The 57066-nt window shown below is 66.0% G+C and carries 50 protein-coding genes and 1 tRNA gene (1 of these 51 only partly in view); 30 read left to right on the top strand and 21 right to left on the bottom strand.

The window, feature by feature from the left end; translation table 11 throughout:
• From ACTXG9_RS02410 to ACTXG9_RS02385, 6 genes are all read left to right on the top strand, one after another.
• On the top strand, positions 1–199 hold the 3' portion of the coding sequence (locus ACTXG9_RS02410) for a TonB-dependent copper receptor (protein WP_456115434.1). 1865 nt of this gene lie to the left of the window's left edge; 199 of the gene's 2064 nt are visible here — the last part of the coding sequence; the start codon falls outside the window, past its left edge; its stop codon occupies positions 197–199.
• Positions 200–470: 271 nt separating this feature from the next.
• On the top strand, positions 471–1577 hold the full coding sequence (locus tag ACTXG9_RS02405; protein ID WP_019660197.1) for an efflux RND transporter periplasmic adaptor subunit: 1107 nt from the start codon (positions 471–473) through the stop codon (positions 1575–1577).
• Positions 1574–4699 (top strand): efflux RND transporter permease subunit, encoded by a 3126-nt coding sequence (locus ACTXG9_RS02400; protein WP_111098279.1) that lies wholly within the window; start codon positions 1574–1576, stop codon positions 4697–4699. The genes ACTXG9_RS02405 and ACTXG9_RS02400 overlap by 4 nt, the downstream gene beginning before the upstream one ends.
• Positions 4692–5231 carry a GNAT family N-acetyltransferase gene (locus ACTXG9_RS02395; protein ID WP_019660195.1) on the top strand — a complete coding sequence of 180 codons (540 nt, stop codon included), beginning with the start codon at positions 4692–4694 and terminating at the stop codon, positions 5229–5231. Before ACTXG9_RS02400 ends, ACTXG9_RS02395 begins: the two co-directional genes overlap by 8 nt.
• A gap of 179 nt (positions 5232–5410) precedes the next feature.
• Positions 5411–6922, top strand: coding sequence for an alanine/glycine:cation symporter family protein (locus ACTXG9_RS02390; RefSeq protein WP_021202003.1), 1512 nt, complete (start codon positions 5411–5413; stop codon positions 6920–6922).
• Entirely contained in the window at positions 6923–7756 is an 834-nt protein-coding gene (locus ACTXG9_RS02385; RefSeq protein WP_111101807.1) for a TrmH family RNA methyltransferase, read from the top strand. It begins immediately after the preceding gene.
• A 79-nt stretch (positions 7757–7835) separates the two neighbouring features.
• Here the strand turns inward: ACTXG9_RS02385 and ACTXG9_RS02380 are convergent, their stop codons facing one another.
• The 4 genes from ACTXG9_RS02380 to ACTXG9_RS02365 form a co-directional block, all read right to left on the bottom strand.
• Complete coding sequence (locus ACTXG9_RS02380) at positions 7836–9257, bottom strand: M28 family peptidase (protein WP_021202001.1); 1422 nt, start codon at positions 9255–9257, stop codon at positions 7836–7838.
• A gap of 244 nt (positions 9258–9501) precedes the next feature.
• Complete coding sequence (gene mscL / locus ACTXG9_RS02375) at positions 9502–9906, bottom strand: large-conductance mechanosensitive channel protein MscL (protein ID WP_019660191.1); 405 nt, start codon at positions 9904–9906, stop codon at positions 9502–9504.
• A gap of 54 nt (positions 9907–9960) precedes the next feature.
• Complete coding sequence (locus ACTXG9_RS02370) at positions 9961–10677, bottom strand: fumarylacetoacetate hydrolase family protein (protein ID WP_019660190.1); 717 nt, start codon at positions 10675–10677, stop codon at positions 9961–9963.
• A 75-nt stretch (positions 10678–10752) separates the two neighbouring features.
• A complete protein-coding gene (locus tag ACTXG9_RS02365) occupies positions 10753–11034 on the bottom strand; it encodes a hypothetical protein (protein ID WP_019660189.1) in 282 nt (93 codons plus the stop codon).
• A 178-nt stretch (positions 11035–11212) separates the two neighbouring features.
• On the opposite strand from ACTXG9_RS02365, the gene ACTXG9_RS02360 reads away from it, so the two are divergent.
• Entirely contained in the window at positions 11213–11548 is a 336-nt protein-coding gene (locus ACTXG9_RS02360; protein WP_111098281.1) for a Rieske (2Fe-2S) protein, read from the top strand.
• 163 nt (positions 11549–11711) lie between these two features.
• Here ACTXG9_RS02360 and ACTXG9_RS02355 read toward each other — a convergent pair whose 3' ends face one another.
• The 4 genes from ACTXG9_RS02355 to thiS all read right to left on the bottom strand — a co-directional run bounded on the left by ACTXG9_RS02355 (position 11712) and on the right by thiS (position 15422).
• The gene (locus tag ACTXG9_RS02355) at positions 11712–13559 is read right to left on the bottom strand and encodes an SLC13 family permease (protein WP_019660187.1); all 1848 of its coding nucleotides are present in this window, start codon (positions 13557–13559) and stop codon (positions 11712–11714) included.
• Positions 13560–13586: 27 nt separating this feature from the next.
• On the bottom strand, positions 13587–14321 hold the full coding sequence (gene trmB / locus ACTXG9_RS02350; protein ID WP_019660186.1) for a tRNA (guanosine(46)-N7)-methyltransferase TrmB: 735 nt from the start codon (positions 14319–14321) through the stop codon (positions 13587–13589).
• A complete protein-coding gene (locus tag ACTXG9_RS02345; protein ID WP_019660185.1) occupies positions 14321–15115 on the bottom strand; it encodes a thiazole synthase in 795 nt (264 codons plus the stop codon). The genes trmB and ACTXG9_RS02345 overlap by 1 nt, the downstream gene beginning before the upstream one ends.
• 106 nt (positions 15116–15221) lie before the next feature.
• A complete protein-coding gene (gene thiS / locus ACTXG9_RS02340) occupies positions 15222–15422 on the bottom strand; it encodes a sulfur carrier protein ThiS (protein ID WP_019660184.1) in 201 nt (66 codons plus the stop codon).
• 240 nt (positions 15423–15662) lie between these two features.
• On the opposite strand from thiS, the gene ACTXG9_RS02335 reads away from it, so the two are divergent.
• Both ACTXG9_RS02335 and ACTXG9_RS02330 read left to right on the top strand, forming a co-directional pair.
• Positions 15663–17483: an autotransporter domain-containing esterase gene (locus tag ACTXG9_RS02335; protein ID WP_026347045.1), complete on the top strand. Its 1821-nt coding sequence runs from the start codon at positions 15663–15665 to the stop codon at positions 17481–17483.
• 115 nt (positions 17484–17598) lie between these two features.
• A tRNA-Gly gene (locus ACTXG9_RS02330) sits at positions 17599–17672 on the top strand.
• A gap of 134 nt (positions 17673–17806) precedes the next feature.
• On the opposite strand, the gene ACTXG9_RS02325 is transcribed toward ACTXG9_RS02330, so the two are convergent.
• On the bottom strand, positions 17807–18685 hold the full coding sequence (locus ACTXG9_RS02325) for a PoNe immunity protein domain-containing protein (protein WP_456115433.1): 879 nt from the start codon (positions 18683–18685) through the stop codon (positions 17807–17809).
• A gap of 106 nt (positions 18686–18791) precedes the next feature.
• Here ACTXG9_RS02325 and ACTXG9_RS02320 point away from each other — a divergent pair, with 106 nt between their 5' ends.
• Positions 18792–19949 (top strand): hypothetical protein, encoded by a 1158-nt coding sequence (locus ACTXG9_RS02320; RefSeq protein ID WP_258010015.1) that lies wholly within the window; start codon positions 18792–18794, stop codon positions 19947–19949.
• Positions 19950–20041: 92 nt separating this feature from the next.
• Here the strand turns inward: ACTXG9_RS02320 and ACTXG9_RS02315 are convergent, their stop codons facing one another.
• The gene (locus tag ACTXG9_RS02315; protein ID WP_227852960.1) at positions 20042–20407 is read right to left on the bottom strand and encodes a hypothetical protein; all 366 of its coding nucleotides are present in this window, start codon (positions 20405–20407) and stop codon (positions 20042–20044) included.
• 165 nt (positions 20408–20572) lie between these two features.
• On the opposite strand from ACTXG9_RS02315, the gene rimK reads away from it, so the two are divergent.
• The 6 genes from rimK (at position 20573) to ACTXG9_RS02285 (ending at position 25681) form a co-directional block, all read left to right on the top strand.
• Entirely contained in the window at positions 20573–21451 is an 879-nt protein-coding gene (gene rimK, locus ACTXG9_RS02310) for a 30S ribosomal protein S6--L-glutamate ligase (RefSeq protein WP_026347043.1), read from the top strand.
• 243 nt (positions 21452–21694) lie between these two features.
• Positions 21695–22171: a hypothetical protein gene (locus ACTXG9_RS02305; RefSeq protein ID WP_188250273.1), complete on the top strand. Its 477-nt coding sequence runs from the start codon at positions 21695–21697 to the stop codon at positions 22169–22171.
• Between the two features lie 93 nt (positions 22172–22264).
• The gene (locus tag ACTXG9_RS02300; protein ID WP_021201975.1) at positions 22265–22738 is read left to right on the top strand and encodes a hypothetical protein; all 474 of its coding nucleotides are present in this window, start codon (positions 22265–22267) and stop codon (positions 22736–22738) included.
• Between the two features lie 8 nt (positions 22739–22746).
• Positions 22747–23424, top strand: a complete 678-nt coding sequence (locus ACTXG9_RS02295; protein ID WP_005410804.1) for a response regulator transcription factor — start codon at positions 22747–22749, stop codon at positions 23422–23424.
• Positions 23387–24754 (top strand): sensor histidine kinase, encoded by a 1368-nt coding sequence (locus ACTXG9_RS02290; RefSeq protein ID WP_031269244.1) that lies wholly within the window; start codon positions 23387–23389, stop codon positions 24752–24754. Before ACTXG9_RS02295 ends, ACTXG9_RS02290 begins: the two co-directional genes overlap by 38 nt.
• 540 nt (positions 24755–25294) lie before the next feature.
• Positions 25295–25681 carry a hypothetical protein gene (locus ACTXG9_RS02285; RefSeq protein ID WP_171953456.1) on the top strand — a complete coding sequence of 129 codons (387 nt, stop codon included), beginning with the start codon at positions 25295–25297 and terminating at the stop codon, positions 25679–25681.
• 173 nt (positions 25682–25854) lie between these two features.
• On the opposite strand, the gene coaE is transcribed toward ACTXG9_RS02285, so the two are convergent.
• Genes coaE through ACTXG9_RS02270 form a run of 3 tightly spaced genes read right to left on the bottom strand, consistent with a single transcriptional unit; the run spans position 25855 to position 28609 of the window.
• The gene (gene coaE, locus ACTXG9_RS02280) at positions 25855–26466 is read right to left on the bottom strand and encodes a dephospho-CoA kinase (protein ID WP_288041440.1); all 612 of its coding nucleotides are present in this window, start codon (positions 26464–26466) and stop codon (positions 25855–25857) included.
• Positions 26467–26477: 11 nt separating this feature from the next.
• Positions 26478–27341 (bottom strand): prepilin peptidase, encoded by an 864-nt coding sequence (locus tag ACTXG9_RS02275; RefSeq protein ID WP_456115432.1) that lies wholly within the window; start codon positions 27339–27341, stop codon positions 26478–26480.
• An 8-nt stretch (positions 27342–27349) separates the two neighbouring features.
• Complete coding sequence (locus ACTXG9_RS02270; RefSeq protein WP_111101802.1) at positions 27350–28609, bottom strand: type II secretion system F family protein; 1260 nt, start codon at positions 28607–28609, stop codon at positions 27350–27352.
• Positions 28610–28962: 353 nt separating this feature from the next.
• Between ACTXG9_RS02270 and ACTXG9_RS02265 the strand changes: the two genes are divergently transcribed.
• From ACTXG9_RS02265 to pilB, 4 genes are all read left to right on the top strand, one after another.
• Positions 28963–29391 (top strand): pilin, encoded by a 429-nt coding sequence (locus ACTXG9_RS02265; protein ID WP_111101801.1) that lies wholly within the window; start codon positions 28963–28965, stop codon positions 29389–29391.
• 106 nt (positions 29392–29497) lie between these two features.
• Complete coding sequence (locus tag ACTXG9_RS02260; RefSeq protein ID WP_111101800.1) at positions 29498–29914, top strand: pilin; 417 nt, start codon at positions 29498–29500, stop codon at positions 29912–29914.
• 117 nt (positions 29915–30031) lie between these two features.
• Positions 30032–32140 (top strand): sulfatase-like hydrolase/transferase, encoded by a 2109-nt coding sequence (locus tag ACTXG9_RS02255; RefSeq protein ID WP_111101799.1) that lies wholly within the window; start codon positions 30032–30034, stop codon positions 32138–32140.
• Between the two features lie 193 nt (positions 32141–32333).
• The gene (gene pilB, locus ACTXG9_RS02250; protein WP_111101798.1) at positions 32334–34061 is read left to right on the top strand and encodes a type IV-A pilus assembly ATPase PilB; all 1728 of its coding nucleotides are present in this window, start codon (positions 32334–32336) and stop codon (positions 34059–34061) included.
• A 173-nt stretch (positions 34062–34234) separates the two neighbouring features.
• On the opposite strand, the gene ACTXG9_RS02245 is transcribed toward pilB, so the two are convergent.
• Entirely contained in the window at positions 34235–35608 is a 1374-nt protein-coding gene (locus ACTXG9_RS02245; RefSeq protein ID WP_021204206.1) for a sigma-54-dependent transcriptional regulator, read from the bottom strand.
• Between the two features lie 60 nt (positions 35609–35668).
• Positions 35669–37282 carry a sensor histidine kinase gene (locus tag ACTXG9_RS02240; protein WP_021204205.1) on the bottom strand — a complete coding sequence of 538 codons (1614 nt, stop codon included), beginning with the start codon at positions 37280–37282 and terminating at the stop codon, positions 35669–35671.
• A gap of 380 nt (positions 37283–37662) precedes the next feature.
• On the opposite strand from ACTXG9_RS02240, the gene sucC reads away from it, so the two are divergent.
• The 3 genes from sucC to ACTXG9_RS02225 all read left to right on the top strand — a co-directional run bounded on the left by sucC (position 37663) and on the right by ACTXG9_RS02225 (position 41590).
• Positions 37663–38832, top strand: coding sequence for an ADP-forming succinate--CoA ligase subunit beta (gene sucC, locus ACTXG9_RS02235; protein ID WP_005418614.1), 1170 nt, complete (start codon positions 37663–37665; stop codon positions 38830–38832).
• 24 nt (positions 38833–38856) lie between these two features.
• On the top strand, positions 38857–39732 hold the full coding sequence (gene sucD, locus ACTXG9_RS02230; RefSeq protein ID WP_005418610.1) for a succinate--CoA ligase subunit alpha: 876 nt from the start codon (positions 38857–38859) through the stop codon (positions 39730–39732).
• A gap of 223 nt (positions 39733–39955) precedes the next feature.
• Positions 39956–41590 (top strand): NAD+ synthase, encoded by a 1635-nt coding sequence (locus tag ACTXG9_RS02225; RefSeq protein WP_021204204.1) that lies wholly within the window; start codon positions 39956–39958, stop codon positions 41588–41590.
• A gap of 113 nt (positions 41591–41703) precedes the next feature.
• Here ACTXG9_RS02225 and ACTXG9_RS02220 read toward each other — a convergent pair whose 3' ends face one another.
• Together ACTXG9_RS02220 and ACTXG9_RS02215 are read right to left on the bottom strand one after the other, a co-directional pair.
• Positions 41704–42906: a lipase family protein gene (locus ACTXG9_RS02220; RefSeq protein WP_111098289.1), complete on the bottom strand. Its 1203-nt coding sequence runs from the start codon at positions 42904–42906 to the stop codon at positions 41704–41706.
• 190 nt (positions 42907–43096) lie between these two features.
• A complete protein-coding gene (locus ACTXG9_RS02215) occupies positions 43097–43984 on the bottom strand; it encodes an outer membrane protein assembly factor BamD (protein ID WP_031270743.1) in 888 nt (295 codons plus the stop codon).
• 113 nt (positions 43985–44097) lie between these two features.
• Between ACTXG9_RS02215 and rluD the strand changes: the two genes are divergently transcribed.
• From rluD to ACTXG9_RS02195, 4 genes are read left to right on the top strand one after another with little or no spacing between them, the layout of a single operon-like run.
• Entirely contained in the window at positions 44098–45087 is a 990-nt protein-coding gene (gene rluD, locus ACTXG9_RS02210) for a 23S rRNA pseudouridine(1911/1915/1917) synthase RluD (protein WP_021204201.1), read from the top strand.
• Entirely contained in the window at positions 45087–45857 is a 771-nt protein-coding gene (gene pgeF / locus ACTXG9_RS02205) for a peptidoglycan editing factor PgeF (protein ID WP_061480570.1), read from the top strand. Before rluD ends, pgeF begins: the two co-directional genes overlap by 1 nt.
• Before the next feature lie 20 nt (positions 45858–45877).
• Positions 45878–46384, top strand: a complete 507-nt coding sequence (locus ACTXG9_RS02200) for a DUF4166 domain-containing protein (protein ID WP_456115431.1) — start codon at positions 45878–45880, stop codon at positions 46382–46384.
• Positions 46359–46796 (top strand): thiol-disulfide oxidoreductase DCC family protein, encoded by a 438-nt coding sequence (locus tag ACTXG9_RS02195; protein ID WP_288041436.1) that lies wholly within the window; start codon positions 46359–46361, stop codon positions 46794–46796. Before ACTXG9_RS02200 ends, ACTXG9_RS02195 begins: the two co-directional genes overlap by 26 nt.
• Before the next feature lie 125 nt (positions 46797–46921).
• Here ACTXG9_RS02195 and otsA read toward each other — a convergent pair whose 3' ends face one another.
• From otsA to ACTXG9_RS02175, 4 genes are all read right to left on the bottom strand, one after another.
• Positions 46922–48286 (bottom strand): alpha,alpha-trehalose-phosphate synthase (UDP-forming), encoded by a 1365-nt coding sequence (gene otsA / locus ACTXG9_RS02190; protein ID WP_021202062.1) that lies wholly within the window; start codon positions 48284–48286, stop codon positions 46922–46924.
• Positions 48283–50064, bottom strand: a complete 1782-nt coding sequence (locus ACTXG9_RS02185) for a glycoside hydrolase family 15 protein (RefSeq protein ID WP_031269310.1) — start codon at positions 50062–50064, stop codon at positions 48283–48285. The genes otsA and ACTXG9_RS02185 overlap by 4 nt, the downstream gene beginning before the upstream one ends.
• A 39-nt stretch (positions 50065–50103) precedes the next feature.
• Positions 50104–50862 carry a trehalose-phosphatase gene (otsB, locus tag ACTXG9_RS02180; RefSeq protein ID WP_021202060.1) on the bottom strand — a complete coding sequence of 253 codons (759 nt, stop codon included), beginning with the start codon at positions 50860–50862 and terminating at the stop codon, positions 50104–50106.
• A gap of 263 nt (positions 50863–51125) precedes the next feature.
• Positions 51126–53558: a TonB-dependent receptor plug domain-containing protein gene (locus ACTXG9_RS02175; protein WP_188250264.1), complete on the bottom strand. Its 2433-nt coding sequence runs from the start codon at positions 53556–53558 to the stop codon at positions 51126–51128.
• Positions 53559–53772: 214 nt separating this feature from the next.
• On the opposite strand from ACTXG9_RS02175, the gene ACTXG9_RS02170 reads away from it, so the two are divergent.
• The 3 genes from ACTXG9_RS02170 (at position 53773) to ACTXG9_RS02160 (ending at position 56977) form a co-directional block, all read left to right on the top strand.
• Positions 53773–54255 (top strand): DUF3574 domain-containing protein, encoded by a 483-nt coding sequence (locus ACTXG9_RS02170; protein ID WP_021202058.1) that lies wholly within the window; start codon positions 53773–53775, stop codon positions 54253–54255.
• 36 nt (positions 54256–54291) lie between these two features.
• Positions 54292–55149: an XAC2610-related protein gene (locus tag ACTXG9_RS02165; RefSeq protein WP_456115430.1), complete on the top strand. Its 858-nt coding sequence runs from the start codon at positions 54292–54294 to the stop codon at positions 55147–55149.
• A gap of 109 nt (positions 55150–55258) precedes the next feature.
• Entirely contained in the window at positions 55259–56977 is a 1719-nt protein-coding gene (locus tag ACTXG9_RS02160; protein WP_188250262.1) for a thiamine pyrophosphate-dependent enzyme, read from the top strand.
• Positions 56978–57066: the final 89 nt, after the last annotated feature.

Below are 57066 nucleotides of genomic sequence, written 5' to 3'. Positions count from 1 at the left end.
CGCTACCTTCGCGCTCAATGCCGCTTACCGCTTCAGTTCGCAGCTGCAGCTCAGTGCGGGCGTCGACAACCTGTTCGACCGCGCCTACAGCGAGCACCTGAACCTGGCCGGCAGCGCCGACTTCGGCTTCCCGGCCGACCCGGTGCGCATCAATGAACCCGGGCGCAGCCTGTGGATGAAGGTGAACTACCGGTACTGATCGGCCGGGTAAAAAAACGGGGCCGGATCCCCGCCAGGATCCGTCCCCGCCCGACGCCCTCTGTCGGGCAGCTTCGACTCTACGATGACAACGCCTGCGGCGCACGGCGGGATACACCTCGACACATGCCGACACCGCTGCTGCGAGCCTTGCACGGAACAGGTTCACGGCGCTATCGCGCCGCCGGTGCCACGCCAGTAAACGCTTGGCACATATCGCTTCCACGGGTGCTTGCCTACACTCGGCGGCCGTGGATCTATCAGGACCGTTCATGTTGGCTCGCATTGCTTCGACCCTGGCCCTTGGCCTCAGCCTGGCCCTTCTGGCCGGGTGCGGGGGCAAACAGGAGGCCGCCGCCCGTCGGCAGGGCGAAGCGGTGCCGGTGACCGCGCAGGTCGTGCAGTCCTCGCAGTGGAATGACACGCTGCAGGCGCTGGGCACGGCCAAGGCGCGCGAGTCCATCAGCGTGACGGCCAAGGTCAGCGAAATCGTCGAGAAGGTGCACTTTGAAAGTGGCCAGCATGTGGCCGCCGGTGCGCCGATCGTGACCCTGCGCGGGCAGGCCCAGGAGGCCGCGCTGGTGCAGGCGCAGGCCACCTTCCACGAAGCCGACCAGCTGTACAGGCGCCAGCGCGAGCTGGCCTCCCAGCGGCTGGTGTCCAGCGCCACGCTGGATACGCAGAAGTCGATCCGCGATGCGGCCGAGGCGCGCGTGATGCAGATGCAGGCCGACATCGGTGACCGCCGCGTGCGCGCGCCGTTCGCTGGCGTGCTCGGCATCCGCCAGGTCAGCCCCGGCTCGCTGGTGACCCCGACCACGGTCATCGCCACGCTCGATGACATCGAGCACATGCACGTCGATTTCCAGGTGCCGGAAGTGGAACTGGCTGCGCTGGGCGTCGGTGACAAGGTCAGCGCCACCAGCGTGGCGTGGCCGGGCCGCACCTTCGAGGGTGAGGTCAGCACCATCGATGCGCGCATCGATCCGGTCACCCGTGCGGTGACCGTGCGCGCCGACTTCGCCAACGGCGATCATGCGCTGCGCCCGGGCATGCTGCTGGACGTGCGGCTGTTCCGCCCCGAGCGCCCGGCGCTGGTGGTCCCGGAAATCGCCGTGGTGCAGGTCGGCCGCGATACCTTCGTGTACCGCATCAAGGCCGACGACAGCGTCGAGCGCGTGGACGTGGTCACCGGTGCGCGCCGCGCCGGCGTGGTCGAGATCAAGCAGGGGCTGGAAGCGGGCCAGCGCATCGTGGTTGATGGCACCGGCAAGCTGCGCCCGGGCCTGAAGGTCGCGGCCAGGGATGCGGCACCGGCCAGCGGCGCGAAACCGGATGCCGCGCCGGCACCGGCCGCGGCCGAGGGGCACGGCGGATGAAACTGTCCGACATCTCCATCCAGCGGCCGGTGTTCGCCGTGGTGATGAGCCTGCTGCTGCTGGTGCTGGGCGTGATGTCCTTCACCCGCCTGACCCTGCGCGAGCTGCCTGCCATCGACCCGCCCATTGTTTCGGTGTCGGTGGATTACACCGGTGCCTCGGCGGCGGTCATCGAAAGCCGCATCACCCAGGTCCTGGAAGATGCACTGGCCGGCATCGAAGGCATCGATACGATCAACGCGCGCAGCACCAACGGCCGCTCGCAGGTCAGCATCGAGTTCACCTCCAACCGCGATATCGAAGCGGCGGCCAACGACGTGCGCGATGCGGTCAGCCGCGTCGCCGACCGCATGCCGGAAGAAGCCCGGCCGCCGGAAATCGCCAAGGTCGAAAGCGATGCCGACCCGATCATCTGGTTCAACATGGTCTCTTCGACCATGGACACGCTGGAACTGAGCGATTACGCCGACCGCTATGTGGTCGACCGCTTCTCCAGCCTCGACGGCGTGGCCCAGGTCCGCATCGGCGGCCGCCAGCGCTATGCGATGCGCATCTGGCTGGACCGCGACCAGCTGGCCGCACGTGGGCTGACCACCGGCGACGTGGAAACCGCACTGCGCAACGAGAACGTGGAACTGCCGGCCGGTCGCATCGAGTCGACCGACCGTGATTTCACCCTGCGCGTGGAGCGCAACTACATCAAGCCCGAGGATTTCGCCACCATCCCGCTGGGCAAGGGCCGCGACGGCTACGTGGTGCGCATGGGCGACGTGGCGAAGATCGAACTGGCCTCGGCCGAGCGCCGCGCCTACTACCGCAGTAACGGCGAGCCGGGCATCGGCCTGGGTATCGTCAAGACCTCCACCGCCAACTCGCTGGACGTGGCGCGCACCGCGCGCGCTGAAGCCGAGCGGGTGGCACTGACCCTGCCCAAGGGCACGCAGATCTTTGTTGCGTTCGACAACACCACCTTCATCGAAGCCGCCGTTGACCGCGTCTACGCCACGCTGGTGGAGGCAATGATCCTGGTGCTGGCGGTGATCTGGCTGTTCCTCGGCAGCTTCCGTGCCGCACTGATTCCGGCGGTGACCGTGCCGGTCTGCCTGGTGGCCGCGTTCATCGCACTGTACGCGTTCGACTTCTCGATCAACCTGCTGACCCTGTTGGCACTGGTGCTGTGCATCGGCCTGGTGGTGGACGATGCGATCGTGGTGGTGGAAAACGTGCAGCGCCGCATCGACCTGGGCGAGCCCCCACTGGTGGCCTCCAAGCGCGGTACCACGCAGGTTGCCTTCGCGGTGATCGCCACCACCGCCGTGCTGGTGGCGGTGTTCCTGCCGGTCGGTTTCCTGGAAGGCAATACCGGGCGCCTGTTCCGCGAGCTGGCGGTGGCGCTGGCGGCAGCGGTGGCGCTGTCCGCATTCGTAGCGCTGACGCTGACGCCGATGATGGCGTCCAAGCTGCTCAAGCCGCACACCGGGCAGGCACCACGTGGCCTGCATGGCTTCATCAACCGCAATCTGGAGCGCCTGGCCTCGGGCTATGGCCGCGTGCTCGACCACCATGTCGACCGCACCTGGATCTACCTGCTGGTGATGGTGGCCGCACTGGCTGCCAGCTGGGGCCTGCTCAAGCTGCTGCCGTCGGAACTGGCGCCGGCCGAAGACCGCGGTTCGTTCCAGATCATGATCGACGGCCCGGAAGGCGCCGGCTACGACTACACCGTGCAGCAGGTGCAGCAGGTGGAAGCGCTGCTGGCGCCGCATGTCGGCCCGGACAAGCCGATCGTGCGCGCCAACCCGCGCGTGCCGGGCGGCTGGGGCGCCAGCGAGGAGATGCACACCGGCCGCGTCAGCATCTTCCTGCAGCCGTGGCGCCAGCGCAGCGAGGGGACGCCTGAAGTGGCCGACGCGCTGCAGAAAGAACTGGACACCATCCGCGGCGTGCGCGTGCGCACGCAGGTGGGCGGTGGCCTGGTGCGCAGTGGCGGGCAGCCGTTCCAGATCGTGCTGGGCGGCCCCGAATATGCCGAGATCGCGCAGTGGCGCGACCGCATCCTGCTGCGCATGGCCGACAATCCCGGCCTGGTCGGCCCCGACTCGGACTACAAGGAAACCCGGCCGCAGATGCGGGTGAACATCGACCGCCAGCGCGCGGCCGACCTCGGCGTGCCGGTCACCGCGATCGGATCGGCGCTGGAAACCATGATGGGTTCGCGCCGCGTCACCACCTTCGTCGACAACGGCGAGGAGTACGACGTGCTGGTGCAGGCCGGGCGCGATGGCCGTGCCAGCCCGGCCGACCTGGCCGCGATCCGCGTGCGTGCCACCTCCGGCGAGCTGGTGCCGCTGTCCAACCTGGTCACGCTGAGCGAAGTGGCCGAGGCCGGAACCCTGAACCGCTTCAACCGACTGCGCTCGATCACCATCAGTGCCGGCCTGGCGCCAGGCTATCCGTTGGGCGAGGCCATTGCCTGGGCACAGAACGTGGCCCGGGAAGAGCTGCCGCAGTACGCACAGGTGAACTGGAAGGGTGAGTCGCGTGAGTACCAGAGTGCCGGCGGTGCGGTGCTGCTGACCTTCGCGATGGCCCTGCTGGTGGTGTACCTGGTGCTGGCCGCGCAGTTCGAAAGCTTCATCCACCCGCTCACCATCATGCTGACCGTGCCGCTGGGTGTGCTCGGTGCGCTGGTCGGCCTGTGGGTGAGTGGCGGCACGGTGAACCTGTTCAGCCAGATCGGCATCGTGATGCTGGTTGGCCTGGCAGCGAAGAACGGCATCCTCATCGTCGAATTCGCCAACCAGCTGCGCGATGACGGGCGCACGGTGCGCGAGGCGATCATCGAATCGGCGATGGTGCGCCTGCGCCCGATCCTGATGACCTCGATCGCCACCGTGGTCGGCGCGATTCCGCTGGTGGTCGCCGGTGGCCCCGGCTCGGCCAGCCGTGGCACGATCGGTATCGTGATCATCTTCGGCGTAACTCTTTCGACCTTCCTGTCGCTGTTCGTGGTGCCGGCGTTCTACGCACGGCTGGCCCCGTACACCCGCTCGCCGGAAGCGGTGAAGCGCGAGCTGGAGAAGCAGGAAGCGGAATCGCCGTCGGTGGGTGGCCATGCCTGACCCGACCACCGTGCTGCGAGGTGAAGGCTTCCAATTGCGCCCCTGGCGCCCGGATGATCTGGAATCGCTGCTGCACCACGCCAACGACGCCGAGGTGTCGCGGGGCCTGCGTGATCGCTTTCCGTACCCGTACACGCGCGGGGATGGCGAGGCCTTCCTCGCCGGCCGCGTGCTGGCTCCCGGCACCCTGAACCTGGCCATCGAGATAGACGGCCAGGCCTGCGGCAGCGTCGGTGCCCAGCAGGGCGTGGCCGAGCGTGGGCATACCGCCGAACTGGGTTACTGGCTGGGCCGGGCCTACTGGGGCCAGGGCCTGATGACCCGGGTGGTCGGTGTGTTTGCGCCTTGGGTGATGGACGAGCTGCGCCTGTTCAGGCTGCAGGCCACGGTGGTCGACTTCAATCTCGGCTCGGCCCGGGTGCTGGAGAAGAACGGCTTCCAGGAAGAGGGCGTGGAGCGCTGCGCGGTCTACAAGCGCGGCGTGCTGCACGACCTGCGCCGCTTCGCCCGGGTACGCACGCAGCTGCCCTGAACGCGCGGGCTGGCCGCTGTAGCACCGAGCCCATGCTCGGCTGATTCCGGGGCCCAAGCCGGACATGGGCTCGGCGCTACAAGACAGCGCTACCGCAGCGGCCTTCGATCAGGGAGAATCGACCGGTCCCCTCCAGCCGACGGGACGTCCTTACAACCCGCCGACTGGAGAGAGCGCGCGTGGAAGCAACCGTACACTTCATCAACAGCATCATCTGGAGCAAGGCACTGATCTTCGTGTGCCTGGGCGCCGGCCTGTTCTTCAGCCTGCGCACGCGCTTCATGCAGATCCGTGGCTTCTTCGAAATGTGCCGCCTCACCGTCAGGGGTGAGAAATCCGACGCCGGCGTGTCCTCGTTCCAGGCGCTGGCCATGTCGATGGCCGGCCGCATGGGCATCGGCAATATTGCCGGCGTGGCCACCGCCATCGCCTTCGGCGGCCCCGGGGCGATCTTCTGGATGTGGGTGATGGGCTTCCTCGGCGCGTCCACCTCGTACGTGGAATGCACCCTGGCGCAGATCTACAAGACCAAGGACGCCGAAGGCCGCTACCGCGGTGGCCCGGCGTACTACATCGAGAAGGCGATGGGCCTGAAGTGGTATGCGCTGGCCTTCGCCATCGCCACGATCATCGCCGCAGGTTTCCTGATGCCGGGCGTGCAGGCCAATGCCATCGCCGACAGCATCATCAACGCCTGCCGTGGGACCGCGCTGTGCGGGCCGCTCGACGGCCAGGCCTTCGGCATGGAATCGGTGCAGGCGCTGAAGCTGGGCATCGGCATCGTGGTCGCGCTGCTGCTGGGCGTGGTGATCTTCGGTGGCGTCAAACGCATCGCCAACTTCGCCGAAGTGGTGGTGCCGTTCATGGCTGCCGGTTTCATCCTGATGGCCATCATCATCATGGTCATCAACTACGACCGCGTGCCGGAAATGTTCGGCATCATCTTCCAGAGTGCCTTCGGCACGCATGCCGCATTTGGCGCGATGATGGGCCTGGCGGTGGAGTGGGGCATCAAGCGCGGCATCTACGCCAACGAAGCCGGCCAGGGTTCGGGCCCGCATGCAGCGGCCGCCTCGGAAGTCTCGCACCCGGCCAAGCAGGGCTATGTGCAGGCCTTCGCCATCTACTTCGACACCATGATGGTGTGCACCGCCACCGCGTTCCTGATCCTGGCCAGCGGCACCTACAACGTGTACTCGCCGGCAGGTGCCAGCGCACCGCCGATCTTCCAGGGCCTGGCCGGCATTCCCGAAGGCGCCGGTTACGCCCAGGCCGGCGTGGAAGCGGTGCTGCCGGGCTGGGGTTCGGCATTCGTGTCCATCGCCATCTTCTTCTTCGCCTTCACCACCATCATGGCGTACTACTACATGGCCGAGACCAACCTCAGCTATGTAAACCACAACAGGAAGCGCCCGCTGACGGTGCTGGTGCTGCGCCTGGGCATCATCGGCATGGTGGTGTTCGGCGCGTTCCACAATGCCACCCTGGCCTGGGCGCTTGGCGACATCGGCGTGGGCCTGATGGCCTGGCTGAACATCATTGCCATCCTCATCATCCAGAAGCCGGCGATGCTGGCCCTGCGTGACTACGAACGACAGAAGAAGCTGGGCCTGGATCCGGTGTTCGACCCTGATGCCTTGGGCATCAAGAACGCCGATTTCTGGCGCCAGCGCAAGCAGGAGAGTGTGTAAGTGAACAACCCTTGGAACAACCGCCGCCCGTCCGCCCGTCCGCCGCGCGCAACGCCGTTGCCGCGCCCGGAGGTGCCGGCCACGGGCGGTGGTGGGCGCGGTGGCAGCGATGAGCTGCGTCTGTACGGCCTGAATGCCGTGCTGGCTGCGTTCGAAGCGCGGCCGCAGGCGCTGCGCAAGCTGTACCTGCTGGAAGCACGCATTCCGCGCCTGCAGCCGTTGTTGAAGTGGTGCGTGGCCAACCGCGTGGGCTACCGCGTGGTCGAGGATGGCGATCTGAACAAGCTGGCCGGCACCACCCATCACGAAGGCGTGGTGGCCGACATGCTGCGCGCACCGGCACTGCCGCTGGCGCAGTGGCTGCAGCAGGTCGGTGACGGCCCGGCGCTGGCGCTGTGGCTGGATGGCGTGGGCAACCCGCACAACCTCGGTGCGATCCTGCGCTCGGCCGCGCACTTCGGCGTCAAGGCGCTGCTTCTGCCGGCTGGCAGCACGCTGGCGCTGTCCGGTGCCGCCGCGCGCGTGGCCGAAGGCGGCGCCGAAGCGGTGCCGCTGGTGCAGCTGCCGGAGACCGCTCAGGCAATGGCACAACTGCGCGCAGCCGGTTTCGGCCTGGCCGCGACCCTGGTCGAGGGCGGTGATGACGTGTTCCGCGCGTCCCTGCCAGACCGGCTGGTGTACGTGATGGGCGCCGAAGGCGAGGGCATGGACCGTGGCCTGGCGAGCCAGTGCGATCTGCAGGTCTCGATCCCCGGCAGCGGCGCGGTGGAAAGCCTGAATGTTGCTTCCGCCACGGCCGTGCTGCTGGCGCAGTGGGCGAGCCGCCGCGGCTGAGTGACGCCCGGTGGGTGCGAACCTTGGTTCGCACCGCTCTTCCCGCCGCAAACGCCGGGCATGGCCCGGCGCTACCGCATCATTCGTTCGGCGGCGTGGTCGCCTTGGCCTCGCTGCCGAAGCTGCCATCGGCTTCCGCCGCCAGGTAGGCGAACACAGTGTAGGCGGCCACGTTCTGTGCCAGCGCCTTCGGGTCGATCTTATCCAGCGTGTCGTCGGCGGTGTGGTGCAGGTGGAAGTAGTCCGAGCCGTCCTGCGCCAGCCACGCCCACGCACCGCCCTTGGCGGCCAGCGGGCCGACGTCCGGGCCCGGGCCACCCTTGTCGGCCTGGTACTCGATGCCCAGCGGCTTCATTACTTCGGCAATCTGCTTCGTCGCTTCGCGCGAGCCGTCCGGATTCGGCGAACCGGTATTGAAGGCGTAGATGCGGCCCGCGCCGAAGTCGCTCTCGGCGGCCAGCTGGTGCAGGGCCACGTCCTTCGCGTGCGCTTCGGCATAGGCCTTGCCGCCATACAGGCCCTGTTCCTCGTTGGCGAAGGCGATCACGCGGATGGTGCGCTTCGGTGCCTGCTTGAGCTGGCCGATCAGGTGGCCTGCGGCCATGGTGATGCCCACGCCCGCGCCGTCATCCACCGCGCCGGTGCCCAGGTCCCACGAATCCAGATGCCCGCCAATCACCACTACTTCCTTCGGCAGGCTGCGGCCGGTGATCTCGCCGATCACGTTGTACGAGGTCGCCGTACCATCCCAGCCGCAGTCCAGCGCCACCTTCACCGTGGTGCTGCCACGGGCCAGCAGGCGGGCCAGCTGGTCGGCATCGGGCACCGACAGTGCCGCAGACGGCACCGGGGTCAGGCCGTCATCGAAACGGGTGATGCCGGTGTGCGGCACGCGGTGCGAGTCGGTGCCGGCCGAACGCATCAGGAAACCGACCGCGCCCTTGCGGATCGCCTCGGACGGACCCTTGCTGCGGATCGCGCCGCCGCGGCCGTAGTCGCGGCCATCGCGGAACGGCAGCATCTGGTAATCGACGAAGGCGATCTTGCCCTTGAGCGAACCGGCCGGCGCCGCCTGCAGTGCGGCCAGGTCGGCGAAGCGCACCACCTCGGCTTCAACGGTGCCGCCCGGGCTGCCGCCCAGTGCGGTGATCTGCAGCGGCTGCGGATTTTTGCCGGTCACGGCAGCGTGTTCACTGCGGCGCTCCCACTTCGGGAAGGTCACCGGTTCCTTCCACACCTTGTCGAAGCCCAGTGCCTTGAACTTGGCTTCGGCCCAGGCCACGGCGCGGGCGTCAGCCTCGCTGCCGGCGATGCGCGGGCCGATCTCGGTGGTGAGCGATTCGACCACCTTCCAGCCGGTGTCATCGGCCAAGGCCTGGTCGCGCAGCTGTGCGGCGGTGGCCAGCGACGCCGGGGGCAGGGTAGTGGTGTGCGGCGCCGCGAAGGCCGGGGCGGCCAGCAGGGCGAGGGAGGATGCGATGGCAAGAACGCGGCGACGCATGGACAACTCCGGGAAGGGACCTAAGCCTTGGAGCTTAACAGTCGTTCAGCCCGGCGCATGGGCGGGAGGTCATGGCTGGCGCGGATGCTGTTTCCCGCCAGATGCAGCAAAGCGAAAGCCCCGCCGGGGCGGGGCTTTCGCCTGCTTCTGTAGAGCCGAGCCAATGCTCGGCTGCCTTTTGCAGATCAGCCGAGCGTGGGCTCGGCTCTACAGGTGGGGGGGGCGCCCATAGGCGCCCGATACCTCATTTCTTCAGGCTGTCGCGGATCTCGCGCAGCAGCACCACTTCCTCGGCCGGTGCGGCCGGTGCAGCTTCCTTCTTGCGAGACAGGCGGTTGATCGCCTTGACCACGATGAAGATCGCGAAGGCCACGATCACGAACTGGATCAGGGTGTTGATGAAATCACCGTAGCCGATCACCACCGCCGGAATCTCCTTGCCGTCCGGGCCGATGCGGGCCGGCGACAGCGTCCACGCCAGCTGCGAGAAGTCCACCTTGCCGATCAGCAGGCCCAGCGGCGGCATGATGATCTTCTCGACCAGCGCCGTCACGATCTTGCCGAAGGCCGCGCCGATCACCACGCCGACAGCGAGGTCGATGACGTTGCCGCGCATGGCGAATTCCTTGAACTCGGTGAGCATTCCCATTGTTGTTTTTCTCCGGTGGGGAAGTGGACAGCGCGCAGGGTAGCGCAGGTGACGTCAGCCGGCGATCACGCCGTGGCGCTCGGCCACGTTTTCCAGGCGGGCACTGAAGCGGTCGCCGGGCTTCAGCGCAGCCACCCCGGACGGGGTGCCCATGAACACCAGGTCACCGGCACGCAGCTGCCACAGCTTGGACAGCTCATGCAGGATCTCCGGCACGTTCCAGATCATCTGGTCGAGCAGTGCCTGCTGGCGCACCTCGCCGTTGACCTCCAGCGACAGGTTCAGCGCAGCCAGGTCGCCGACTTCTTCGGCGTGCACGATTTCGCTGATCGGCGCGGAGGCATCGAACCCCTTCGCGGCATCCCAAGGATGGCCCTTGTCCTTGGCTGCGGCCTGCAGATCGCGGCGGGTCAGGTCCAGGCCGACGGCGTAGCCGTAGACCAGCGCATCGGCGTCGGCGACGGCCAGCTCGCCGGCGGGCGCATCGCGACCGATCGCCACCACCAGTTCCACTTCGTGGTGCAGGTTGGCGGTTGCTGGCGGATAGGGGATGGCATCGTCGTGGCCGACCACGATGGCGTCGGCCGGCTTGCTGAAGAACATCGGGCGGCCGCGGTCATCGGCCGCCGGCACCGCCGCGCCCATTTCGCGGGCGTGGTCGGCGAAGTTGCGGCCGACGCAGTAGATACGGTGCACGGGGAAGCTGCCGCCACCGGCTACCGGTACACGCGGCAGGGCTACGGCAGGGATCACATCGGAGACATCGGACATGCGGGCATCCAGGAAGGGCGTGCCCGCAGTCTAGAACGCATGGCGCCCGCCGTCAGCGGGCGCGGAAGGCCTGGATCAGCGCGAGGCCGGCAACACCGGCTTGCGCACCACGCGGTACTCGCCCTCGACCACGGTCGGGTCCACCGGACGCGCGGCGCCCGGCTTGCGCGAGGCCAGCAGCTTCCATGCCAGGCCAACCAGGATCATCGCGGCACCGACGAACACACCGATGAACACCATCGCGGCCAGGATCGCCAGGCCGAGCAGGCCCACGGCAACGCGCACCAACGGATGGCGCGGCTTGCGCGGCGCGAACAGGGTGCGGAACTGGTTGAAGGCGGATGCGCGGTTGAACATGGCGGCTCGATAGGCTGGGATCAGCGAAGACAGAGTATCGGGACGCGCCACTGTCATTGAGTGAAAAACTCGTTAAATATAGCCTGTGCTTATTACGGATCAATGACTTGTGTTCATGTCGCAGCCAGTCACCTGAGCAGGCATGCGACAATTCCGGTTTACCGTCCGAGCTTTCGCCATGACTATCGCTGCTGCCCTGATCGCCCTTGATGCCATTGCCGATGGCGCGTTTGCCGAGGTCGAAGCGGTGATCGATGGCGATGCCGAATCGCTGGTGCTGTACCGCGACGGCGCGCAGGTGCGCGCATTCCTGAACATCTGCCCGCACGCCGGCCGTCGCCTGGACTGGGCCCCGGGCCAGTTCCTGAAGAGCCGCGAAGGCCATCTGGTCTGCGCCGCGCATGGCGCCTCGTTCACGCTGGACAGCGGCGACTGCATTGCCGGCCCGTGCAAGGGCGACCGCCTGCGTGCGGTGCCGGTCGATATCCGCGATGGGCAGGTCTATCTGGCCTGAGGCCGGAAGCAGTCGAGCACGGCTCGATTCTACAAAGGCTCCACGCATGGCGTGGACCCACCCCGCCATCCCACGGAATGCCAGCCGTTGACGTTGACGTTGACGTTGACGTTGACGTTGATTCTGCGGGTGCAGGGCGCAGCCCTGCCAACAAACCCAACCCTCAGAACATCAGGTTGATCATCAACACCACCACGCAGGTGTAGATCAGCGACAACGGTCCGCCGACCCGCCACATCTCGCGCGGGGTGTAATTGGCCGGGCCGGTGATCATCGAAATCACCGGGTTGGAGGCCGTCATCAGGTTGTTGGACGCCGACAGCGCCACGATCAGCGCGAACGCGGTCGGGTTGCCGCCCGCCGCCAGTGCCAGGTTCACCGCGATCGGTACCATCACGATGGTCGCGCCCACATGGCTGATCACCAGCGAGAACGCCGTGGTCAGCAGTGCCAGCGCCACCTCCAGCACCCACACCGGAATGCCGGTCGGCAGCTTGTCGATGGTATGGCCGGCCACCCACGCGGCCGCACCGCTGGAGTCCATCGCCCAGCCGAGCGGAATCAGCCCGGCCATCATGAACACCGTCTTCCAGTTGATCGAGGCATACGCCTCGTCCATGCGCAGCACGCCGGTCAGCAGCATGCCGGCCACGCCGGTCATCAGCGTCAGCGCGACCGGCAGCTTGCTGGTCAGCGCGATCAGGATGGTCAGCGCGAAGATCGCCATCGCAATCTTGAACTTGTGCGGGCGCTGCTCGCCGGTCGGATAGTCGGTCACCACCACGAAGTCGCGGCTCTTGGCCGCCTGTGCCAGGTCGGTCCAGATGCTGTGGAAGACCAGCATGTCGCCTGCACGCAACTGCACGTCGCGCACGTCCTCGCGGATCACCTGCTTGTCGCGGTTGATCGCCAGCAGGCTGATGCCACGCTCCTTGCGCAGGCGCAGGTCGGCCGCGCTCTTGCCGATCACGTTCGAGGTCGGCGGTACCACCGCCTCGGAAATACCGGCGCGGCTCGGGTTGAACAGGTCACCCAGGTGCTTCAGGCGCGAAGACATGCGCAGGAACTGGTTCTGCGCGAAATCGTTGATCTGCTGGCGCGGGCCCATCGCACCGAGCACGCTGCCTACCCAGATGCGCATCTCCGCCGGCGGCGCCAGGCGGGTGTCATTACCGGTTTTCAGGGCCAGCAGCAGCGGGGCGTCGTGCAGGTTCTCGGCCTCGCCCAGGGTCATGCCCACCAGCGGACTTTCCGCGCTGACCACCAGCTCGAACACATCGCCTTCGATGCCATAGGTCTTGGCGAAGTAGCTCTCGGTGCGTGCTGGGGTGACCCCGTCGTTGACCAAGGTTTCTTCCTCGATCAGCTTGCGGTCGCCGTAGTAGCGGAAGTACAGCAGCGATGCGATCAGCAGTGCCACGCCAATCGGCAGCGGCGCGAACATGCGCAGCGGCTCGATGGTGGCCAGGCCGGAAGGCAGGTTGTTGTTGGCCGAGGCCAGCAGATCGTTCAGCAGGATCAGCGGCGAATTGCCGACCATGGTCAGCGCACCGCCCATCACGATCGCCGCCGAGATCGGCAGCAGCAGGCGCTGCATCGTCAGCCCGGTGCGCGCTGCCAGTCGCGAGGCGACCGGCAGATACAAGGCCATCACCGACGGGTTCTGCATGAAGGACGAGTTCAGGCCGGCGATGGCGGTGGTCATCATCAGCAGCCGCTGTTCGACGCCGTGGCCGCGCCGCAGCAGCCATGCGGCCAGCCGGTTCAGCGCCCCGGTGCGGTCCAGGCCCGCACCGAGGATGGTGGTGGCGATGATGCTCATCACCGCGTTACCGGAGAAACCGCCGAAGATCTCCTCCGGCGCGATCAGGCCGGTGACACCGAGTACCACCAGCACCACCAGCGCGACCACGTCGGCGCGGATGCGCTCGAACAGGAACATCGCCATCGTGAAGCCGACCAGCCCGAGCACGAGCTTCATGTCGTTGGTCAGCGTCAGCGCGGTATCCATGTGGGGCGCGGCGTCCTCAGGCGATCATCAGGTGCGGTCGTACAGCAGGTCCCAGACGCCGTGGCCGAGTTTCTGGCCGCGGGTCTCGAAGTGGGTCTGCGGGCGCCAGTCCGGACGCGGCACGCTGCCACGCGGGCCGGCGCGGTTGACCAGGCCGGCAGTCGCGTCAAGCACGTCCCACATCTGCTCGGCGTAGTCTTCCCAGTCGGTGGCGCAGTGCAGGCGGCCACCCGGGCGCAGCTTGCGCACCAGCAGCTCGGCAAATGCCGGCTGCAGCAGGCGGCGCTTGTTGTGGCGCTTCTTGTGCCACGGGTCCGGGAAGTAGATGCGCACTTCATCGAGCGCGCCATCGGCGATCTCGTTCTGCAGCACTTCCACCGCGTCATGGTGGTACAGGCGCACGTGGTCGGCATTGTCCTCAGCCAGCGCGTTCAGCAACCGGCCCACGCCGGGGGCGTGCACTTCGATGCCGATGTAGTCGCGCGACGGATCGTGCTGGGCGGCGAAGCGCAGCGCGGCACCGTTGCCGAAGCCGATTTCCAGCACCTTGTGTGCCGGGCGGCCGAAGGTGGCATCCAGGTCACGCGGCTGGCCGGTGTAGTCGAGGCCGAAGCGCGGCCAGCGTTCGTCGAACGCGCGCTGCTGGGCGGGGGTGAAACGTCCCTGGCGCAACACGAAGCTGCGCACCTCGCGGCGGCCCTCGCTTACGGTGAAGGGCTTGGGTGGGGCCTTGGAGCCGGCGCTGTCAAAAGGATTGGTCATCAGCCGATCAGCCCGTCCACCGGAGAGGATGCGCTGGCGTAGCGCTTGCGCGGGATGCGCCCGGCCAGGAAAGCCTCGCGGCCGGCCTCGACTGCCTTGCGCATGGCAGTGGCCATCAGCACCGGGTTGCGCGCACCGGCAATGGCGGTGTTCATCAACACGCCGTCGCAGCCCAGCTCCATCGCGATCGCCGCATCCGACGCGGTGCCCACGCCGGCATCAACGATGATCGGCACCTTGGCGTCTTCGATGATCTGCAGCAGGTTGTACTTGTTCTGGATGCCCAGGCCCGAACCGATCGGCGCGGCCAGCGGCATCACTGCGGCGCAGCCGATCTCTTCCAGGCGCTTGGCCAGGATCGGGTCGTCGGAGGTGTAGACCATCACCTCGAAGCCGTCCTTGACCAGCTGCTCGGCGGCCTTGAGGGTCTGCACCACGTCCGGGTACAGGGTCTTCTGGTCGCCCAGCACTTCCAGCTTGGTCAGGTTGTGGCCGTCCAGCAGCTCACGGGCCAGGCGGCAGGTACGCACCGCGTCTTCGGCGGTGTAGCAGCCAGCGGTGTTGGGCAGGATGGTGAAGCGCTCCGGTGGCAGCACGTCCAGCAGGTTCGGCTCGCCCGGGTTCTGCCCGATGTTGGTGCGGCGGATGGCCACGGTGACGATCTGGGCGCCAGCAGCCTCGGTGGCCAGGCGGGTTTCTTCCAGGTCCTTGAACTTGCCGGTGCCGGTGAGCAGCCGCGAGCCATAGGTCTTGCCGGCGATCACCAGCGAATCGGGGGAGACATGAACGTTCATGGCGCGATTATCGCCTATCCGCCTGAAGATGGGATCACGCAATGGCGTGCCGGCCGTGGATCGGCATGGGTAGTGCCGGCCGCTGGCCGGCAAACCCGGACAGGCCTCAGCCCCCACCCAGCGCGTGCACGATCTCGACAATGTCGCCTTCAGCCAGGACATGCTCGCGATGGCGGCTGCGGCTGACGATCTCGCCGTTGACCTCCACTGCCACCCGGCGCTGCAGCAGCTGCTCGGCCTCGAGCAGGTCGTGAAGGGTCGCCGAGGCGGGCAGGGTGCGGGGTTCGCCGTTGAGCTGGATGTTCATGCCTGCATTGTCGCTTATAGCCCTTCGTGATCGGAACGTTTGCAATTTGATCGGGGCGCCAGCTCCAGCACAGCAGGCTTCGGCGTGCTCAGGCGACAATCCATGCGGCGGCGCAGCGTGAGCAAACGGCGGCCCGGTGAAACCATTGACCGTGCGCCGGCGTACGTGTGCCGGATTCCAACCTATTTACCCCACAGGAGTTCCTAGATGCAGCTCAGCAAACACCCGATCCGCTCCCTGATGGCGGCTGCGATCGCACTCGCCGCGCTGCCGGCCATGGCAGGCGAAAGTCCGTATTCCAAGGCCGTGTTCTTCGGCGACAGCCTCACCGACGCCGGCTATTTCCGGCCGCTGCTCGATCCGGGCGTGCAGCCGGTCACCGGCCAGTTCACCACCAACCCGGGTTGGGTGTGGGCACAGCAGGTCGCCAACTACTACGGCCTCAACGGGGGTGCCAACGGCAACGGCCAGAGTGGCGACAACTACGCCGTGGGCGGTGCCCGGGTATCGGTGGACGAGGCCGGTGGCCTGGGCGTGATTCCGTCGCTGAAGTCGCAAGCAACCCGCTACCTTGCCGCGAACGGTGGCAAGGCTGACGGCAACGCCCTGTACACCGTATGGGGAGGCGCCAATGATCTGTTTGCGGCCACCCGTGCGGCGGCAGGTGGCGCGTCGCAGGCCCAGGTGCAGGGCATCATCGGCGCAGCGGTCACCGACCAGATCGCGCTGGTAGGTGCGCTGAAGCAGGCTGGTGCCCAGTACGTGCTGGTACCGAACCTGCCGGATGTGGGCATCACCCCGCAGTTCCGCGGCCCCAATGCCGCCGCCGCCACCGCACTGTCGGCCGGCTACAACAAGGCGCTGTACGGTGGCCTGAAGCAGGCAGGCATCGAGTTCATTCCGCTCGATACCTTCAGCATCCTGCGCGAAGTGACTGCCAATCCGGGCATGTACGGCTTCACCAACGTCACCAGCACCGCCTGCAGGATCGATCCGAACAACTCCACCGCCAGCATCATCGGCTGCAACCCGACCAGTTACGTCAGCCCGGATGCAGCCAACACCTACCTGTTCGCCGACGGCGTGCATCCGACCACCGCCGGCCATCAGCTGCTGGGCCAGTATGCTGTCTCGGTGCTGGAAGGCCCGCGTCTGCAGCAGGTGCTGAGCCACTCGGCCCAGACCATCGGCCGTTCGCGTGCCGACCAGGTCAGCATGCACCTGGGTGGTCGCCCGGCCGATGGCCTGTCCTGGTGGGGCGGCGTGCGCGGTGACCTGCAGCGTTATGACCATGCCGACCTGTACGACGGCCTGGCGCCCGCCGGCCTGTTCGGTATCGACTGGGCACGCGACGGCATGGTGTTCGGCGGCTTCGCCGGCTTCGGCCGCCTCAACGCAGACTTCGGCAACAGCCGTGGCGACTTCACCCAGAAGGACACCACTGCCGGTCTGTTCGCCGGCTGGTATGGTGACCGCATCTGGATCAATGGCCAGGTCAGCTACACCTGGCTGTCCTATGACGTGAACCGCAAGGTCCAGCTGGGCCCGGCCACTCGTGAGCACGGCGGTTCGCCGGACGGCAGCAACCTGACCGCCGCGCTGAACGCCGGCTACGAGTTCGGCACCGAAGGCGGTTTCCGCCACGGCCCGATTGCTTCGGTGATCTGGCAGAAGGTGAAGATCGATGGCTACACCGAAAGCGCTGCCGCCGGCACCCTGGCCACCGCACTGGGCTACGACCGCCAGAACGTCGATTCGACCGTCGGCCGCATCGGCTGGCAGGCCCGCTTCGATGGCGGCACCGTCAAGCCGTACGCGCAGGTGACCTACGACCACGAGTTCGAAGACACCAAGCAGGCCAGCGCATGGCTGCAGACCCTGCCGGAACTGGGCAGCTATCGCGTGCCGGGCCTGAACTTCGACAAGAACTACGCCACCGTGGTGCTGGGTGCCCGTACCGAGCTGTTCGGCCTGCAGAGCAACTTCGGCCTGAGCGCTTCGGCCGGGCAGAAGCGTGCCCAGGACGCGACGCTGTTCGCCAACTTCAGCGGCAGCTTCTAAGCAGAAACCAGGCGGGGCCGGATCCCTTTCGGGAACGAAGGGGATCCGGCCCCGCTCTGATGCGGGGGCACCATTGCGCAACACCGGCCCCAGCGCATAGACTTTCCACCGCATCGCGGGCGTAGCTCAATGGTAGAGCTGTAGCTTCCCAAGCTACTGACGTGGGTTCGATTCCCATCGCCCGCTCCATGTCTCCAGGGTATTCACCCCCGGCAGACGCGGCGTACTCGATGCACCACACCCAGCTCGAGCGTGTGGCAGCAGCGCCGCAATCTCTTCCTCAGTGTTGGGCTGTGGTCCCTTCGAACCATAGCTGGAGTGGCTTATGCGCCCGCTTGCGGCCGGGCGAAGTCCACCAGGTCGGAAGGATAGTGCGGGCAGGTGCGCAGCGCGGCATCGTCGCCGCCATACAGCACCACCAGCGCTGCTACCTCCAGCGCCCAGTAACCCCAGGCATTCGGTCCGGTCAGGCGTCGGGTCCGCTTCTGGGCTTTGGGCGACAGCAGGAAGAAGTCGCGGTACTGCACCTGCAGGTAGCCGGCCAGCAGTGAAGGGTCGAACGCTTCACCGTCGCGCAACGGCGCGAACAGCTCGGCGAACGGGCGCGGATGGAATATCGCATCGCTGGCTTCGGCAAGGCCCAGTGCCGGTGCGCTGAGGTAGTCCAGCACGCGGTCGGTGTCGAAGCAGAGCACCTTCTCCACCAACGCTGGAAGACGGTCCTGCGCATCCAGCAGCACGCCCAGTGACAACAGCTGCAGGGCGTACTCGTAGTGCTGCGTTGTGCGCGGTTGCAACGGCGCGGCCAGCGCGATGTCGTGGCCCTGCTGTTGCAGGCTGTTCCGGGCAATGGCCAGCAAACGTGCATGCTCGAGCCAGAGTTCTGCAACGTCGGCATGCATCTGCTGCAATGCCGTGGGGGCGAATCCACGGTCGATGCCTTTCAGCAGCAGGTTGCTGCCGGTCTGGGCAACCGCTTCCAAGCCGTACGCATGTTCCAGCGCCGCATGCCCCTGCAGCGGTTCCTCCGCAGGGTCACCGCCATTGCGCGCATGACGCGCAAGCAGGGCCATGCCCGCGTTCCAGTCTGCCTGCCAGTCCGGCAGGCGAAGCATGCGGCGCGGTACTCCCGGATCCTTGGCCAGTGCTCTCCATCGCGGTAGTACGTCCAGCAGCAGATTCCGGCGGTTCACGGCAGTCATCGGTTCCATCATCAGGGAAAGTCTAGCGCCAATGCCGGTTCGACCCCCATTGCCTGGCACCGCGTTGAAGGTTTGAATGGTGCGCAATCGCAGTCACCATGCCCGCATGACCGTTGATCGAATCGCCCTCCGCCGTTTCACCCAGTGGCTGCCGTTCCTGGTCCTGGTCGCCATCTGCGTGGCCTGGTGGTCGCCGCTGGGCGTGGTTGTCGCCCTGGCCGCGTGCCTTGCAGTGGGTGGTGTGCTGCAGCGCCTTGATCTGGTCGGCGATACCGTAGGCGGCGCACTGCTGCGCTCGCGGGCGACGCTGCCCTTTGCTACCCGGCCGCCCACGCATGATGTCCTGTTGGATTGGGGCGAACTGGGCATGGGAGGTCCGGCCTACAGCACCCAGATGCTGCGCGATGGCGCCATTGTCGAGGGCGTATCCACTGGAGGCAGCCACGACGCCAGTGGCGAGTGGCAGACGCTGGCGGGAAGCGGGCTGCGTGTGGCCAGTGGCTATGTTGATCGCAGCGAAGCGGTGATCGTCTACGACGAAGCGGACAAGCGGGTGATGCACCTGCAGGCAATTGTTCCCAGCCTGTTCTGGCAGGAACTGCACGAGCGCCGGCAGCTTGGCGGGGATGCCGAAGCCGCAATGTGGTTGCGGGATATCCCCTGTCGATCGACCGCGCTGCGGCCCTGCCGGGGTCTATGGCTGGAACCGGAGCATCCCGCGCTGGCCGCCGGGTTGCCGCAGGCATTGCGGCATGTCCTGCCGGATGCCCGGGTGCTGCAGGCCATACCGCTGCTGCCCGACGATCTGCGCCTGACCGCGCATCCGACGCTGTTCGCGCGCGTTTGCCCGTACGCGCTCTGTCTTGATGGCGAGCCCAGTGACCGTCACGCCTGCGATCTGGAAACGGTGATCACCAGCCCGTCCGGACGGTGCGTGGTGGTGGCGGGCAGCGTGCTTGATGGGGATCTGCGTCCCATCGAGGGCGTATGGCTCGTCCACTGGCAGGGGTGTTGGCAGGCCATTGGCCGCCGTGCGACGGGCGGCAGCGGCAAGGCCCGCAGTGGTGCCTGGATCGATGTGATCGAGGCCGGCGATGACGGTTCGCTTCGCTGCGAAGCCTATGAGGAACACTGGACGTTCGACGCGATCACACGCATCCCCACACCACACACGGCGCTCGCCCTGCCTGTGGAATGGCGGGAAACCGCGCTGGCCGTGCGTGTCCGCGATGGGCACTTCTCGCTGCGCCTGCCCCCGCGCTGATCAGCGGCGGCAGGCATCCCTTGGATGAGCCATGAGGATGTCCCCGGCGACGGTGCGGTCATCGCCGGAGACGGTGCGGCGACTATCGGCTGTCAGTCTGAGTAGAAGCCGTTGCCAAGGGTGCCGGGCAGGCTGGGTTCCGGCCACGGCATCAGTGATGTGCAGGCGTCATACAGCGTGCAGAAGTCCTGCCGCAGTTGCGCAGGCACCCAGCTGCCGTAGGACACGTCGGTCGAGTCGCCCTGGCAGGCGTAGGAAACATCGATCCAGCGGGTGTTGGCGTGTGAGGCAACGCCTTGGTGCTGTGTCTTGCCCGTGCAGTAGCGCAGGCCCTGGCCGATCAGGGTGTTGTTGGCATCGAAGTAGAGCCGGGAGACTGCGTGGGTCGGCGCAGCCCGTACGTCTGCGGCGCCTCCCACCAGGCCAAACAGCAACAACAGCGGAATTCCCATTCGCATCTGTGGTTCTCCTTGGATTGTGCAAGCCGGCCGTTTATGTCCATCAGCCGGCAACGGCATATTCGCACAGCCCCGGCAGGCATGCAGATGCGGTGGCCTGCGGGGCATCATCCACCCGCCACACGCCCGCGCTATGCTGCGCGCCTGCCGCCCGATCCTGCCGCGATGAAGCTCGCCATCCTGTCCCGCAACAGTTCCCTGTATTCCACCCGCCGGCTGGTCGAGGCGGCACGCACGCGTGGCCATACCGTTCGCATCCTCGACCCGCTGCGCTGCTACATGCGCATCGCCGCCGATGGTTTTTCGATGCACTACAAGGGCCGGCCGATGACCGGCGTGGACATGGTCATCCCGCGCATCGGTGCCTCGATCACCCGCTATGGCACCGCCGTGCTGCGGCAGTTCGAGCTGATGGGCGCACGCACCCCAAACCCCTCCGACGCGATCCTGCGTTCGCGCGACAAACTGCGTGCGCACCAGCTGCTGGCCGCCAAGGGCATCGACATGCCTGTCACCGTGTTCGGTGACAACCCGGATGACACCGTCGACCTGTTGTCCATGCTCGGCCCGCCGCCCCACGTGGTGAAGCTCAACGAGGGCACCCAGGGGCGGGGCGTGATCCTCACCGAAAAGGCCAGCGCATCGCGCGGTATCGTCGAGGCCCTGCGCGGGCTGTATGCCAATTTCCTGATGCAGGAGTTCATCGGTGAGGCCAAGGGCGCCGACCTGCGCTGCTTCGTGGTGGGCGACCAGGTGGTGGCCTCGATGCAGCGCCAGGCGCCGGAAGGCGACTTCCGCTCCAACCTGCATGCCGGTGGCACTGCGGTGGCGGCCAAGGCCAGCCGCGCCGAACAGCAGGTGGCGGTGCGTTCGGCCAAGGCGCTGGGCCTGTCGGTGTGCGGGGTGGACCTGATCCGCTCCGCGCGCGGCCCGCTGGTGCTGGAGGTCAACTCCACGCCGGGGCTGGAGGGGATCGAAGCCGCCTGCGGGGTAGATGTGGCCACGCGCATCATCGAGCACGTCGAGAAGCTGAAAAAGCCATGACAAATCAATATTTTGAGATTCTCATGGGCAAATGAGGCCGGCTTTAACATGCCTTTAATCGGCGCCGGCGTAGCCTTCAGCGAACCGCAGCTCTGCCTCTCAGCAGGATCGGTATCGGGATACGACTTCAGACCCAGGCGGGCCACCGCCTGGGTCTTTTTTATACCTGCCGGAAGTCCCTTGTGGAGGCCGCGTGACGGCCGTAGAGTGGCCATCGTTCCTGGATGGATCCGGAGGCTGGCGATGTACCGCATCACGATGATCGCGTTGTTGCTGGGGTTGTCTGGCACTGTCTCCGCCAAGCCGGAGAAGACCGCCATACAGATGGACGGGCAGGCACCGGTGGCCGAGCAGGTCCGGCGGGTTGAAAGGGCCCTTGATGACGGCGAGTACAGCGAGATTTCCGCTGACGACCGCGCCCAGGTGCAGCAGGCCCTGGCGCGCATCACCCAGCGCATGGGGGACCACAGCACGCTTCAGGAGCTCCCGCCGCAGGTCCAGGCAGAGGTCTTCAACGACCAGGAGCGGATCAACACCGTTCTTGTCCGCGCCCACGAAGACAGCCGCAAGATCTGCCAGCACACCCGCACCACGGGCAGCAACATGCCCAAGAGCCGCTGCCTGACGGTGGCCGAGCGCCGCCGGATCGAGGAAAAGGGCAAGGCCCTGCTCAACGACCAGCGCACCTTCAACAATCTCACGCCTCCCAGTAACCGCTAGCCGGGCCGATTGCCGCCCGAGCGACCGGCACTTGCTCGCGTGAAGGCGGTGCGAATACAGTCAACCCTCAACTCAAACAAGGATTCGTTTGTCATGAAGTCTCTCCTGATGTCGGCGGTCCTGGTCTCGGGCCTGACCCTGGCCACCGCCGCCTCCGCATCCAGCCAGGCCGGTGAGGTCTTTATTCCGGGCAAGCCGCTGCAGCAGCAGATCGAGCGCATCGAAATCGAACTCAACGATGGCGAGACCTACAGCGAGCTGAAACAGGCCGACCGCAGCCGCGTGCGCGAGGCGCTGGTGCGCATGCGTACGGCCGTCGAGCAGCATCCCGACCGCGATTCCATGCCTGAACAGGTACGAACCGATGTCTTCAACGATCAGCAGATCGTGAACACGGTTTTGACACAGGCCCGTGAAGATAGTCGTCTAATATGCCAACGTGAAAAGGCCACGGGTTCGAACCGGTCCACGACGCAGTGCACGACCGTAGCCGAGCGCGCGCGACGGAAGGACAAGGCACAGCGTGATATGGGCCAGGCCCAGCGCGTCGGCAAATTCGTCAATTAGAGGTGACAGTGAGAATCCTGGTAATCGAAGACAACAGCGACATTGCGGCCAACCTGGGCGACTACCTGGAGGACCGGGGCCACACCGTGGACTTCGCGGCTGACGGGGTTACCGGTCTGCATCTGGCCGTGGTGCACGAGTTCGACGCGATCGTGCTGGATCTCAACCTGCCAGGCATGGACGGCATCGAGGTCTGCCGCAAGCTGCGCAACGAAGCGCGCAAGCAGACCCCGGTACTGATGCTCACCGCCCGCGACTCGCTGGACAACAAGCTGGCCGGCTTCGATTCCGGCGCGGACGACTACCTGATCAAGCCGTTCGCGCTGCAGGAAGTGGAAGTGCGTCTGAACGCCCTGTCGCGACGCGGCAAGGGCGTGCAGACCCGCGTGCTGGAAACCGGCGATCTGGAATACAACCTGGATACGCTGGAAGTGCGCCGCCAGGGCAAGCTGCTGCAGCTCAACCCGACTGCACTGAAGATCCTGCAGGCGCTGATGGAAGCGGCCCCGGCCGTGGTGACCCGCCAGGAACTGGAAACCCGCGTGTGGGGCGAAGAACTGCCCGATTCGGATTCCCTGCGCGTGCACATCCACGGCCTGCGTGCGGTGGTCGACAAGCCGTTTGAAGTGCCGCTGATCCAGACCCGCCATGGCATCGGATACCGCATCGCCACCCCGGAAGCCTGATTCGGTGGCAAGCAAGGGGGAGCGCCGGCGCACGCCGTATCGGCGGCGCCTGCGCAGCCGCATCATCGTTTCGTTCGTGTTGTTGGGCTTCTGCCTGACAACGCTGTTCGCGTTCGCCACCAACTGGGCCCGCCTGCGCGTGGAAAACCAGCTGGTGGAAGAGCTGATGAACCGCAACATCGACGAGTATGCGCGCCGCTATTACGAGCACCCCGGGCATAACCCGGATGCACCGGTGCTGCAGATCAGGGCTTATGCCTATTCGAAGGACAAGTTCGACCGGGTGCGCGAAGAACGCGCGCAGTGGGCGGGCTTCTCCGATGGCATCCACAGCGTCAGCGGTGATGAGCACGGCGAGCCGTACTCCTACAAGCTGGCCGTGCGCAAGACGCCGGACGCCTGGTTCTTCCTCGCCTATGACATGACCGACAGCGTGCGCGGCGGCAAGCAGCTCAACCGCGCGCTGGTGCTGTCGGTGCTGGTGTTCAGCCTGCTGTCACTGGTGCTGGGCTGGTGGTCGGCCTCGAAGGTGATGAAGCCGGTATCGGACCTGGCCGCACGGTTGCGCGCCTACCGTGGTGGTACCAGTGACCCTGAGCCGCTGGCGCCGCGTTTCCCCGATGACGAAGTGGGGCAGCTGGCACAGGCACTGGACGACTATTCCTCGCGGCTGACCGAAGTTGTGCAGCGCGACCGTGAGTTCAATGCCGACGTCAGCCATGAGCTGCGCACGCCGCTGGCGGTGATCCGGGGTGCCACCGAGCTGCTGCTGACCCGGCCCGGCCTGGACGAAAAGGTGCTGCAGCGCCTGCAGCGCATCCAGCGTGCCGAACAGCAGTGCAGCGATCTGATCGGCGCGTTGCTGCTGCTGTCGCGCAACGAACGCGGTCAGGGCACCAGCAACGTGGCCCGCGTAGCCGAGCAGCTGCTGGACGCGCACCGTGCGCAGCTGGGTGGCAAGCCGCTGGAGCTGGTGCTCGAAGGTGAGCGCAACCTGGTGATCGATGCGCCCGAGGCGGCGCTGTCGGTGGCACTGGGCAACCTGATCGGCAATGCGGTGAAGTACTCGCAGGACGGCGAGGTGCGCGTGTTCGTCGGCGCCAATTCGGTCTCGGTGACCGACAGTGGCCCGGGCCTGAGCGAGGAAGATGCCGCCAAGCTGTTCCAGCGTGGCTACCGCGGCACGCATGCTGGCCATTCGCAGGGCGGCGGCATCGGCTTGTCGATCGTCAGCCGCCTGTGCGATCTGTACGGCTGGCAGGTGAGCGTGCGCCCCGGTGGCGAGCGTGGCGTGATCGCCACCCTGACGTTCTCGCCGAAGCCGTTGTAAAGCCTTCACTTTGGTGGGGGCTCCACGTTTGTAGAGCCGAGCCCGCGCTCGGCTGCGGTGGCTTCCCGGAGCCGAGCATAGGCTCGGCTCTACACCGGGTTCGTTTTGCGCCCTGTGTCGCTTGTGCCATCGAATTAACTTCGCAGGCGTGATGGGCCAGAAGCCCAACACGACATCACCGTGATCGCCGCCACGCCGCGCGCGTGCCCGCATGCACGCATTCGCACCCTCAGCTGCGGCTTGAGAATTTCCTTACAGATCACAGCGCTGCGTGATGGCCAGATGGGGCGGCCGGGGCAGGTGCCCTGGCCGGGATTGGCGTCCTGAAAAAAACCTTCAACTCAAGCGCTCCGGGTGTGCTGCGGCTCATCACGGAAAATGCATCGGCTGCCTTGTTTCGGCGGATGGTGCGTGGGGATTCATCAGAATCCGCTGGAGTCTTTTTCCTCGCGCTTGAGTTGTTGGGTCTCCGGTACGCCAACCCGCACCGTCCGCCACCTTGCATCCGCGGGTGGCCTGCCGTCTGCGAGGAGATTCACCATGTCCGCACGCCCCTTGTTCCCCCAGCTGCACGCCCTGATCGGCGAAGCCGCTGACCTGCTGCCGGTCGACGTCGCCGAGCGCATCGAAGCCCTGCTCGATGATCCCAAGGATCTGCTGCCTGCGCTGCTGGCCCGCATGGACGGGCGCGATGCAGCCGACGGCCGACGGCTGGACGCGCAGGGCCTGAGCCCGGCCCAGGCGGCCACCATGGCCGGCCTCAGCCGCACCCTGGCCGGCTTGAATGCACTCATGCAGGTGCTGCACGCCGCCGAAGCCGCCCGCGAGCAGGGCGGTGCCCACCAGCAGCTCAGCCCGGATGTCGTAGATGGACTGCTGCTTGGCGCACGAGAACTGGCCCGCTATGCCCGCCTGCAGCTGGAGTAGGTCCACGCAATGCGTGGATGCAGAACGCTTTGTAGAGCCGAGCCCATGCTCGGCTTGATGATCGCAGCCGAGCATGGGCTCGGCTCTACAGCAGTTCCACGCCGGTGCAGGGTAGATCGCCGCAATGCGCGGATGCGCCTCGGTAGTGCCGGCCGCTGGCCGGCAACCAGGTCTCAGCCCCCAGCCAACCCCAGATACCGCTCATGCAGCTGTTCCACCTGCGCCTGCAGGTCTTCCGGGTGGCCATCATTGACCACCACGTCATCGGCCAGCGCCAACCGCTGCGCGCGGCTGGCCTGCGCAGCAATCATCCGGTCGGCCAGCGCAGCATCAATGCCATCGCGCTGCATCAGCCGGGCATGCTGCACGGCCTCCGGCGCGTCCACCAGCAGCACCCGGTCCAGCCATGGGTAGGCCTTCCGCCCACCCACCTCGGTCAGCAGCGGAATGGCGGCAACCGCATAGGGGCTCTCAGCCTGCTCGCACTGCTGCTGCATCAGCAGGCGGATAGCCGGGTGGGTGATCGCTTCCAGCGCCGTCCGCTCGGCCGGATCGGCGAACACGTGGGCGCGCAGGCGCCCCCGGTCCAGGCTGCCATCGGCCAGCAGCATGTCGGCGCCGAAGCGCTCGGCGATGCGGGCCAGCGCCGGGCTGCCGGCGGCCACCACGGCCCGTGCGGCCAGATCGGCATCGGCCACCACAATGCCCAGCGCCTCGAAGCGCCGGGTTACTTCGGTCTTGCCGGAGGCGATGCCCCCGGTCAGGCCAACCACATAGCGGCTCATGGGGACTCCCCTCAGCGCAGCCCGCTCATCATCAGGTACTGATCCACCAGCGGTGCGCCCCACATGAAGTACAGCCAGCCGGCGATGGCCAGATACGGCCCGAAGGGAATGGGCGTGGCGCGGTCACGGCCCCGGCTGTACAGCCAGATCGAGCCGATGATGGCGCCCAGCACCGACGACAGCAGGATGATCGGGAGAATGCCCTTCAGCCCGCACCAGGCGCCGAGCGCGGCCAGCAGCTTGAAATCACCGTGGCCCATGCCTTCCTTGCCGGTCAGCTGCTTGAACAGCCACCAGACCATCCACAGCGACAGGTAGCCCACCGCCGCGCCGACCAATGCAGGCTTTGCCGGCATGTACAGGTTGTCGATGTTGCCTATCAGGCCCAGCCACATCAGTGGCAGGGTCAACTGATCGGGCAGCAGCTGGGTGCGCAGGTCGATGCCGGACAGGGCGATCAGGAAGCAGGTCAGCACGATGGCGCCGAAGCCCTGCCAGCCGAAGCCGAACTGCCAGACGCAAGCCAGCACCAGCACCGAGGTCAGCGCCTCCACCAGCGGGTACTGCAGCGAGATCGGCGCCTTGCAGTGGCGGCACTTGCCGCCCTGGATGATCCAGCTGAACAGCGGGATGTTCTCGTACCAGCTCAGCTTGTGCTTGCAGTGCGGGCAGTGCGATGGCTCCACCACGATCCCCGGTGGGGGTGGCTCATAGAAGTCCGGTTCCTCCAGGACTTCGCGCGCATCGCGCTTCCACTGCCACTCCAGCCGCTTGGGCAGGCGCAGGATGACCACGTTCAGGAAACTGCCCAGCAGCAGTCCGAAGGCGGCCGCGGCGGGGTAGCCGAGGCCGGGATGCTGGTCGAGAAATGCCATTGATACCTTTAGCCGACGACGGCGCCGAGTTTGAAGATGGGCAGATACATGCCGATGACCATACCGCCAACGACGACACCGATGAAGACCATGATCATCGGTTCGAGCAGGCTGCTCAAGGCGTCAACGGCATTGTTGACCTCCTGCTCATAATACTCGGCCACCTTGAACAGCATCGAATCCAGTGCGCCCGCTTCTTCACCGATACCGGTCATCTGGATGACCATGTGCGGGAACAGGTTGAGCTGCTTCATGGCCATGTTGACCGGGTAGCCCACGGAGACGTCATCCCTCATGCGGAGGACAGCTTCCTCGTAGATCTTGTTGCCGGTGGCTCCAGCGACGATACCCAGCGCTTCCACCAGTGGGACGCCGGCCTTGAAGGTGACCGCCGTGGTGCGGGCGAAGCGCGCGATCGAACTGTTGTGCATGATCTGGCCGATCACCGGAATCTTCAGGATCAGGCGATCCATCGTGTGCTGCATCTTTGGCGATCGCTTGTATGCCATGACGAAGCCGACGCCGGCGCCGATCACGACGATGAGCATGAGCCACCACCAGGACACCATGAAGCGCGAAGCAGCAACGATCATCTGGGTGAAGGCGGGCAGTTCCGCGCCAAAACCACGGAAGACCTCTTCGAACTGAGGAACCACGAAGATCAGTAGGATTGCACTCACGGCAATCGCGACGGCGACAACCATGGCCGGGTAGAACAGCGCTTTCTTGATCTTGCCTTTAAGGCCTTCGATGTTCTCTTTATATGTGGCAACCGTATCGAGCACCGTTTCCAGAACGCCAGCGCCCTCGCCGGCGCGGACAAGGTTCCGATAGAGCTCGTCGAACTGGACCGGATGCTTGCTGACCGCTTCATAGAGCGATGAGCCACCTTCAATGTCCGTCTTGATCGTTTCTACCATCTTCTTCATGCGCGGGTTCTTGTGCCCGCTGCCGATGATGTCCAGTGCCGATACGATCGGTACGCCGGATTTCATCATTGTGGCCATCTGCCGACTGAAGAAGGCAATGTCCTTAGGTGAAACGGGTTTACCTGCCGCGCCGAACAGTGGCTTTGGCTTGGGCTTGACCTGCCCGGGGTTGATACCCTGTTTACGCAACTCAGCTCGCAGCAGATTGGCGTTCTTCGCCAACTGCTCACCCTTCATCTTGATCCCTCGCTTGTCGGTCCCCTCCCAGACAAACGGCTGCAGCTCCATGGTGGCACGCGCCACCGGCTCCTTCTTGATCGCACTGCGACTGACAGACATGTTGGCTCCCCATGACCCGCCATCCCCAGGCGGGCATCTAGCCGTGGATGGTAGCTGGTTCAAGGGCTTCTGGGCAGCCACGGGCAGGCTTGATACGCGATTTCGTGCCGGGAGGCGGCCAAAGGTGACGCACTGCGTCACATTGCCGCGTCCATCGCAGATTCGCATTCAGGGGGTTCCCATACGTGAAATAGCTGCCATCATGGGCGCGGGGAAATTCAGGGGGAGGCGTGCCGGGATTGGCACGCAACCTGCGTTGATCCACCCGCAGGGGCAGGTCCCGCTCAACCGGCCGATCGTCGGACCGATCCTGTCCGCTGACATCAATCACCACTATCTTGGGGATGTACCAAATGAAGAACCAGAAGGGCTTCACCCTTATCGAACTGATGATCGTCGTGGCGATCATTGCCATCCTGGCTGCCATCGCCCTGCCGGCATATCAGGACTACACCGTCCGCGCTCGTGTCTCGGAAGCCTCCGTCATTGCTGCTGGGGCCAAGGTGACTGTCGCCGAGAACATCGCGAACAACGGCGGCGCGCTGCCGACCGACGCTTGCGTTGGCGTTGATACTGCAATTCCGGCGAACAATCCGAACGTTGCCTCGATGACCTGCACGGCTGCAACCGGCGCCATCGAAGTCACCATGACCGCTGATAAGGGCAAGGGCACCGTCCTGACCTACACCCCGACTGCCCAGTCGGGCGCGGTCGGCACCACCTGGAAGTGCGTTGGCAGCGGTAGCGCCGCCAAGTACTATCCGGCGGAATGCCGCTCGTAAGAGCAGCTTCTCAGCTGGCTCAAGGGACCCCGCTCAGGCGGGGTTCTTTGTTGGAGCAGAGGAATCGATCTGGACTCGAAAATGTGCCGATTGGGGAGGCACAACCATGCATGCAGACAGGGGATTTACACTCATCGAGCTGATGATTGTGGTTGCAATTATTGCAATTCTTGCCGCAATCGCGCTGCCGGCATATCAGGATTACACCGTGCGGGCCAGGGTTTCAGAAGCTCTCCTGATGGCCTCGGCAGCAAAGGTCACGGTCACTGAAAATGTAAACAACATCAATAAGCTCGATGCGACAGCTTGTGCCGGCGTCGACGATTTGGGGGCGGCGACCGAAAATGTAGGATCGTTGACCTGCACGGGAACCGGTGTACTGACCGTAGTTACGACCAGAATTGCAGGGCAAGTAACGTTGCAGCTCACACCTGCCTACAATCCGAACGAGGTTATTCGTTGGACCTGCAAGCGAATTGCGGGGGCGAACAAGTTCGTCCCAGCGGAGTGCAGGTCTTCCTGATGCTGGGTGGATAGCAAGGCAACTCACGGAAGGGTGTGGTCTCTGGCCAGAATTTGGTGGCGGAGGACATAGGGGAACAGGAATGCGAAGCAGGAACTTCTCGCAGAGGGGGCGTTGATGAAGGTCTCGGCGATTGCTCGCCAGTGCGTCTGTGCAGCCATTGTTGGTGTCGCACTACTGGTAGTTCAGGCGTGGCAGATCGTTGAGAGCTTCGGGCTGAACGGAGGTGGTGTAAAGAGCAACGTGATGCAGGTGCAGATCGCGGCACAGATTGCATCTGATCCGTTAGCGGTCGCTGCCATCTTGGGGTTCGCGCTGCTTGCCCTAGTCGCTCATCTGCTGCTTGCCTTGGGGGCGGTCGCTGTGTACAGAGGCGGCTGCAGGGCCATTGCTCCCGCCCGCCGGGACTCTCTCGTCAGGTGCCTTGCGTTTCTGGCAGCTGTAATGACATCTGCCACTTTGGCCAATCAGTGGCTGTACCCAATGTCAGAAGCGTTTGCGTTCATGGATCTGCTTCTGGTCCAGACGTACTCGCCCTTATTGCTTGGGCTGTTGTGCCTGCTGTGCGGCGGGATGTTGCTGGCATCGATGATTACACTCGCGCGGGACTTTCGGCGAGTGACCTATGCGTCTGTGTCTATGCTGGCGATGTCTGCAAGCGCTGTTCTGCTGTGGAAATTTCTGCCTGCGGTCAATACAGAGGGATCTGCACGTAGCCAGCCCGATGTTATCATCTTGGGAATTGACTCGCTACGGCCTGATTTCATCCCCGCGTATGGTGGGCTTCCAGCTCGTTTGACGCCGGCTATTGATCGAGCACTGAAGCAATCAGTGATCTTGACGGATGCAAAAACGCCTGTGGCGCGAACTTTTGTTTCTTATTCAAGCATTCTGACTGGGCAATATCCGATCACTAATGGAGTTAGGTTCAATCTTCATCCAAGGTCGGACTTTAGTCCTGACAACACAATTGCCTGGACTCTCAAGGGGCGCGGATATCAGACATTATTCGCGATGGACGAATCGAGATTTGCCAACTTCGATGAGAGTTTCGGGTTTGATGTGGTGATAAATCCAAAGCCTGGGGCATTGGATTTTGTTGTGGGTGGCACATTTGATCTGTTTGCCACCAACCTACTTCTGTCGGTTCTGCCGACTGCAGACGTATTGAGTCCGGTCAAGGGCAATCGTGCCGCGTACCGTAGCTACAGGTTGAACGATCATCCGCAACGCGTTATCCGCGAACTGCGGAATCTCTCGCCTGACAAGCCTCTGTTCATGGTGGGCCACTTTTGTCTGCCGCACTGGCCGTATCTGCCAAGCGACGTGCATGGTGACGACTTGCCGACGTGGATCCGGGGAGTAAGCGGCTACGCAGATGCGCCAGCTCAGTATCTTCGCGCGATGCAAGGTGTCGATGGGCAGTTCCATACCATCTGGAGTGAGCTTGAGGCACAAGGGCGGCTTGCTAACGCTGTGGTGGTTGTGCTTTCTGACCATGGTGAAGATTTTGCTATGGAGCGAGACCGGCTCGCGGCGAGTGATCCAAATCGACCGGATTTCAGGTTCTTTGGCCATGGGAACTTCGCGCTTTCCAAGGCGCAGAATCACGTGGTCATGGCCATTCAACGGTTTCGCGACGGTCGGCCGCTCTGGGCGCCAAGGATGATGAATGGCGCCGCGTCCACGATTGATGTTGCACCGACACTGCTGGATATCGTTGGTGCTCAGACCGATCGTTTGGAAGGACTGTCGTGGAGACAGTCACTCGATCAGGTTGGACATTTACCTGAGGAACGGATCCGCTTCTTCGAGAATGGAATCCGGTCGGCCGGCGTGGAGCGGGCGCAGATCGACGAAAGAGTCGTCGCTGGCGAGATGTCCTATTTGTATCGAGTCACGGCCGATATGCGCTTTGAGATTCGACCAGATCTGATACCCCGAAAGCTGGCTGAGAAGCAGCGGGGAGCTACGCGAGGAAATGTCGGGGTGATGACTGATCCTCCGACTGGACTCGACATCCAAGCATCTGCACCGTGTTGGCAGGTTGTTGACTACACCGCTCGGACAATGGGATGCACTGGCTATCCGTCCGATATTCCTGGCATTGCTGAGCTGCAGACTGCTGTCTGTCAACATTACCAAGATGACCCTGGGTTCGACGTGGCCTGGTGCCGCGACGTCAAACCAGCTGTGGAGGCAGAGCGCATCGCCGGAGAAGTGTAGAGGTGCGCTGCGCGTCGTATGATTTGGACGTATCGTTCGGTAGCCCTCCAATGCGGTCTTTGTTGGGATATCGGGACAGGGACCAAAAGTTGAAATGGGTTCTGATGTGCATGGAGCATCTGCATCGCCCCTCATGTAGGCCACTTCGCGGTAAATCCGCAACAAGGGCTGTAAATTCAATCAAGAGGGCAACATGAACACCGTAACCACCGCCAACCTCGTCGGCATCACCGGCTTGGCCCGCCGCCTGGTCCAGGACGGCGCTCTGGACGAGGCCTCCGCCCGCGATGCGATGGCCAAGGCCGCTGCGGCACGCCAGCCGCTGCCCACTTGGTTCGCGCAGAACAAGCTGGTCAGTGCCCCGCAGCTCGCCGCCGCCAACGCGGTCGAGTTCGGCATGCCGCTGTTCGACGTGTCCACGTTCGACGCCAGCCAGAACGCCATGAGCCTGGTCAGCGAGGAGCTGCTGCGCAAGCACAACGTGCTGCCGCTGTTCAAACGCGGCGGCAAGCTGTTCGTGGGTACCAGCAATCCGACCCATGCGCTGGACGAGATCAAGTTCCATACCAACCTGGTGGTGGAGCCGATCCTGGTCGATGAGGACCAGATCCGCCGCACGCTGGAACAGTGGCACGCCAGCCATGACACCATCGGCGACGCGCTGGGCGGCGACGACGAAGGCATGGCCAACCTCGATGTCGGCCTGGGCGACGACGAAGGCGCGGGCACCGACGCCGGCATCGACGCCAAGGGCGACGACACCCCGGTAGTGAAGTTCGTCAACAAGGTACTGGTCGATGCGATCCGCAAGGGGGCCTCGGACATCCACTTCGAGCCCTACGAAGACGATTACCGCGTGCGCCTGCGCATCGACGGCCTGCTGAAGATGGTGGCGCGCGCGCCGGTGAAGTTGAACCAGCGCATTGCCGCGCGCCTGAAGGTGATGGCGCAGCTGGACATCGCCGAAAAGCGCGTGCCGCAGGACGGGCGCATCAAGCTCAACCTGTCCAAGACCAAGCAGATCGATTTCCGCGTCAGCACGCTGCCGACCCTGTTCGGTGAAAAGGTGGTGCTGCGTATCCTGGATGGCAGCGCGGCCAAGCTGGGCATCGACAAACTGGGCTACGAGCCGGACCAGCAGAAGCTGTTCCTGGATGCGATCCACAAGCCTTACGGCATGGTGCTGGTGACCGGCCCCACCGGTTCGGGCAAGACCGTTTCGCTGTATACCGCGCTGGGCATCCTCAACGACGAGACGCGCAACATTTCCACCGCCGAAGACCCGGTGGAAATCCGCCTGCCCGGCGTCAACCAGGTGCAGCAGAACAACAAGCGTGGCATGACGTTCGCTGCGGCGCTGCGCTCGTTCCTGCGACAGGATCCGGACATCATCATGGTCGGCGAAATCCGCGACCTGGAGACGGCGGAGATTGCGATCAAGGCGGCGCAGACCGGCCACATGGTGCTGTCCACGCTGCATACCAACGACGCGCCGCAGACCATCGCGCGCCTGATGAACATGGGCATCGCGCCGTACAACATCACCAGCTCGGTGACGCTGGTGATCGCGCAGCGCCTGGCACGCCGGTTGTGCCCGAACTGCAAGCGCCCGGCGAACCTGCCGGAGCACGCGCTGCTGGCCGAGGGCTTCACCCAGGCGCAGCTGGATGCGGGTATCCAGTTGTATGAGGCGGTGGGCTGCGATGAGTGTACCGAGGGCTACAAGGGCCGAACGGGTATCTATCAGGTGATGCCGATGACCGATGAGATCGCCACCATCGTGCTGGCCGGTGGCAATGCACTGCAGATTGCAGAGGCGGCGCAGCAGATCGGGGTGAACGACCTGCGGCAGTCTGCGTTGAAGAAGGCTGCGGCCGGGATCACCAGCCTGGCGGAGATCAATCGCGTTACCAAGGATTGAGGTAGAGCCGAGCCCATGCTCGGCTGAGGTACCGAAGAGCAGCCGAGCGTGGGCTCGGCTCTACAGTAGATCCACGCCATGCGTGGATGATCGGCCACGGATCCCATAGTAGTTCCACGCCGTGCGTGGATGGCGCGGTCCCGACCACCGCGCAGCCGGGCATGGGCTCGGCTCTACTCCATCCCCAGCTTCTTCAGTTTGTAGCGCAGCGCGCGGAAGGTAATCCCCAACTGCGCGGCCGTGCGGGTCTTGTTCCAGCGGTTCTCCTCCAGCGCGCGCTGGATGGCGCTGCGCTCCAGCTGCTCGATGTACGAGGGCAGGGCGGCGCTGCCGGGCTGCAGGTCGGCCACGGCTTCGGCGGGCGCGGCACTGCCCGGCGCACGCGGGGCGTGCTGCGGCAGGCGCAGGTCGTCGGCACCGATGCGGTCTTCTTCGGCCAGTGCCAGCGCGCGTTCCAGGATGTTCTCCAGCTCGCGCACATTGCCCGGGAACGCGTAGTGGGCCAGCGCTTCCAGCGCCGACGGCGCCAGCAGCGGGGTGGCGCGGCCGTGGCTGCGGGCCAGCCGCGCCAGTACGGCGGCGGCCAGTTCCGGCAGGTCCTGGCGGCGCTCGCGCAGTGGCGGCACCTTCAACTCGATCACGTTGATGCGGTAGTACAGATCGTGGCGGAAGCGCCCGTCCTCGACCAGCTCGGCCAGGTCCTTGTGGGTGGCCGATAGGATGCGCACATCCACCGGTTCCTCGTTGGCCGCACCCACCGCACGTACCGACTTTTCCTGGATCGCGCGCAGCAGCTTCACCTGCATCTGCAGCGGCAGCTCGGCCACTTCGTCCAGGAACAGGGTGCCGCCGTGCGCGGCCTGGAACAGGCCGGGCTTGTCGGCATGCGCGCCGCTGAAGCTGCCTTTGCGGTGACCGAAGAATTCGCTTTCCATCAGCTCGCCGGGAATGGCGCCGCAGTTGACCGGCACGAACGGCCCGGCCGCGCGCGCGCCCTGGGCGTGGATGGTGCGAGCAACCAGTTCCTTGCCAACTCCGGATTCACCGAGGATGTAGACCGGCGCCTGGCTGCGCGCGACCTTGCTGATGGTGGTGCGCAGTACGTCCATGGCCGGCGAAGCGCCGAGCAGGCGTGCTGCCTGTTCGGTGGCGGGGCCGGGCGCAGGGCGCTCGCTGTTGTTGAGTTCCAGCGCGTGCTTGACCAGGCCACGCAGTACCGAGATGTCCACCGGCTTGCTGACGAAGTCGAAGGCACCGGCCTTCAGCGCTTCCACGGCCAGATCCATGCTGCCGAACGCGGTGATCATCGCCACCGGCGTGCGCGGGTAGTGCTGGGCGATCTCGCTGACCAGCTCGATACCGTTGCCATCCGGAAGCCGCATGTCGGTGATGCACAGATCGTACGGATTGCTGGCCAGCAGCTCGCGGGCTTCGGCCAGGTTGGCGGCGGTACTGATGCGCAGGCCCATGCGGCCAAGGGTCAGTACCAGCAGTTCGCGGATGTCGCGTTCATCGTCGACGACGAGGGCGCTGCGGGTTTCGTTCATGGGCGTGAAAGATAAACGAGGGGGCTGGAAGCGACAAATGTTTGACGCACAGATCTGCAATCAGGTGGGCAGCAAGGTGTGGGGGCCGGGCAGCACCAAACGGAAGCAGGAGCCGCCGGCGGGCACGGGAATGTAGTCCAGGCGTGCCTGGTTGGCCCGGCACAACTCGCGGGCGATATACAGGCCCAGCCCGGTGCCGTGCTCGGAGGTGGTGAAGAACGGACGGAACAGCTGCGCGGCCACGCTCTCGGGAATGCCCGGGCCACGGTCCATCACGTCGATCACCGCGCTGCGCTCGTGCTGGGCCACGCGCAGGCGCACCCGCGCCGGCTGCTGGCCGATGCGGCCGTACTTCAATGCGTTGTGCACCAGCACGGTGAGCACCTGGTACAGGTGCTTGGCGTCGACCTGCGCCATCACCGCCGTATCGCTGATGATCGGTTCGATGCTGTCGGTTTCCAGCGTCTGGCCTTGTTTGTACTCCAGCACGAAGCGGCGCACGAAGGCGACCAGGTCGACGTTCTCGGGCGTGGCGCGTTCGCGCCGTGCCAGCCCCAGCACGCTTTCGACGATGCCATTGGTGCGCTGGCATTGCTGGCGGATGATCTGCAGCAGGCGGCGGTCGCTTTCGTTGAAGCCGGTGCCTTCTTCCAGCAGCTGCACGGCATAGTTGATCGCCGCCAGCGGGTTGCGGATTTCATGGGCGAGGCTGGCCGAGAAGCGGCCCATGGCCGACAGGGTGAGCGATTCGGCGCGCCGCGAGACCACGCTGGAATCGTCCAGGAACACCAGGGCCAGCTCGCTGCCCGCCAGCAGGCGGGCGAAGCGCGGTTGCACTTCCGGCTGGTCGGGGTTGAGCTGCAGCGGCAGTTCGTCCTGCGCCCAGCCGTTGCGCCAGCGCTGCAGGCGGCGCGCCAGTTCCGGCGCGGCACTGGCCAGATCCAGGCGTCCTGTCTCACCGATGCCGTCATTGTCACCGAGCAGCATCGAGGCCGCTTCATTGGCCAGGGTGATGCGGTTGTCGGCGTCTACCACCAGCACGCCAGTGCGCATGCGGCGGATGATCAGTTCGTTGATCTGGAACAGGTTGGCTACTTCGTCGCCGCGCTGGTTGGCCAGCTGCTGGTTGCGGCGTGCGCGGCTGCCCACCTGGTAGCTGATGAAGGCCAGCGCCAGGTAGCTGGTGGCGAACATGGCCAGCTCGGCCAGCGTGCGGGTGGGATCGCCGCCTTCCAGCACTTTCCACAGGTATTCGGTACCGGTGGCCAGGCTGGCCGCGACTGCCAGGCCCAGCCCCCAGCTCAGCGGCAGCAGGGTGGCGGCCGCGGCGATGTTGAACAGCAGCGACATCGAGATGCCAGCGCTGGCGCCGGGCAGGGCGTGCGCCAGCAGGGTGGCGGCGATGATATCCACCAGCACGCTGGTGACCACGATGGGGCGCAGCCAGCGTTCGTTGCGGCCGATCGCCAGGGCCAGCAGCGACAGCACCAGATAGATGGCCGCAACGGTATCGGCCAGGCGCGGGTGGTGGGCCTCGCCGACCATGCCGGACAGGGGGCTGTAGAGCAGGCCGGCGATGACTGCGGCGATCAGCACCCGGTACAGCGCGAAGAAGTACAGCTCACGCCGCGGAATCGATTCGATGCGGTCGATCAATGAAGCACTGGGTGACACGCCGGAACTCCCCTTCTGGCTGCCTGGGTCTGGAATCTGCGGCGGGCCTGCCTGGCATCCCCTGAGGCCGGGCGGGCACGTCGCGTCGATGTAGTGTCGAGCGTGCTCGAGAGGGCCAGTATAGGGCCCCTGCGCTGGCGCCGCGGGACCGCCCCGCATCGCGCATTTGGCCCGCCGCGGAGACCGGAGGCCAGCGCCAGGGCGGGCGCAACTGCCTGAATGACGGCGAAAATCCGCCCGCGTCTGGCGTTTTGTACAGACTTCTTTGCGCCCCGGCGCCGGCTCGGCCACAATAGTGGGCCCGCCGCGGTCCGTGCCGGTGCCTCTTCCAGGGGGCCCTGAGGAATTGCGTGCGGTCGTTCCTATTCCCACGGTGACGCATGAATTTCCACGAATACCAGGCAAAACAACTGCTTGCCGAATACGGCATCCCGGTCCCGGCCGGCAAGGTCGCGGCGACCCCGGACGAGGCGGTTGAAGTCGCCCAGTCGCTGGGCCAGGGCCCCTGGATGGTCAAGGCGCAGATCCACGCTGGCGGCCGCGGCAAGGCTGGCGGCGTCAAGTTCTGCAAGACCGTCGATGATGTGAAGGCCGCAGCGGCCAAGATGCTCGGCACCAAGATGGCCACCTACCAGACCGCCGGCGTCGAGCTGCCGATCAACCTGGTGCTGGTGACCACCGCCGGTGAGATCGTCAAGGAGCTGTACCTGTCGGTCCTGGTGGATCGCGGCACCCGCACCATCAGCTACATCGCCTCTTCCGAAGGCGGCATGGAAATCGAGCAGGTCGCTGCCGAGACCCCTGACAAGATCCACACCCTGAACGTGGACTTCGTCGAGGGCGTGCAGGGTTACCACGGCCGTGACATCGGCTTCAAGATGGGCCTGACCGCCAAGCAGGCCGGCCAGTTCGCCAACATCATGGTGAACCTGTACCGCATCTTCAACGAAAAGGACCTGGCGCTGGTTGAGATCAACCCGCTGGCCATCCTGGACGATGGCAACCTGTACGCGCTGGACGGCAAGTTCAACAGCGACGACAACGCCAACTTCCGCCACAAGGAACTGGTCGCGATGCGCGACAAGTCCCAGGAAGACGAAACCGAAGTGACTGCTTCGGAGCTGGACATCAACTACGTCACCATGGACGGCAACATCGGCTGCATGGTGAACGGTGCCGGCCTGGCCATGGCCACCATGGACGTCATCAAGCTCAACGGCGGCGAGCCGGCGAACTTCCTGGACGTGGGCGGCGGTGCCAACAAGCAGCGCGTCATCGAAGCGTTCAAGCTGATCCTGTCCTCGGACAAGGTCGAAGGCATCTTCGTCAACATCTTCGGCGGCATCGTCCGCTGCGACATGATTGCCGAAGGCATCATCGCCGCCGTGAAGGAAGTGGGCGTCAAGGTTCCGGTCGTGGTGCGCCTGGAAGGCACCAACGTGGAAGAAGGCAAGCAGCTGCTGCGTGACAGCGGCATGGCCATCATCCCGGCTGACAACATCAACGACGGCGCCAAGAAGGTCGTTGAAGCGGTCAAGAACGCCGCCTGATCCACGACACCGAAGGAAATTCCCATGTCTGTTTTGATTAACAAGAACACCAAGGTGATCGTGCAGGGCTTCACCGGCCAGCAGGGCACCTTCCACGCCACTCAGATGATCGAGTACGGCACCCAGGTTGTTGGCGGCGTGACCCCGGGCAAGGGTGGCACCACCCACATCGACCTGCCGGTCTTCAACACCGTTGCCGATGCCGTGCAGAGCACCGGCGCCAACGCGTCGGTCATCTACGTGCCGCCGCCGTTCGCGGCCGATGCGATCCTGGAAGCCGCTGCTGCCGGCATCAAGGTCATCGTCTGCATCACCGAAGGCATCCCGGTGCTGGACATGCTGCGCGTCAAGAACGTGCTGACCCGTTCCTACCCGGACACCGTCCTGATCGGTCCGAACTGCCCGGGTGTCATCACCCCGGGTGAGTGCAAGATCGGCATCATGCCGGGCCACATCCACAAGCCGGGCAAGATCGGCATCGTGTCGCGTTCGGGCACCCTGACCTATGAAGCGGTCAAGCAGACCACCGAAGTCGGCCTGGGCCAGTCCACCTGCATCGGCATCGGTGGCGACCCGATCAATGGCCTGAACTTCGTCGACTGCCTGAAGCTGTTCAACGAAGACCCGCAGACCGAAGGCATCATCATGGTCGGCGAAATCGGCGGTGACGCCGAGGAAGCCGGTGCCGAGTACATCAAGAACCACGTGAAGAAGCCGGTCGTCGGTTTCATCGCCGGTGCGTCGGCTCCGGCCGGCAAGCGCATGGGCCACGCCGGCGCGATCGCCTCGGGCGGCAAGGGCACTGCCGAAGGCAAGTTCGCCGCCATGGAAGCTGCTGGCGTCGTCACCGTCCGTTCGCCGGGCGACCTGGGCGCTGCCATCGCCAAGCTGGTGAAATAAGAACGACTGCCTCTGGCAGCCGATTCTGTAGAGCCGAGCCCACGCTCGGCTTGCTTTGGAAAAGCCGCCCTCGGGCGGCTTTTCTGCGTCTGGCGGCCGCCTGGTCGGCCCATCCACGCATGGCGTGGATCTACTGAGCCGGGGCTGTCCACGCAGTGAACGCCCCCGGCGCGCGCACGACGCGGCGCTACAATGGGCGCATTGCAACCACAGGCTGATTCCCATGGCTTCGATCCGCATCGCGATGGCGCAGTTCGATTTCCCGGTCGGCGATGTCGCCGGCAACACCGAGCGCATCATCGAGATGATCGGACAGGCGCGCGACGAGTATGGCGCCGAGCTGGTGATGTTCCCCGAGCTGGCAGTGAGCGGTTATCCGCCGGAGGACCTGCTGCTGCGTCCCGGCTTCCTGTACGAATGCGAGCAGGCGATGGGCCGTATCGCTGCTGCCTGCCGTGGCATCACCGCCGTGGTCGGCTGGCCGCAGGCGGCTGGTGCGGTGGTCTACAACGCCGCCAGCGTGCTGCGCGATGGCCTGCTGGAGCAGACCTACCGCAAGCGCGAGCTGCCCAACTACGCGGTGTTCGACGAGCGTCGCTACTTCGATGTCGATCCGGACGGCGGCAGCTGTGTGTTCGAGGTCAATGGCATTCCGGTGGGTTTGCTGATCTGCGAGGACCTTTGGTTCGCCGAGCCGCTGGCCGACACCGTGCGCGCGGGGGCGCAACTGGTGGTAGTGCCCAATGCCTCGCCGTACGAGCGGGGCAAGCACGCCCAGCGCGACGCGGTGCTGGCCGCACGCACCCGCGAGAGCGGGGCGGCCATCGCCTATCTCAACGTGGTCGGTGGCCAGGATGCGCTGGTGTTCGACGGCGCGTCGGTGGTGGCCGATGGTGACGGCACGGTACACCCGGCTGCCGCTGCCTTCGTCGACCAGTGGCTGGTGGTGGAGTACGATGGTGAGACCCGCCGCTTCATGCCGCACGTGTGGATGGACGATGGCGACGAGAGCATGGACGCGCTGGCCTGGCGTGCCGTGACCCGTGGCATCCAGGACTACTGCCGCAAGAACGGCTTCAAGAAGGTGTGGCTGGGGCTGTCCGGTGGCATTGATTCGGCGCTGGTACTGGCGCTGGCGGTCGACGCGCTCGGCGCTGGGAACGTTACCGCCGTGCGCCTGCCGTCGCGCTATACCGCCGGCATGTCCAACGACCTGGCCGCCGAGCAGTGCCAGGCACTGGGCGTGAAGCTGGAAGCGGTCTCGATCGAGCCGGCGTTCAAGGGCCTGATGGAATCGCTGGCGCCGATGTTCGAAGGCACCGCGCCGGACGTGACCGAAGAGAACCTGCAGTCGCGCAGCCGCGGGGTGATCCTGATGGCACTGGCCAACAAGTTCGGCGGCCTGTTGCTGACCACCGGCAACAAGAGCGAGTACGCCGTCGGCTACGCCACCATCTACGGCGACATGTGCGGTGGCTATGCGCCGTTGAAGGACCTGTACAAGACCGAGGTGTTCGGCCTGTCCAAATGGCGCAATACCGTGGGCGGCGCGCCGGTGATTCCGCCGGCGGTGATCAGCCGCCCGCCATCGGCCGAGCTGCGCGAGAACCAGCTGGACCAGGATTCGCTGCCGGCCTATGACGTGCTGGACGGCATCCTGTACCGCTACATCGACCAGGAACAGTCGCGCACGGAGATCGTGGCCGCCGGCTACGACGCGGCCGTGGTTGACCGCGTGCTGCGCCTGGTACGCATCAGCGAGTGGAAGCGGCACCAGGCCGCGCCGGGGCCGAAGGTGTCGCGCCGGGCGTTCGGTCGCGAGCGTCGCTACCCGATCAGCAACGGCTACAAGGGCTGAGGCAACGGTGGGTGGGCAGTGCCGGCCGCTGGCCGGCGACCCGTCGGCCCTCTCCGGTGGGTGCGGACCTTGGTCCGCACGGTGGTCGAAGATCATCCACGCGTGGCATGGATCTACGGGACTTCGTCGAGCAGCTGTTCGATGCCGGCAGTTTCCGCAGCGTCGCTGAAGTGGCCATCCTCAAACCGCGCACGTACGAACGCCAGGCCATCCGCCGCCGCCGCGTCCAGCGTGCCGCGGTGATCGACCGGATAGCGCCGGAACGCGACCGGCTCGCCTCGCAGGGCCAGGCCTGCGGCATACAGCAGGGTGGTCAGATAGGGCACATCGCGGTCCTCGCTGCCGTGGCCCAGCATCAGCGGTTGGCTGAAGCCGCGGCGCGGTACGCCAAGGTAGTCGTACAGCACGGCCCAGATGCCCGGCACGTGGGTCAGCGGTGCAGTGAACATGCTGCCGGTGTCCGCGCCGTCCAGGGTGACGGCCAGTTCGCCCAGGCACTGCTCGCGTGCCACCGCCACCCGCGCGCGGCCTTCATCGCTGAGGACGCGGTCGATCTGCGGCGCGGCCTGCAGCAGGCCATCGAGCAGATACGCGTGATACGCGTTGAGCGCGCCCGGATTGGCGGTGCGGTTGTCGGGCTTCATCACCAGCGCGGTCAGTTCGACTGCGGTGGGCGTGCCGGTGGTGAAGCTGCCGCGGTACTGCAACGACGGCCCACCATAGGAGGGGGCGATGTGGCCCGCCGTGAGCGCGGCGGCACCGCCCTGCGAATGGCCGACCGAGACCCAGCGCGGCGACAGCGCCCCGTTGCCGAGGTACTGGCGGCTGGCCTTGATCATGTCGATGGCGTTGCGCGCGGCAGTGCGCACATGCAGATAGGCATGGCTGCCTGGACTGCCCAACCCCTGGTAATCCGCCGCGACCACGGCATAGCCCTGCGCCAGGAACTGATCGAGGAAGCGCCCGTCGCGCGCGGGCTGGTACGGGCCGGAGACCGAAGGCGCACAGCGATCGGCGATGCCCTGCGTGCCATGCGCCCAGGACACGACCGGCCAGCCGCCCGCCGGCGCCGTGCCGGCGGGCAGGTACAGCAGGCCGGTGCCTTCGGCCAGTTGGCCGCGATGATCCGGGGTACGGTAGTACAGCTTGTAGGCGTGCGCGGCCTTGGAGGGCACCCACGACGCGCGATAGGGGGCTGCAGACAGCAGATCGCCCGGTGCTGCCGGTGCGGCAGCCAGGGAGGCCGAGGACAGCGCCAGCAGGGCAGTGGCGAGGAGGCAGGCGCGGGGACGGAAATGGCGTGGCGGTGGGGTCATGAGGCGCTCCTTCACGGCCGGGATGGCCGTTGCGCCGCAGTGTGGAGGGGCTCGCCCGCGCCGATTGGGACCGGCGTCGCATCCGCCGGGGATTCGTAGAATTCCTAGTGTCGTGGTCCATGGGCGCACGAACCATCCACGCATGGCGTGGATAACCGACAAAGAAAAGGCCCCTTGCGGGGCCTTTTTCTTATTTCTTTTCCAGTCGCGCGTTGCGCTGGCCGGTGCTGGCGGACTTCTCGCCAGCGAACGGGTTCAGCTTGCGGATCATCCACGGGTACTTCGGCCACTTGCCTTCCAGCCACGGGTGGTCCGGCTGGTTCAACTGCAGGACGCGGCGCGCATCATCGGCCAGGGTCTTGTTGCCCAGGTGGGTGTAGGAATCGGCCAGGACAGCAACGGCGTCGTACTGGAACGCGCTCTGCGGATAGGTTTCCAGCAGGTAGTTGGCGCGGCCGGCGGCCGAGACCCAGGCGCCGCGGCGCATGTAGTACAGGGCGTTGTCCAGTTCGTGCTGGGCGAACACGTCACGCAGTTCCAGCATGCGCTGGCGCGCATCGGCGGCGTAGCGGCTGTTCGGATAGCGGTCCACCACGATGTTGAAGTCCGAATACGCCTGGTGCGGCGTGGACAGGTCGCGGCGGCTGGCATCCAACGCCCATACGCGACGCAGGAAAACCGTACTGCGGTTGGAGTTCGCCAGGCCGCGCAGGTAGTACAGGTACGCGATGTTGCGGTGGGTCGGGTAGGTACGGATGAAGCGGTCGATGCTGGACACCGCGTCATCGTGCTTGCCGGCCTTGTACTGGGCGTAGGCGGTCTCGATCATCGCCTGCTCGGTGTACGGACCGTACGGATACTGGGCCACCAGGCGGCGGAAGCTGGCCTCGGCGCCGCTCCAGTTGCCGCCCTGCATCAGCTTGTGGCTTTTCTCGTACAGCTGTTCGACCGGCACGCCTTCATCGGGGCGATCACCCTTCTTGGCGCCGCGATGGCAGCCGGTGGCGGCGATGACCAGCACCAGCAGCAGGGCGGTGAGGCGGACGGGCGCGGAGAGCATGGCGGAGCGTCGGATCATGGGGTCGAGGCGGGACGCGGCTGGAATACGAAGGGTCGATGATAGCCTAGTGTCCTGTCCAGCGACTGAAACCGGCCGCCGGGACCCCAAAATTTCAAAGAATGCCCCCTGCCATGTCTGAACAACCCTCTGAATCGGCCCGCCAGGCCATCGTCCCCGACACCGCTGCCGGGCGCCGTTTCGACGCCGTCGTGGCCGAACTGTTCCCCGAATACTCGCGTTCGCGCCTGACCGAATGGATCAAGGCCGGGGAGGTGCTGCTGGACGGTGCCCAGGTGCGCCCGCGCGATCCGCTGCGCGGCGGCGAGGTGGTGACCCTCAACGTGGTACTGGAAACCCAGACCGACGCCCAGCCGGAGGACATCCCGCTGGACGTGCTGTTCGAGGACGAGCACCTGCTGGTGATCAACAAGCCGGTCGGCCTGGTGGTACACCCGGGCGCGGGCAACCACAGCGGCACCCTGGTCAACGCCCTGCTGTTCCGCGACCCGTCGGTGGCGGTGCTGCCGCGCGCCGGCATCGTGCACCGCCTGGACAAGGACACCAGCGGCGTGATGGTGGTGGCCAGGACCCTGGAAGCGCAGACCGCGCTGGTCGAGCAGCTGGCCGCACGCGACGTGCACCGCCAGTACCTGGCCATCGTGATGGGCGCGCTGGTGGCCGGCGGTACCGCCGATGCCCCGATTGATCGCCACCCGCGCGACCGCCTGAAGATGGCGGTGCGTGAGGACGGCAAGGAAGCGGTGACCCACTACCGCCTGCGCGAGCGCTTCCGTGCGCATACCGCGCTCGAGTGCCGCCTGGAAACCGGCCGTACCCACCAGATCCGCGTGCACATGGCGCACGTGCGCCATCCGATCATCGGCGACCCGCTGTATGGCGGCGCGCTGAAGCTGCCCAAGGGCGCCAGCGACGAGCTGGTGGCCGCGCTGCGCGGCTTCAAGCGCCAGGCCCTGCACGCCGAGACGCTGGAGTTCATGCACCCGATCACCGGTGAACCGGTGCGCAACACCGCGCCGGTGCCGGAGGACATGCTGCACCTGATGAAGGTGCTGCGCGAAGACAGCGAAGCCTTCGCCGCCCGCGAGCGGGACCGCTGGTGATGGCGGCCGCGCTGCCGTTGCTGCAGGCCGACTGGCCGGCGCCCGCAGGCGTCCACGCGCTGACCACGCGCAGGCACGGCGCGGGCATCTCGCCGGCGCCGTTCGCGCAGTTCAACCTGGGCAACCGGCACGCGGCCGATGGTGATACCCCCGCCAACGTCGAGCACAACCGCCAGCTGCTGCAGCAGGGGTTGGCGCTGCCGTCGGCCCCGCACTGGCTGCGCCAGGTGCACAGCAGCACCGTGCTGCGCTTCGATGCACCGCCGGTGCCGGGCGCGAGCGAGCCGGTGGCCGACGCGGCGGTAACCTCGGTGCCGGGCGTGGTGCTGGCGATCCTGACCGCCGACTGCCTGCCGGTGGTGTTCGCCGCCGCAGACGGCAGCGAGGTGGGCGCGGCCCATGCCGGCTGGCGGGGGCTGGCCGACGGCATGCTGGAGGCCACGGTGGCCGCCCTGCAGACGCCGCCGGCGCAGCTGCGGGCCTGGCTGGGCCCGGCCGCCGGGCCGTCCGACTATGAGATCGGCGAGGAGGTCTATCACGCCTTCGTCGGCCATGATCCCGCTGCTGAGCGGGCGTTCGTCGCGACCCGTCCCGGACACTGGAAGGTGGACCTGTTCGCGCTGGCGCGGCAGCGGTTGCAGTCGGCGGGCATGGACCCGGCGCAGGTGTATGGCGGCACGGTGTCGACGATGGCCGATCCGGACCTGTATTCGCACCGGCGCGACCGTCGCACCGGGCGCATGGCGACCCTGGCCTGGATCGCGCCCTGACTCCGCCGCTGTTCGCGTGTGTGCTGGGGCCGGCCTTCGCCCCCCTGGCAGGACCGGTGCAGGCGCTGCATGCCGCGCCGTTGCCGTGCCGCTACGTGGGGCAGGCCTGCATCGTGAGGGGGCGGCACTGGCTGGTGCCGCTGCTGGCTGCGTTGGCGCGGTTGCCGCAGGACGGTGACGCGCTTCCCACCGAGGTGGCGTTCAACCGCTACCGGCAGGGCGAGCAGTGGGCGCGGCGGTTCGGCCGCTGGCCAATGGTGTCGCGGCTGTGGGCGCACGACGGGCATCTGCGCGAGCAGTTGGGCGCGGTGCGCTTCGAATTTGATCTGCAGGCCCGCGAGGGTGGCATCGACTGGTCGGTGCGGCGGGTCTGGGCGTTCGGGCTGCTGCCGCTGCCAAGGCGCTGGTTTGATGGCGCGCGTTGCCGCGAAGCCTGGCAGGGCGAGCGTTACACTTTCCTGGTCGATGTGACGCTGCCCTTGGCCGGAGCCCTGATCCGCTATGAAGGCTGGCTCGAACCACAGTGACGGCGCCGCTGAGACTGGCAGCGTGGTGATCGTGTTCGACGGCGTGTGCGCCCTGTGCAACCGCTGGGTGCGCTTCCTGCTGCGCTTCGACCGCAGGGGGCGCTATCGCTTTGCGGCGATGCAGGGCGCACAGGGCAGCGCGATGCTGCGCGCGCACGGGCTGGACCCGCAGGACCCGATGTCGTTCCTGCTGCTGGACGCGCAGGGCGCCTGGACCGATACCGATGCGATCCTGCGCGTACTGGCCGGGCTGGGCGGCGCCTGGCGCCTGGCCGGCGTGCTGCGGCTCGTGCCGCGCGGCTGGCGTGATGCGGCGTATCGCGCGCTGGCACGCAACCGCTACCGCTTGTTCGGTCGGCATGACACCTGCCATCTACCAGCACCGGAGCAGGCCGCGCGGTTCCTGGATTGATCGCCTGTCTTTTGTAGAGTCGAGCCATGCTCGACTTGCTTTTTTCTCCTGCCAATAGCAGCCGAGCATGGCTCGGCTCTACAAAACGCAGCCGAGCATGGCTCGGCTCTACAGGAACGCGTGCTTCAACCCTCCAGCGCGTCCAGGTAGCTGCGGCGCCAGTGGTTGATGTCGTAGGTGCGCAGGTGCTCCATCATCGCGTGCCAGCGCTCCTTGCGCCTGCTCAGCGACATCGTGGCTGCGGTGGCGATCGCATCGGCCACGCCGTCCAGATCATGCGGGTTCACCAGCAGTGCCTGCTTCAGTTCGTCGGCGGCGCCAGCCAGCAGTGACAGCACCAGCACGCCCGGATCCTCCGGGTCCTGCGACGCCACGTATTCCTTGGCCACCAGGTTCATGCCATCGCGCAGCGGCGTGACCAGGCCGACCGCCGCCGCCCGGTAGAAGCCGGTGAGCGTGGCATGTGTGAAGTTCTGGTTGACGTACCGCAGCGGCGTCCAGTCCGGCTCGGCATGGCCGCCGTTGATGTGGCCAGCGATCTGCTCCAGCTGGCTGCGCAACTGCCGGTACTCGGTGACATCACCGCGCGAGACCGGGGCGATCTGCAGGTAGGTCAACGAGCCGCGCTGGTCAGGGTGGCGCTGCAGGTAGCGCTCGAAGCCAAGGAAGCGCTCGGGGAGGCCCTTGGAATAGTCCAGGCGATCCACGCCGATTGCCAGCTGGCGGTCGCGCAGGCTGGCGCGAAGATTCTTCACGGCGGTCTTGGTGGCGGCTGTGCCGGCCTGGCGTGCGATCAGCTCGGTGTCGATGCCGATCGGGAAGGCTGCTGCACGGAAGCGGCGCCCGCCCGGCGCTTCCAGCTCGCCGTTGTCGAGCACGCGCCCGCCGCCGAACAGGCGCAGGTAAGTCTGGAAGCGATCGGCATCGCGCTGGGTCTGGAAGCCGACCAGGTCGTAGGCGTACAGCGCGGAGAACAACCGCAGGTGATCGGGCATCGCCTGCAGCAGGTCGGCCGACGGCATCGGGATATGCAGGAAGAAGCCAATGCGGCAGCCGATGCCGCGCTCGCGCAGCAGTGCGCCGAGCGGGATCAGGTGATAGTCATGGATCCAGACGATGTCATCCTCGCGCAGCAATGGCGCGAGCTTGTCGGCGAACAGCGCATTGACCTTGTGGTAGGTCTCGCGGGTACCGCGGTCATAGTCGACCAGATCCAGGCGGAAGTGCAGCAGTGGCCACAGCGTGCGGTTGGCAAAGCCGTTGTAGTAGCCATCGACCTCGCGCTTGCTCAGGTCCATGGTGACGTAGTCGATGTCACCGTCCTTCTGCCGGTGCAACGTGCCGCTGCCTTCCTTTACGGTCTTGCCGCTCCATCCGAACCACAGGCCGCCGCGTTCCTTCAGGGCGGCCAACAGGCCGACCGCCAGGCCGCCTGCGCGGTTCTCGCCGGGCACGGCCACACGGTTTGAAACCACGACCAGACGACTCACGATGCCTCCTGCCAGGACCGCGACAGGCGCATCGCGGCGGTGATCAGGCCGACGTGCGAATAGGTCTGCGGGAAATTGCCCCAGGCCTCGCCGCTGTCGAAGGCCAGATCCTCCGACAGCAGGCCCAGGTGGTTGCGCTGCTTCAGCAGCAGCTCGAACATCTCGCGTGCTTCATCCATGCGCCCGATCGCCGCCAGCGCATCGATGTACCAGAACGTACAGATGGTGAAGCTGGTTTCCGGTTCGCCGAAGTCATCCGGCGCGACGTAGCGGTACAGCGAATTGCCGTGCTTGAGGTCGCGGCCGATGGCATCGACGGTGGCAATGAACCGGGCGTCCATCGCGTCGATGAAGCCGATGTCGGCCAGCAGCAGCAGCGAGGCATCCAGGCGATGGCCGCCGAAGGTATCGGTGAAGTGGCCCAGCTCCTCGCTCCAGGATTCGGCCATGATGCGGGCGTGGATGGTGTCGGCGCGCTCGCGCCAGTAGTGTGCGCGGTCATCACGCTTCAGGCGCACGGCGATCTTGCACAGGCGGTCGCACGCAGCCCAGCACATCGCGCTGGTGTAGGTGTGCACTTCGGTGCGGCCGCGGAATTCCCACAGGCCGGCATCGGGGACGTCGTGCAGGGCGAAGGCCTGTTCGCCCAGGGGTTCCAGGCGGGCAAACGTGTGCGCGTCGCCGGGATCCTGCAGGCGACGGTCAAAGAACAGCTGCGTGGACGCCAGCACCACGCTGCCGTACACGTCGTGCTGGCGCTGCACCCAGGCCAGGTTGCCGCGGCGCACTGGGCCCATGCCGCGGTAGCCGGACAGGCTGGGCACCTCATCCTCGTCCAGCTTGGCCTCGAAACCAATGCCATACAGCGGTTGCAGCGTACCGTCGGTGGTGGCCAGGTTGAAGATGTAACCGAGGAACTGTTCCATCGTGCGCGTTGCGCCCAGACGGTTCAGCGCGCGCACCACGAACGCCGCATCGCGCAGCCAGCAGTAACGGTAATCCCAGTTGCGCACGCTGCCGGGGGCTTCCGGAATGGAGGTGGTCATCGCCGCGATGATCGCGCCGCTGTCTTCGTACTGGCACAGCTTCAGCGTGATCGCGCTGCGGATCACCGCGTCCTGCCATTCCAGGGGAATGGACAGGTAACGCACCCATTCGCGCCAGTAGTCGCGGGTGCGCTGGAAAGCTTCCTGCACGTAGCCGCTGATCGAGCGGTTGAGCGATTCGTCCACGCCCAGGATCAGGTGGACGGGATGGCTGAGCACGAACGGCAGGCCGTCGCGCACGAAGCGGACCGGCACATCGGTGGTCAGCCGCAGCACGTGCTCGGGCAGGATCCAGCGCACATGGTTGCTGCCCCAGGTGGATTCCGGCACGCGCGCGCCCCAATCGGCCAGCGGGCGGGCGCGCACGGTGATGCGTGGGCTACCGGCCAGCGGGCGCACCTGGCGGATCAGGCTGACCGGCCGGTAGAAGCGGTCGTTCTGCCGCCAGCGGGGCGCGAAGTCGAGGATCTCCAGTTCGCCGCCGTGCGTGTCGCGCAGGACGGTGCGCAGGATCGCCGTATTGGTCAGGTACTCCTGCTCGCTGCTGGCGAAGTCTTCCAGCTCGATGGCGAAGTCACCACCGGTCTGCTGGTTGGGGCCGAGCAGGGCACAGAAGGTGGGGTCGCCGTCGAAGGTGGGCAGGCAGCTCCAGACAACGCGGGCACGTTTGTCGACCAGGGCGCCGAAGCTGCCGTTGCCGACCACGCCCAGATCAAGATCGGGTTGGGTCATCACGCGGTACATCTCGGTTGCGGCCGTGGGGGGGCCGGGTCAATAGGCATTCTCACGCAGCCAGGCGTGCACGCTGCGTATGTCGGGCAGCGCGAACACGGCCACGCTGGGTTCGCGTTCGCCCACCAGCACGCTCCAGCCATGCTGGCCGTTGGCAGCGTCGAAGCCGAATTCGTCGGTGAGGTCGTCACCGAGGAAGACGGGCAGGCGGCCACGGAAGGGCAGGTACTGCATCATCCTCCGCACCGCACGGCCCTTGTCGCTGCCAACCGGGACGAACTCGACCACGTGGTCGCCGGGTTGCAGGCGGTAACTGGAACGGCCGCGCACGTGGCGGTCGGCGAAGGCGCGGACGTCGCTGGCGGCGTGCGGCGCGCCGCGCCAGTGCAGCGCCAGGCCGACACCCTTGTCTTCCACCAGCACGCCGGGGTGGCCATGGGCGAAGCGCATCGCCTGCTGGTGCAGCGCGTGCAGCCACTCGGCGGTGTCGTCGTCGTGCTCCTCGCGCAGCACACGACCGTCCTCGCCGCGCAATTCATGGCCATGCAGGCCCGCGGCAGGCAGTTGCAGGGGAGCGAACAGTTGATCGAGCTGCTCAAGCGGGCGACCACTGACCAGTGCTACGGCACCTTCCAGGCGGTCGCTGATGCGGCCGATGGCGTCGCGCACATCCGGCAGCAGCTGCACGGCATCCGGGCGCGCAGCGAACTCGATCAGGGTGCCATCGACATCGAGGAACAACGCACAGGCGTCGTCCAGCAATGGCGGTGGCGGACGCAGGGGGAGCGGTTCAGCCATGCGGCCCACCTTGCCAGCGTGGGCGTGTACGTGGGGTCGAGGGCAGGCTACGGATCAGCTTCGGTGGGTGCCGACCGTTGGTCGGCACGGCAGGTCAGCCTGCATTGAACCCAGACAGTGCGGACCAACGGTCCGCACCCACCGAGAGCGATCACTTCCGGTGGGTGCCAACCGTTGGTTGGCACAAAGGGTCAGCCTGCATTGAACCCGGGCAGTGCGGACCAACGGTCCGCACCCACCCAATGCAATTACACCCAGAGCAATCAGAAGGTATAGCGGACGCGGCCGTAGTAGTACGCGCCATTGCTGCCGATCGGCGACAGCACGTCATACGGCAGGTTGCCGAAGTAGTGGATATCGCTGTTGGACCGATCCGGGTAGTTGTCGGTCAGGTTCTGCCCGCCGATGGCCACGCTCCACTGCGGGGTGATGCGGTATTCGACTTCCGCGTCCAGCTGCCACTCGGCCTGGTAGGTCTGGCGCGGGATGTAGCCATCACCGAAGTTGAACACGCGGGTGGCGCTGCCGTAGCGGTTCACGCGGCTGCTCAGCGACCAGTGGTCGTTGCTCCAGGCAGCCGAGAAACTGCCACGTGTACGCGGTGTGGCATCGGTCAGCGTGTTGGTCTCTTCAATCCCGAACAGCACATAATCCGGGTCCAGCGCCTGCAGCTGGGCCGGCGTGGCCAGCACGTTCTTCAGCGTGGTCTTGGTATACGCATAGGTGCCGGTCAACAGCAGCTGGCCATCGCCCAGCGACTGGCGCCAGTTGCTCACCAGCTCGGCGCCACGGGTGCGGGTATCGGCGGCGTTGACGAAGAAGCTGGCGCTCTGCAGGCCGCTGACACCGTAGTTGGCTGCCACGTAGCCGGTCAGTGCATCACCGGTGATGCTCTCCGACAGTGCGATGCGGTCGTCGATGTCGATCTGGAAGAAGTCCAGCGAGAGGTCGAAGTGTTCGCCGATGCGGCTGGTGAAGCCCAGCGACGTGTTCAGGGATTTTTCCGGTTTCAGGTCCTGCGCGCCAAGGCCACGCGCGATCGGATTGTTGACCGACAGCAGTCGGCCCTGCACCAGCTGGCCACCAGCGTTATAGCCGGTGGAGGTGGATTCGTAGCCGATCTGCGCCAGTGAAGGTGCGCGGAAGTTGTTGGAGATAGCACCGCGCAATGCAAACGCCGGCGTGAACTCGTAGCGCAGGCCGAGCTTGCCGGTCAGCTCGCCGCCGAAGTCGTCGTTGTGCTCGTAGCGCGCGGCCAGATCGGTGGAGAACTTCTCGCCGAACTGGCTGGACAGGCTGGCATAGGCGCTGGCCACGTCGCGCGACAGGGTGGCGGCGTCCTGTGGGGTCAGGCCGCCACCGGCCTGCGAGCCGGTCGGGCGGTCGGTGTACGGGCCCGCCGCATAGCTGGCCGGGTCGCCGGGGCGGGTCTGGTAGCGCTCATGGCGCGCTTCCACGCCCAGGCCCAGCGTGTGGCTGATGCTGTCGCTCTGGGTGAACACGCGGCTCAGGTCGAGGTTGCCCACGGTCTGTGCGTACTCGTAGTCGGCGGTCTTGAAGCGGGTCGGGCTGGTCGGGCCCAGCGAGGCGTTGAGCGAATCACGCAGGCGGTAGGTGAAGTCGTTCTGGCCGTAATCCAGGCTGCCGTCGTAGCTCCACTCGCCCCACTGGCCGCGCACGCCGGCCACGGCCTGTACGTCGCGGTTCTCGCCTTCGGAGATCGGTCGGTAGCCGTTCGGATAGACCTGCTTCCAGTTGGCATCGCCATCGGGATAGCGGAAGTAGTTGGCGCCTTCGGTATCGCGCTGGTTGAAGGTACCGAACGCGTAGAACGTCGAGGTCTGGCCGACCGGAATCTCGGTGTTCAGCCACAGGTTGATGTCCTTGCTCTTGCCATCACCCAGGACGTAGTTGCGCTTGCCCTGCAGTGCCAGGTTGCCCGGGGTCTGGTCCCACGGCGGAATCTGGTCGAAGCCGGCGCGGTTGGTGCCGTTGCGGTGCTTGTACTCCAGGCCGACGCGCAGGAAGCCACCGTCTTCGCCCAGCGAGGTGCCGACCTTGGCGCTGATGTTGCCGGTCTGGCCATCGGTGAGGGTGCGGCCGATCGGCTGGAGGTCGGTGTGGTTGGCACCGTAGCTGGCCTCGATCTCGCCGCCGTCGCCGCCGTTGTCGAGGATCACGTTGATCACGCCGGCCACGGCGTCCGAGCCGTACAGCGCACCGGCACCGTCGCGCAGCACTTCGATGCGCTTGATCGCGCTGACCGGGATCGAATTGAAATCGACCGGGGTGGTGCCCTTGCCGATCTTGCTGTCGGTGTTGACCAGCGCGGTGTGGTGGCGGCGCTTGCCGTTGACCAGTACCAGCACCTGGTCCGGCGACAGGCCGCGCAACTGCGCGGCGCGCACATGGTCGGCGCCACCGGAGTTGGACTGGCGCGGGAAGTTGAACGACGGCAGCAGCGCCTGCAGCGCGCTGCCCAGTTCACCGTTGACCACGCCGGCCTTGCGGATGTCCTCGGCTGTGAGCACGTCCACCGGCGAGGTGGATTCGAGCACGGTGCGGTCGGCGGCACGGGTGCCGGTGACGATCACCGTGTCCAGGTTGGTGGCGTCCTGGGCCAGGGCTGGGGCGGCGGAGGAAAGCGCGATGGCGATGGCGAGGCCGAGCGGCGACGCGGGCAGGCGGAAGGACATGGGGGCTCCAGCAACAACGACGACGGGGAAGGGGAGATAGTTTCACTTACATCCATCCGGATGAAGCGATATATTATCTTCGCGTGATGGCCGGTGCCGATGCAAGCCCCTGCCGGCCTGGCATGAGTTGATGCCCTGCTGGCATCAGCACGCCGGGCCGGTGGCGCTGTACGCTGCCGGCTCGCCTTGTCCCCCCTTCCCCGGAGCTGTACCGATGAAACACCTTGGCCTCGTCTTTGCCGTGCTGCTGGCCACCAGCGGCTGCGCCAGCCTTTCTTCGCAGGCGCCCAGCGCCTATGCCACGGCCACTACCGCCGAACTGAAGGGCGATGCCGCCCGCCCGTCTTCCGCGCACGGCTGGGTGCGCAGCGAGCTGTATTTTGGCGTCGGCGAGGAGCAGGGCGCCGGCAACCGCCCGCAGGCCGACACCATCAGCGACGCGCAGTGGCGCACCTTCCTGGACAAGGAGGTGACCCCGCGCTTCCCGGATGGCCTGACCGTGTTCGATGCCTATGGCCAGTGGCTGTTCCGCGGCGATGCCGCGCCCAACCGCCTGCGCACGAAGGTGCTGGTGGTGCTGCATGAGGACACCCCGCAGCGCCGCGCCGATATCGAAGCGATCCGCCTGGCGTGGAAGCAGCAGACCAGGCATCAGTCGGTGCTGTGGTCGCGGCAGCCGGTCGAGGTATCGTTCTGAGTTGAAGGCGCCGCCGCGGTGCCGCAGGGAGCAATGATGAACTACAGGGAATGCCTGCTGGGCCTGGTATTGGTGGGCGTGCTGGCACCGCCGGCGCAGGCGGGTGGGGACGACGGCGAAACGCTACGCTTCCAGGTGGCCGCTCATGTGCAGGCGCATGCCGATCCCCAGCAGGACGGAAGCATCGTGGTGCAGCTGTCACCGTCGGGCAAGCGCCAGACGCTGGCGGGCGCGGCCGATGCCGACGGCAATTCGCGCTGGGGTCTGGAAGACGTCGATTTCGATGGCTACCCGGAACTGGTCGCGCGCGCCTCGGTAGGCATGGTCAACGAGGCGGTGGCGGTGTACCGCTTCGATCCGGCCAGTGCCGGTTTCCGCGCGCTGCAGGCCGATACCCACGGCAAGGACAGTTGTGGTGACCTGATGGGGCTGAGCGTGGACGTTGCCACCCGCACCCTGACCAGCAGTTGCCGCGGCGGCCCGATGTGGTACACCGACCAGTACCGGTTTGCAGGCGCGAAGCTCCATCTGTACCGCTCTGAGAGCGTGCTGATGCTGGGCGATACGTTGAACGCCGCGCTGCATTGGGAACAGACCGAAGAGCAGGGCCCGTTGGCGGTCTGGCGCACCTATGACCCCGCCGGCCATGTGTTGGAAAGTGCCATCGCCGATGGCCTGGGAGCACCGCCGGACGGGCCGTTGCAGGGGCAGCAGGCCACCGTGGTGCCCGCGCGCCTGTTCCTCTTCGACCGACCCGGCGCGTCCAGCACCAAGCGTTACCTGGTGCAGGGGGATCGCGTGGAACTGCTGGATGAACAGGACGGCTGGGTGAAGCTGCGCTACCGCAACCCGAAAAGCGGTGCAGTGGAGGGTTGGATCAACGTCAATGATTGACGAGACGTCTACCCGCAGTTTGCACATCGAGGCAATGGGCAACTTGCCCACGGGGGCATCACTTCATCGGGTCTAGCCTCGGACGTTCCCCCGTTCGAGGATGTATCCGATGAGCAAGCGCGTGGCCGAAATCGTGGTGGACGCCCTGCAGCAGGCTGGTGTCCGCCGTTGCTACGGCATCGTGGGCGATACGCTCAACCATGTGACCGATGCGATGCATGGCAGCGAGATCGCCTGGGTGCACGTGCGCCATGAAGAAGTGGCAGCGTTCGCCGCCGGCGCCGATTCGCTGGTGAGCGGCGAGTTGACCGCCTGTGCGGGCTCCTGTGGTCCCGGTGGCCTGCACTTCATCAACGGTGTGTTCGAGACCAACCGCAACCGTGCACCGATGGTGCTGATCGCCAGCCAGGTGGTGACCAGCGAGCTGGGCATGGAATTCCCGCAGGAAGTGGATTTCAAGGCGGTCTATGGCAGCTGCACGGTGTTCTGCGAGCAGGTGCACAGCCCGGAGCAGGCGCGACGCGTGGTGGCCCTGGCCTGCCAGGCGGCGATCAGCCGGCGTGGCGTGGCGGTAGTGATCCTGCCGGCCGACATCAGCCAGGCTGAGGTGAAGCACGATGTGCCGTTCTCGGTGCACTACACCCAGCCGGTGCTGCGCCCGTCCGACGCCGAACTGCAGCGCATTGCCGAGCTGCTGGGGCAGGGCAAGCGTATCGGCATCTATGCCGGTGCCGGTTGCCAGGGCGCGCACGCGCAGCTGCTGGAACTGGCCCGGCGCCTGCAGGCGCCGGTTGCGCATACTTCGCGCGCCAAGGATTTCGTCGAGCCGGACAACCCGTACAACATGGGCATGACCGGAATCTTCGGCATCGAATCCGGCTTCCACACGCTGATGGAGTGCGACACGCTGCTGCTGCTCGGCGCCGACTTCGCCTGGGGCCAGTTCTACCCGGACAAGGCCACGATCATCCAGGTCGACCGCGATGGCAGCCACCTCGGCCGCCGCCACCCGGTAAACCTGGGCGTGGTCGGTGACATCGCACCGACGCTGGATGCCTTGCTGCCGATGCTGCCGCCGCGCGAGGACAGCAGTTTCCTGGACGAATGTATCGAACGTCGCGACAAGGCGTTGAAGAAGCGCGAGCAGGAAGAACAGCCCGGCGAGGGCGAGCTGATCCACCCGCAGCATCTGACCGCGCTGCTGTCGAAGCATGCCAGCGACGATGCGCTGTTCACCGCTGACGGCGGCTCGCCGATGGTCTGGGTGCTGCGGCATATCCGCGTCAACGGTCGCCGCCGCACGCTGACCAGCCTGCTGCACGGCACGATGGCCAATGCAATGCCGCAGGCGCTGGGCCTGCAGAAGGCGTTCCCCGGCCGGCAGGTGATTTCGCTGTCCGGCGATGGTGGCCTTGCGATGCTGTTGGGTGACCTGCTGACCGCGGTGCAGGAAAACCTGCCGATCAAGGTGGTGGTGTTCAACAATGGCTCGCTGAACTTCGTCGAGCTGGAGCAGAAGGTGGAAGGCCTGCTGGACAACTACACCGACCTGAAGAACCCGGACTTCGGGCGCCTGGCCGAGGTGATCGGCTTCCACGGCCGCACGGTGACCCGTAGTGAGGATCTGGAGGAAGCGGTGCAGGATTTCCTGGCCCAGCGCGGCCCGGCACTGCTGGACGTGCACACCAGCCGCGCCGAGCTGGTGATGCCGCCGCAGATCGAGGCCAAGCAGGTCGCCGGCACGGCGCTGTATGCGGCCAAGGCGGTGTTGAATGGCCGCTTCGACGACGTGAAGCATCTGCTGGTGGACAATTTCCTGAAGAAGTAGGGGGAGTCGATGCAGGGCTGCGCCCTGCACCTGCGGAGGCGAAGGTCGAAGCAACAGCAACAGCTGGGTATCCGTGGGATGGCGGGGTG

This window comes from Stenotrophomonas maltophilia group sp. LNF247 (genome assembly GCF_054083135.1).
The sequence above is the reverse complement of the archived record's forward strand: the minus strand, read 5'-3'. Positions and strand labels throughout refer to the sequence as shown.

Bases quoted from the DNA above. Each gene is read 5' to 3' on its own strand.
- ACTXG9_RS02405 (WP_019660197.1), top strand. From the start codon at position 471: ATGTTGGCTCGCATTGCTTCGACCCTGGCCCTTGGCCTCAGCCTGGCC.
- ACTXG9_RS02400 (WP_111098279.1), top strand. From the start codon at position 1,574: ATGAAACTGTCCGACATCTCCATCCAGCGGCCGGTGTTCGCCGTGGTG.
- ACTXG9_RS02395 (WP_019660195.1), top strand. From the start codon at position 4,692: ATGCCTGACCCGACCACCGTGCTGCGAGGTGAAGGCTTCCAATTGCGC.
- ACTXG9_RS02380 (WP_021202001.1), bottom strand. From the start codon at position 9,257: ATGCGTCGCCGCGTTCTTGCCATCGCATCCTCCCTCGCCCTGCTGGCC.
- mscL (WP_019660191.1), bottom strand. From the start codon at position 9,906: ATGGGAATGCTCACCGAGTTCAAGGAATTCGCCATGCGCGGCAACGTC.
- ACTXG9_RS02370 (WP_019660190.1), bottom strand. From the start codon at position 10,677: ATGTCCGATGTCTCCGATGTGATCCCTGCCGTAGCCCTGCCGCGTGTA.
- ACTXG9_RS02365 (WP_019660189.1), bottom strand. From the start codon at position 11,034: ATGTTCAACCGCGCATCCGCCTTCAACCAGTTCCGCACCCTGTTCGCG.
- ACTXG9_RS02360 (WP_111098281.1), top strand. From the start codon at position 11,213: ATGACTATCGCTGCTGCCCTGATCGCCCTTGATGCCATTGCCGATGGC.
- ACTXG9_RS02355 (WP_019660187.1), bottom strand. From the start codon at position 13,559: ATGGATACCGCGCTGACGCTGACCAACGACATGAAGCTCGTGCTCGGG.
- trmB (WP_019660186.1), bottom strand. From the start codon at position 14,321: ATGACCAATCCTTTTGACAGCGCCGGCTCCAAGGCCCCACCCAAGCCC.
- ACTXG9_RS02345 (WP_019660185.1), bottom strand. From the start codon at position 15,115: ATGAACGTTCATGTCTCCCCCGATTCGCTGGTGATCGCCGGCAAGACC.
- thiS (WP_019660184.1), bottom strand. From the start codon at position 15,422: ATGAACATCCAGCTCAACGGCGAACCCCGCACCCTGCCCGCCTCGGCG.
- ACTXG9_RS02335 (WP_026347045.1), top strand. From the start codon at position 15,663: ATGGCGGCTGCGATCGCACTCGCCGCGCTGCCGGCCATGGCAGGCGAA.
- ACTXG9_RS02325 (WP_456115433.1), bottom strand. From the start codon at position 18,685: ATGACTGCCGTGAACCGCCGGAATCTGCTGCTGGACGTACTACCGCGA.
- ACTXG9_RS02320 (WP_258010015.1), top strand. From the start codon at position 18,792: ATGACCGTTGATCGAATCGCCCTCCGCCGTTTCACCCAGTGGCTGCCG.
- ACTXG9_RS02315 (WP_227852960.1), bottom strand. From the start codon at position 20,407: ATGCGAATGGGAATTCCGCTGTTGTTGCTGTTTGGCCTGGTGGGAGGC.
- rimK (WP_026347043.1), top strand. From the start codon at position 20,573: ATGAAGCTCGCCATCCTGTCCCGCAACAGTTCCCTGTATTCCACCCGC.
- ACTXG9_RS02305 (WP_188250273.1), top strand. From the start codon at position 21,695: ATGTACCGCATCACGATGATCGCGTTGTTGCTGGGGTTGTCTGGCACT.
- ACTXG9_RS02300 (WP_021201975.1), top strand. From the start codon at position 22,265: ATGAAGTCTCTCCTGATGTCGGCGGTCCTGGTCTCGGGCCTGACCCTG.
- ACTXG9_RS02290 (WP_031269244.1), top strand. From the start codon at position 23,387: ATGGCATCGGATACCGCATCGCCACCCCGGAAGCCTGATTCGGTGGCA.
- ACTXG9_RS02285 (WP_171953456.1), top strand. From the start codon at position 25,295: ATGTCCGCACGCCCCTTGTTCCCCCAGCTGCACGCCCTGATCGGCGAA.
- coaE (WP_288041440.1), bottom strand. From the start codon at position 26,466: ATGAGCCGCTATGTGGTTGGCCTGACCGGGGGCATCGCCTCCGGCAAG.
- ACTXG9_RS02275 (WP_456115432.1), bottom strand. From the start codon at position 27,341: ATGGCATTTCTCGACCAGCATCCCGGCCTCGGCTACCCCGCCGCGGCC.
- ACTXG9_RS02270 (WP_111101802.1), bottom strand. From the start codon at position 28,609: ATGTCTGTCAGTCGCAGTGCGATCAAGAAGGAGCCGGTGGCGCGTGCC.
- ACTXG9_RS02265 (WP_111101801.1), top strand. From the start codon at position 28,963: ATGAAGAACCAGAAGGGCTTCACCCTTATCGAACTGATGATCGTCGTG.
- ACTXG9_RS02260 (WP_111101800.1), top strand. From the start codon at position 29,498: ATGCATGCAGACAGGGGATTTACACTCATCGAGCTGATGATTGTGGTT.
- ACTXG9_RS02255 (WP_111101799.1), top strand. From the start codon at position 30,032: ATGAAGGTCTCGGCGATTGCTCGCCAGTGCGTCTGTGCAGCCATTGTT.
- pilB (WP_111101798.1), top strand. From the start codon at position 32,334: ATGAACACCGTAACCACCGCCAACCTCGTCGGCATCACCGGCTTGGCC.
- ACTXG9_RS02245 (WP_021204206.1), bottom strand. From the start codon at position 35,608: ATGAACGAAACCCGCAGCGCCCTCGTCGTCGACGATGAACGCGACATC.
- sucC (WP_005418614.1), top strand. From the start codon at position 37,663: ATGAATTTCCACGAATACCAGGCAAAACAACTGCTTGCCGAATACGGC.
- sucD (WP_005418610.1), top strand. From the start codon at position 38,857: ATGTCTGTTTTGATTAACAAGAACACCAAGGTGATCGTGCAGGGCTTC.
- ACTXG9_RS02225 (WP_021204204.1), top strand. From the start codon at position 39,956: ATGGCTTCGATCCGCATCGCGATGGCGCAGTTCGATTTCCCGGTCGGC.
- ACTXG9_RS02220 (WP_111098289.1), bottom strand. From the start codon at position 42,906: ATGACCCCACCGCCACGCCATTTCCGTCCCCGCGCCTGCCTCCTCGCC.
- ACTXG9_RS02215 (WP_031270743.1), bottom strand. From the start codon at position 43,984: ATGATCCGACGCTCCGCCATGCTCTCCGCGCCCGTCCGCCTCACCGCC.
- rluD (WP_021204201.1), top strand. From the start codon at position 44,098: ATGTCTGAACAACCCTCTGAATCGGCCCGCCAGGCCATCGTCCCCGAC.
- pgeF (WP_061480570.1), top strand. From the start codon at position 45,087: ATGGCGGCCGCGCTGCCGTTGCTGCAGGCCGACTGGCCGGCGCCCGCA.
- ACTXG9_RS02195 (WP_288041436.1), top strand. From the start codon at position 46,359: ATGAAGGCTGGCTCGAACCACAGTGACGGCGCCGCTGAGACTGGCAGC.
- ACTXG9_RS02185 (WP_031269310.1), bottom strand. From the start codon at position 50,064: ATGACCCAACCCGATCTTGATCTGGGCGTGGTCGGCAACGGCAGCTTC.
- otsB (WP_021202060.1), bottom strand. From the start codon at position 50,862: ATGGCTGAACCGCTCCCCCTGCGTCCGCCACCGCCATTGCTGGACGAC.
- ACTXG9_RS02175 (WP_188250264.1), bottom strand. From the start codon at position 53,558: ATGTCCTTCCGCCTGCCCGCGTCGCCGCTCGGCCTCGCCATCGCCATC.
- ACTXG9_RS02170 (WP_021202058.1), top strand. From the start codon at position 53,773: ATGAAACACCTTGGCCTCGTCTTTGCCGTGCTGCTGGCCACCAGCGGC.
- ACTXG9_RS02165 (WP_456115430.1), top strand. From the start codon at position 54,292: ATGAACTACAGGGAATGCCTGCTGGGCCTGGTATTGGTGGGCGTGCTG.
- ACTXG9_RS02160 (WP_188250262.1), top strand. From the start codon at position 55,259: ATGAGCAAGCGCGTGGCCGAAATCGTGGTGGACGCCCTGCAGCAGGCT.